50 protein-coding genes (1 of these 50 cut by a window edge) are annotated in these 57671 nt (G+C 57.9%); 18 read left to right on the forward strand and 32 right to left on the reverse strand.

The window, feature by feature from the left end; all coding sequences use genetic code 11:
• From ABOK31_RS32630 to ABOK31_RS32660, 7 genes are all read right to left on the reverse strand, one after another.
• Positions 1–891: the 5' portion of an MFS transporter gene (locus tag ABOK31_RS32630; RefSeq protein WP_349961871.1), read on the reverse strand. Its footprint begins 318 nt before the window's first position; the window shows 891 of its 1209 coding nt (coding positions 1–891); it begins with the start codon at positions 889–891; the stop codon falls past the left edge of the window.
• Positions 892–917: 26 nt separating this feature from the next.
• Positions 918–1445, reverse strand: a complete 528-nt coding sequence (locus ABOK31_RS32635) for a Chromate resistance protein ChrB (RefSeq protein WP_349961873.1) — start codon at positions 1443–1445, stop codon at positions 918–920.
• A gap of 618 nt (positions 1446–2063) precedes the next feature.
• Positions 2064–2711 carry a hypothetical protein gene (locus ABOK31_RS32640; protein ID WP_349961877.1) on the reverse strand — a complete coding sequence of 216 codons (648 nt, stop codon included), beginning with the start codon at positions 2709–2711 and terminating at the stop codon, positions 2064–2066.
• A gap of 103 nt (positions 2712–2814) precedes the next feature.
• Positions 2815–3513, reverse strand: a complete 699-nt coding sequence (locus tag ABOK31_RS32645) for a DedA family protein (protein WP_349961878.1) — start codon at positions 3511–3513, stop codon at positions 2815–2817.
• 102 nt (positions 3514–3615) lie between these two features.
• Complete coding sequence (locus tag ABOK31_RS32650) at positions 3616–3879, reverse strand: metal-sensing transcriptional repressor (RefSeq protein WP_349962852.1); 264 nt, start codon at positions 3877–3879, stop codon at positions 3616–3618.
• A gap of 189 nt (positions 3880–4068) precedes the next feature.
• A complete protein-coding gene (locus ABOK31_RS32655; protein ID WP_349961879.1) occupies positions 4069–5268 on the reverse strand; it encodes a nickel/cobalt efflux transporter in 1200 nt (399 codons plus the stop codon).
• Positions 5269–5322: 54 nt separating this feature from the next.
• Positions 5323–5913 carry a GNAT family N-acetyltransferase gene (locus tag ABOK31_RS32660; protein ID WP_349961881.1) on the reverse strand — a complete coding sequence of 197 codons (591 nt, stop codon included), beginning with the start codon at positions 5911–5913 and terminating at the stop codon, positions 5323–5325.
• Positions 5914–6230: 317 nt separating this feature from the next.
• Here ABOK31_RS32660 and ABOK31_RS32665 point away from each other — a divergent pair, with 317 nt between their 5' ends.
• The 8 genes from ABOK31_RS32665 (at position 6231) to ABOK31_RS32700 (ending at position 13663) form a co-directional block, all read left to right on the forward strand.
• On the forward strand, positions 6231–7175 hold the full coding sequence (locus ABOK31_RS32665) for an ABC transporter permease (protein ID WP_174173568.1): 945 nt from the start codon (positions 6231–6233) through the stop codon (positions 7173–7175).
• The gene (locus ABOK31_RS32670) at positions 7165–8046 is read left to right on the forward strand and encodes an ABC transporter permease (protein WP_174173567.1); all 882 of its coding nucleotides are present in this window, start codon (positions 7165–7167) and stop codon (positions 8044–8046) included. The genes ABOK31_RS32665 and ABOK31_RS32670 overlap by 11 nt, the downstream gene beginning before the upstream one ends.
• 20 nt (positions 8047–8066) lie before the next feature.
• The gene (locus tag ABOK31_RS32675; protein ID WP_349961884.1) at positions 8067–8768 is read left to right on the forward strand and encodes a GntR family transcriptional regulator; all 702 of its coding nucleotides are present in this window, start codon (positions 8067–8069) and stop codon (positions 8766–8768) included.
• 32 nt (positions 8769–8800) lie between these two features.
• Entirely contained in the window at positions 8801–9853 is a 1053-nt protein-coding gene (locus ABOK31_RS32680) for an ABC transporter ATP-binding protein (protein WP_349961886.1), read from the forward strand.
• Positions 9850–10878, forward strand: coding sequence for an ABC transporter ATP-binding protein (locus tag ABOK31_RS32685; RefSeq protein WP_174173564.1), 1029 nt, complete (start codon positions 9850–9852; stop codon positions 10876–10878). Before ABOK31_RS32680 ends, ABOK31_RS32685 begins: the two co-directional genes overlap by 4 nt.
• A 42-nt stretch (positions 10879–10920) precedes the next feature.
• Positions 10921–12411 carry an ABC transporter substrate-binding protein gene (locus tag ABOK31_RS32690; protein WP_349961887.1) on the forward strand — a complete coding sequence of 497 codons (1491 nt, stop codon included), beginning with the start codon at positions 10921–10923 and terminating at the stop codon, positions 12409–12411.
• Between the two features lie 534 nt (positions 12412–12945).
• Positions 12946–13221: a metal-sensing transcriptional repressor gene (locus tag ABOK31_RS32695; protein WP_092713160.1), complete on the forward strand. Its 276-nt coding sequence runs from the start codon at positions 12946–12948 to the stop codon at positions 13219–13221.
• A gap of 4 nt (positions 13222–13225) precedes the next feature.
• The gene (locus ABOK31_RS32700) at positions 13226–13663 is read left to right on the forward strand and encodes a YqaA family protein (RefSeq protein WP_174173562.1); all 438 of its coding nucleotides are present in this window, start codon (positions 13226–13228) and stop codon (positions 13661–13663) included.
• Positions 13664–13896: 233 nt separating this feature from the next.
• Here ABOK31_RS32700 and ABOK31_RS32705 read toward each other — a convergent pair whose 3' ends face one another.
• The 5 genes from ABOK31_RS32705 to ABOK31_RS32725 form a co-directional block, all read right to left on the reverse strand.
• Positions 13897–14160 (reverse strand): hypothetical protein, encoded by a 264-nt coding sequence (locus tag ABOK31_RS32705; protein ID WP_349961890.1) that lies wholly within the window; start codon positions 14158–14160, stop codon positions 13897–13899.
• 363 nt (positions 14161–14523) lie between these two features.
• Positions 14524–15858 carry an MFS transporter gene (locus ABOK31_RS32710; RefSeq protein ID WP_349961892.1) on the reverse strand — a complete coding sequence of 445 codons (1335 nt, stop codon included), beginning with the start codon at positions 15856–15858 and terminating at the stop codon, positions 14524–14526.
• 164 nt (positions 15859–16022) lie between these two features.
• A complete protein-coding gene (locus ABOK31_RS32715; RefSeq protein ID WP_174173560.1) occupies positions 16023–16919 on the reverse strand; it encodes a dihydrodipicolinate synthase family protein in 897 nt (298 codons plus the stop codon).
• Positions 16920–17060: 141 nt separating this feature from the next.
• A complete protein-coding gene (locus ABOK31_RS32720; RefSeq protein WP_349961894.1) occupies positions 17061–18755 on the reverse strand; it encodes a dihydroxyacetone kinase family protein in 1695 nt (564 codons plus the stop codon).
• An 11-nt stretch (positions 18756–18766) separates the two neighbouring features.
• Complete coding sequence (locus ABOK31_RS32725; RefSeq protein WP_234910176.1) at positions 18767–19957, reverse strand: pyridoxal phosphate-dependent aminotransferase; 1191 nt, start codon at positions 19955–19957, stop codon at positions 18767–18769.
• A gap of 347 nt (positions 19958–20304) precedes the next feature.
• Here ABOK31_RS32725 and ABOK31_RS32730 point away from each other — a divergent pair, with 347 nt between their 5' ends.
• From ABOK31_RS32730 to ABOK31_RS32750, 5 genes are all read left to right on the forward strand, one after another.
• Complete coding sequence (locus ABOK31_RS32730; protein ID WP_349961896.1) at positions 20305–21213, forward strand: ABC transporter substrate-binding protein; 909 nt, start codon at positions 20305–20307, stop codon at positions 21211–21213.
• Between the two features lie 78 nt (positions 21214–21291).
• Complete coding sequence (locus tag ABOK31_RS32735; RefSeq protein ID WP_349961898.1) at positions 21292–22023, forward strand: amino acid ABC transporter ATP-binding protein; 732 nt, start codon at positions 21292–21294, stop codon at positions 22021–22023.
• 11 nt (positions 22024–22034) lie between these two features.
• Positions 22035–22706 (forward strand): amino acid ABC transporter permease, encoded by a 672-nt coding sequence (locus ABOK31_RS32740; protein ID WP_174173556.1) that lies wholly within the window; start codon positions 22035–22037, stop codon positions 22704–22706.
• Positions 22707–22709: 3 nt separating this feature from the next.
• Entirely contained in the window at positions 22710–23375 is a 666-nt protein-coding gene (locus tag ABOK31_RS32745) for an amino acid ABC transporter permease (RefSeq protein ID WP_174173555.1), read from the forward strand.
• Positions 23376–23389: 14 nt separating this feature from the next.
• On the forward strand, positions 23390–24196 hold the full coding sequence (locus tag ABOK31_RS32750; RefSeq protein WP_349961901.1) for an IclR family transcriptional regulator: 807 nt from the start codon (positions 23390–23392) through the stop codon (positions 24194–24196).
• A gap of 171 nt (positions 24197–24367) precedes the next feature.
• Here the strand turns inward: ABOK31_RS32750 and ABOK31_RS32755 are convergent, their stop codons facing one another.
• The 8 genes from ABOK31_RS32755 to ABOK31_RS32790 form a co-directional block, all read right to left on the reverse strand.
• Complete coding sequence (locus tag ABOK31_RS32755; RefSeq protein WP_349961903.1) at positions 24368–25168, reverse strand: hypothetical protein; 801 nt, start codon at positions 25166–25168, stop codon at positions 24368–24370.
• 223 nt (positions 25169–25391) lie between these two features.
• Complete coding sequence (locus ABOK31_RS32760; RefSeq protein WP_174173552.1) at positions 25392–25718, reverse strand: hypothetical protein; 327 nt, start codon at positions 25716–25718, stop codon at positions 25392–25394.
• Between the two features lie 226 nt (positions 25719–25944).
• Positions 25945–27417, reverse strand: coding sequence for a glycosyltransferase family 39 protein (locus ABOK31_RS32765; protein ID WP_349961905.1), 1473 nt, complete (start codon positions 27415–27417; stop codon positions 25945–25947).
• A 14-nt stretch (positions 27418–27431) separates the two neighbouring features.
• Entirely contained in the window at positions 27432–28514 is a 1083-nt protein-coding gene (locus ABOK31_RS32770) for a glycosyltransferase (RefSeq protein WP_349961906.1), read from the reverse strand.
• 462 nt (positions 28515–28976) lie between these two features.
• On the reverse strand, positions 28977–29720 hold the full coding sequence (locus ABOK31_RS32775) for an ABC transporter ATP-binding protein (protein WP_349961908.1): 744 nt from the start codon (positions 29718–29720) through the stop codon (positions 28977–28979).
• A 41-nt stretch (positions 29721–29761) separates the two neighbouring features.
• Positions 29762–30715 carry an ABC transporter permease gene (locus ABOK31_RS32780; protein WP_349961909.1) on the reverse strand — a complete coding sequence of 318 codons (954 nt, stop codon included), beginning with the start codon at positions 30713–30715 and terminating at the stop codon, positions 29762–29764.
• Between the two features lies 1 nt (position 30716).
• Positions 30717–34454: a glycosyltransferase family 1 protein gene (locus ABOK31_RS32785; protein ID WP_349961911.1), complete on the reverse strand. Its 3738-nt coding sequence runs from the start codon at positions 34452–34454 to the stop codon at positions 30717–30719.
• 13 nt (positions 34455–34467) lie between these two features.
• Positions 34468–35880, reverse strand: a complete 1413-nt coding sequence (locus tag ABOK31_RS32790) for an FkbM family methyltransferase (RefSeq protein ID WP_349961912.1) — start codon at positions 35878–35880, stop codon at positions 34468–34470.
• 1082 nt (positions 35881–36962) lie between these two features.
• On the opposite strand from ABOK31_RS32790, the gene ABOK31_RS32795 reads away from it, so the two are divergent.
• On the forward strand, positions 36963–38051 hold the full coding sequence (locus ABOK31_RS32795; protein ID WP_349961914.1) for a porin: 1089 nt from the start codon (positions 36963–36965) through the stop codon (positions 38049–38051).
• Between the two features lie 267 nt (positions 38052–38318).
• On the opposite strand, the gene ABOK31_RS32800 is transcribed toward ABOK31_RS32795, so the two are convergent.
• Together ABOK31_RS32800 and ABOK31_RS32805 are read right to left on the reverse strand one after the other, a co-directional pair.
• Complete coding sequence (locus ABOK31_RS32800) at positions 38319–41468, reverse strand: efflux RND transporter permease subunit (RefSeq protein ID WP_349961915.1); 3150 nt, start codon at positions 41466–41468, stop codon at positions 38319–38321.
• A gap of 7 nt (positions 41469–41475) precedes the next feature.
• The gene (locus ABOK31_RS32805) at positions 41476–42660 is read right to left on the reverse strand and encodes an efflux RND transporter periplasmic adaptor subunit (protein ID WP_349961917.1); all 1185 of its coding nucleotides are present in this window, start codon (positions 42658–42660) and stop codon (positions 41476–41478) included.
• A 239-nt stretch (positions 42661–42899) separates the two neighbouring features.
• On the opposite strand from ABOK31_RS32805, the gene ABOK31_RS32810 reads away from it, so the two are divergent.
• Both ABOK31_RS32810 and ABOK31_RS32815 read left to right on the forward strand, forming a co-directional pair.
• On the forward strand, positions 42900–43592 hold the full coding sequence (locus ABOK31_RS32810; RefSeq protein WP_349961919.1) for a response regulator: 693 nt from the start codon (positions 42900–42902) through the stop codon (positions 43590–43592).
• On the forward strand, positions 43576–44634 hold the full coding sequence (locus ABOK31_RS32815) for a HAMP domain-containing sensor histidine kinase (RefSeq protein WP_349961920.1): 1059 nt from the start codon (positions 43576–43578) through the stop codon (positions 44632–44634). Before ABOK31_RS32810 ends, ABOK31_RS32815 begins: the two co-directional genes overlap by 17 nt.
• 50 nt (positions 44635–44684) lie before the next feature.
• Here the strand turns inward: ABOK31_RS32815 and ABOK31_RS32820 are convergent, their stop codons facing one another.
• The 5 genes from ABOK31_RS32820 to ABOK31_RS32840 form a co-directional block, all read right to left on the reverse strand.
• On the reverse strand, positions 44685–45560 hold the full coding sequence (locus ABOK31_RS32820; protein WP_349961922.1) for an NAD(P)H-binding protein: 876 nt from the start codon (positions 45558–45560) through the stop codon (positions 44685–44687).
• Between the two features lie 99 nt (positions 45561–45659).
• On the reverse strand, positions 45660–46517 hold the full coding sequence (locus tag ABOK31_RS32825; protein WP_349961924.1) for an AraC family transcriptional regulator: 858 nt from the start codon (positions 46515–46517) through the stop codon (positions 45660–45662).
• 161 nt (positions 46518–46678) lie between these two features.
• Positions 46679–46954, reverse strand: coding sequence for a type II toxin-antitoxin system RelE/ParE family toxin (locus ABOK31_RS32830; protein WP_349961925.1), 276 nt, complete (start codon positions 46952–46954; stop codon positions 46679–46681).
• Positions 46954–47154 (reverse strand): ribbon-helix-helix protein, CopG family, encoded by a 201-nt coding sequence (locus ABOK31_RS32835; RefSeq protein ID WP_202034520.1) that lies wholly within the window; start codon positions 47152–47154, stop codon positions 46954–46956. The genes ABOK31_RS32830 and ABOK31_RS32835 overlap by 1 nt, the downstream gene beginning before the upstream one ends.
• A 279-nt stretch (positions 47155–47433) precedes the next feature.
• A complete protein-coding gene (locus ABOK31_RS32840; protein ID WP_349961927.1) occupies positions 47434–48489 on the reverse strand; it encodes a hypothetical protein in 1056 nt (351 codons plus the stop codon).
• A gap of 330 nt (positions 48490–48819) precedes the next feature.
• Here ABOK31_RS32840 and ABOK31_RS32845 point away from each other — a divergent pair, with 330 nt between their 5' ends.
• Positions 48820–49380 carry a thioredoxin gene (locus tag ABOK31_RS32845; protein WP_349961929.1) on the forward strand — a complete coding sequence of 187 codons (561 nt, stop codon included), beginning with the start codon at positions 48820–48822 and terminating at the stop codon, positions 49378–49380.
• A 61-nt stretch (positions 49381–49441) separates the two neighbouring features.
• Here the strand turns inward: ABOK31_RS32845 and ABOK31_RS32850 are convergent, their stop codons facing one another.
• The gene (locus ABOK31_RS32850) at positions 49442–50626 is read right to left on the reverse strand and encodes an MFS transporter (protein WP_349961930.1); all 1185 of its coding nucleotides are present in this window, start codon (positions 50624–50626) and stop codon (positions 49442–49444) included.
• A 37-nt stretch (positions 50627–50663) separates the two neighbouring features.
• On the opposite strand from ABOK31_RS32850, the gene ABOK31_RS32855 reads away from it, so the two are divergent.
• Positions 50664–51542, forward strand: coding sequence for a helix-turn-helix transcriptional regulator (locus tag ABOK31_RS32855; protein ID WP_349961931.1), 879 nt, complete (start codon positions 50664–50666; stop codon positions 51540–51542).
• 41 nt (positions 51543–51583) lie between these two features.
• On the opposite strand, the gene ABOK31_RS32860 is transcribed toward ABOK31_RS32855, so the two are convergent.
• The 4 genes from ABOK31_RS32860 to ABOK31_RS32875 all read right to left on the reverse strand — a co-directional run bounded on the left by ABOK31_RS32860 (position 51584) and on the right by ABOK31_RS32875 (position 57478).
• Complete coding sequence (locus tag ABOK31_RS32860; RefSeq protein WP_349961932.1) at positions 51584–53212, reverse strand: MFS transporter; 1629 nt, start codon at positions 53210–53212, stop codon at positions 51584–51586.
• Positions 53213–53397: 185 nt separating this feature from the next.
• Positions 53398–54153: a signal peptidase I gene (lepB, locus tag ABOK31_RS32865; protein ID WP_349961935.1), complete on the reverse strand. Its 756-nt coding sequence runs from the start codon at positions 54151–54153 to the stop codon at positions 53398–53400.
• A gap of 434 nt (positions 54154–54587) precedes the next feature.
• Positions 54588–56999 carry an EAL domain-containing protein gene (locus ABOK31_RS32870; RefSeq protein WP_174172289.1) on the reverse strand — a complete coding sequence of 804 codons (2412 nt, stop codon included), beginning with the start codon at positions 56997–56999 and terminating at the stop codon, positions 54588–54590.
• A gap of 11 nt (positions 57000–57010) precedes the next feature.
• Positions 57011–57478, reverse strand: a complete 468-nt coding sequence (locus ABOK31_RS32875) for a molybdopterin-dependent oxidoreductase (protein WP_174172290.1) — start codon at positions 57476–57478, stop codon at positions 57011–57013.
• Between the last annotated feature and the right edge of the window lie 193 nt (positions 57479–57671).

Here is a 57671-nt window from a genome sequence, read left to right on the forward strand (position 1 = left end):
GACCAGCAGCCCGACACCGATCAAAAGCAACGTCACGCGGTCGACCCGATCGGCAAGAACTCCGACCGGGTATGCGGATAGCGAATAGACGAAATTCATGCCGATCAGCACAAGGGGAATTAGCATGACGGGCATCTCGAGGCTCTGGGCATCGAGCAGCAGAAAAGCTTCGCTGAAGCGCGCAAGCGTAAAAATCGCAGCTACCCCCGTTACAAGCCAGTATGCACTTGGGAGACGCAAGAGATCGGATTTTCGCAACGGAAATTTCGCGCCTTTGTCGCTGGGCGCTTTTGAAGGCTCCCTGACGAAGAAAAGGATGAGGCCGACCGCTATGAAAGCAGGGATGACGGCAATCCAGAAAACTGTGCCGAATTGATCCGAAGTCCACCACATGAGAAGCAGCGCAAGCGCCGGACCTAGGAAGGCGCCGACCGTGTCCAAAGACTGCCGCAGTCCGAAGCTCGCGCCGCGAACTTCGGGAGGCGAAATATCTGCAATCAGGGCATCCCGCGGCGCACCGCGAATGCCCTTGCCGATACGGTCGATGAAACGTGCTGCTACAAGCCAGCCGATCGACGGCGCAATCGGAAAAATCGGTTTCGTCAGTGCGGCCATCCCATATCCCAGCAGGACCAGCAGTTTTCGTTTGCCGAGCCAATCGCTTATGGCTCCAGAGAATACTTTGGTGATCGCAGCAGTGGCTTCCGCGATGCCTTCGATGATGCCGACGGAAAGCGTCGAGGCTCCAAGAACGGTAACCATGTAGACAGGAAGCAGCGCATGGATCATCTCGGAGGAGATGTCCATAAAAAGCGAGACGAAGCCCAGTGCCCAGACGCCACCGGGTATGACTGGTGCCGGTCGCCGGCCTTTTGCGTTGACATCGACCATTGGCGGGTCCTCTCGGCGCATCTTATTCAGCCGCCTTTGTTCTCTTCGTTGGCTTCGAAAACCTGGCGTGCATAATCGTCGAGCAGGGCCTCGCAGGCTTTGAGCTTCTGGGCGGCCGACGTTGCTAATTGCGCGCCGTAGAAATCGAGCTTCTTGATCCGCTCAAACCATTCCTGGAGCTTCCCGAGGTCCGTGTCTTCTTCTTCGAGTTCGGCATAGGTGAACTTCTGTTTCGATATCTCCTTCGCGATTTCCTTCTCGAAATCGTCGCAGCGTCCGATGAACTCTCGGTAGAGCTCGTCACGATCTGCATTGAAGCGTTCGATCACTTTGTTGAGCTGAACGTCATCGAGAGGTGCTGATTCCAGCAACACGGATTCGCCGCCCATCTCGGAGATGTCCAGTTCCGACATCTTCAGCCGTCGGAGGTTTTCATCGGTGCGGGGGAGGAGGCAAACCCCGTTCTGAAGATAGATGGCTCCCAAGCCCTTAAGGCGTCGCCACAATGCGACCCTTCGGGCCGCAGGCTCCGAGGGCACCTTGTAGGTCAGCAAGATCCATTGGCTCAAGACGTTTCTCAATTTTGTTACGACCGTTACATATAATACATACCATGACGACCATGAAATGGAACCCGCAATCGAACTTTCCGGAGAACTATCGGCAAAAGACCGACGCCGTCGGCTCTGCGTATAACCGCGGCGACCAAAAGGACCGCGAGCAGGGCGGGCGGTGAAGCTGGCAAAAATCTTGAGACGGCATTGCAAGGGAGCGGAACGCCGTTTTCGCGAGCACAGGATCGTGCCCCCTCGGCTGCGATCTCGACATCGCTATCGTTGATGAAATTTTTCGCGATAGGAGCAGGATGGCTGGCGGGTCTACGACCAGGGAGCTTCCCTTCTGCCGAGACGATCGAGGAGGGCGCAATGGGTTTCGCGACCGCCACCAACCTCTGCTGGCTAGCAACGGCGTGATGGCGATCATCGGCGACTTCTTACTGACTGTCTGCACAGTCATATGCGTGACGATGAGCTCCAGCGCTCGTGACTGTGTCAAACGTCCAGTCAGGCAGCTTGCGCTGCCATTGGATCGAACGCCGATCCGAATGTGAATGCAGTTTCATGGTTGCTGACGCCGCTCTTGCGAGTGGCAGAGCGGCGTCAGCAAATGTGTCAATTCGCCAGCAGTACGGGAATGCTGCGAACGGCCTCTTTTCCAGCTCGCGTGACCGAGATGCGCGCGTAGACGGCATCCTTGATCTTGCCCTCCGCAATCAGAGCCTTGCCAGTGCCTGATGCTGCAGTCTTCAGGTTACGGATCTGATAGTCCTCGGCCTTAGGCCCGATGGCCTGGACGACGACTGCTTCGGCTTCAGGCGGCTCAATCGCGGCATCGCCGCTGATGAAAACGAGCTCCCAGGTCGCCGGATCGATCGGTTTGACCTCCACCTTGAGATCATCATCGAAGCCCGCCACCGAGCCTCCATTCGGTCCGACGACCGCGTCGATTGGCGCTGCACCTGGCAGATAGGCCTCGCGTGTATGGAAATGAGTGCCATGCCAGACACGGACACGGACGCGGTAGGCACCTTCGACCCGTCCACTGGCGACGACAGTCGAACCGTCGGGACCGGCAGATATCGCTAGCGGGTGGATCTTTCCGGAAAGATCGATCGCATCCGCCTCGATTTCGTTGAGAGGCGGCGCCTTGTAGTCGGTGACGCCTGCCTCGCTGAAAGCGATCTCCCATTTGTCGGCGCCCTTGCCGACAATATCGACCATTTGGCCATGGCCCATATGAATCGAAGGCTGTTCGGACATTTGACATTCTCCTTCCGTGATTTGCCAGTCTGTGGCGGTTTGCATTGCATCGCTATGAGCCGATCGCACTCACGCCGTCGCGGGAGAATGGGCTCGTCGGTAATCAAATGTGGCCGGGGCAGGCAGGGTGCTTGCCTCCGCAGCAATGATGGATGGCATGATCGGTCGATTTTGCCCGCGTTGCATTGGCCCCAAGAACCTTCCTGGTGACTGCTCCGGCGCCGAGGATCAGAAAAAGGGAGAAGGCGAGCACAGCGGCACCTCTTTCCATGTATCCGACACTGTCGAGTTCCGCGGCGCCGATTGCCGCCAGCCAGCCCGGCAACAGCATGACGAGGCTCCAGACGACCGCTGAAGCTATGTTCGCAAGCTGGAACCGCCGATGGTCCATCGCCATCATGCCGGCCACCAGGGGAACCGTTGAACGAACAGGGCCGAGAAAGCGCCCGAAGAAGACCGAGGAAGCGCCATGTTTCCGAAAGAAAATACGGGCTCTGGCCATGCCGGATTTGTACCGGGCGAGCGGCCACCGATCGGCAAGGCCCGGTCCCGCCCATCGACCGATCCAGTATGAAACGGCGTCTCCAAGAATAGCGCCAATGATCGTAGCGGTGACGATGGGTACGGGCTGAATTGCGCCGGCACCGATAAGTCCTCCAAGAATGACCATCAACGCGGTGGCAGGGATCGCAAACCCGATGATGACGAGCGATTCCCCAAACGCGATCAGACCTGCAACCATGAACGCATACGTCTGGTGGTATTCGATAAAGTCGGCGATATGCCCGGCGAGCTGTTCCATTGGGAGTCCTTCAGCGAGTTTTGATCGCTCCGATCGATGACCGTGTCGTGTCATGTGTCGATCTGACTGAGGTCTTTCCGCCGACGCGATGCGCGTCGGCAGCTAGAGATACTTGGTGATGGCCTTGAACTCGTCTATCGGGCGGCGCTTGTCATGCGTCAGAGTTCCGACGACATCTTCCAGGCAATGATCGAGATGATCTTGTATGAGAGTTTTCTTAGCCTGCACGATCGCCTTTTCGACTGCTGAAAGCTGCTGGGCGATGTCGATGCATTCCCTGCCGTTGTCGATCATCTGGACGACGGTATGGAGATGTCCTTCGGCCCGCCTCAGCCGTTTGGCGATTGCTTCATGATGATGATGGATGCTGTGGCCATCATCAGCCTTGCCGGGATTTGCTGGCAAGGCATGTTTCGATAAGGATTTGGATGACGAGCCTGAGCTTGTTCCTAATGCGACCTGGGAATTGACACCAGTCTCCGAAGGCATATCCATCATTCCTTTGACGTGGCTGTTGCAAGTTTCGCCGGCCGATTGTACCAAGATCCATCCTCCTTATTGAACGTTGACTGTGGCACCTGTTCCGGACTGCAGGAGGCTGGCGGCCTTCTCCACCGGTTCGTGATGGGGGTTCATGATGCCGTTGACGCCGTGATAGCCCATGTAAAGCCCGACAAGTACGATGACTGCGCTGGAGAAATAGGGCGCGCGGGCAGCGGCGTTCGAGAGCCATGAAAACTTCTGGGTGGCCTTGCGCACACCGATTGCGGCGGCAGCACCGACCATGACCAGCGTGATTGCCAGACCGATCGAGAAACACAGGACGAGAACGGCACCCAGCGAAATCTCCTTGAGCTGCAGGCAGAGGAGGAGGACTGTAATTGCCGCAGGGCAGGGAATCAGGCCGCCGGTCAGTCCGAACAGGATGATCTGTCCGGTCGTGACTTGACGATTGGCGAACCGCTTGCGGATATCGTTCGCATGGGAAAGGGCATGGGCGTCCTGGTAGCCCTCAGTGGCGAGATTGACGCCGCTATCGGATGTTTTGGCCTTTGCCGAATCTGTCAGGAAAGAGACGTCGTAGTCGTGTTCGTGGTCGCCGTGATCGAGGCTGAGGCGAGCCACGAAATCAATGGGTTCGGCGATGGTTTCGACGGACTCCATGTAGCCGTTGCGGTCGACAAAGGAGAACTTCTGCTTCGTGCCATCAGGGCGTTCCGTGGTCAAGGTGACATACTCGGCCGTCCAGTTGTCGCCGCTGACGACCTGTAGGCGCCAGAAGGCCGGTCGTTCCTTCGAGATTTCCATCGACATGAACCCATGGCCGGTATCGATACGCTGCGCCGGAATTGTCTTGTCACGGGTCTTTTCCCACTCGGCGACGTCGCGCTCATATTGCTTGGCCGCGCTCTGCTCCTTCCACGTCTGCCGGAACATCCAGGTGGCGACACCGATGATGATGACGGCCGAGGCAATCTGGAAATACGGTTCTGCCGTTTCGGCATCGAGACCGGAAAAAAGATACATTCCGCCGAGCGCGATCGCCCACACGACCAGCGTATGGGAGAATGTCGCCGCCAGCCCGAGCAGGATCGACTGAACGACCGTTCCCCTTACGGCCACGATGAATGCGGCCATCATCGTCTTGGAGTGACCCGGTTCCAACCCGTGAAGGGCACCGAGGAGGATAGCGCTGGGGATATAGAGCCATGCTGCGCCGCTTCCCTGGGCGACCAAAGAACTGAAGGATTCCATAAGTTTCTCCAAGATGTGCTTCGAAGGAATGATTTTGCGATTGGTTTCACATGATCATCGGAGGGCGGTGGCCTGCACGGCTTTGCCGTTGATCAGCTTGTCGAAATGAATGGTCTCGCCGTCATCGGCGAGCGCGACATATTGCCTGGACTTCCAAAAGCCGACGGTCGCGACTGCATCGGAACTCGCATGGAGGTACATGCGCCCATAGCCCTTGGCGAGCGCGTCGAACTCACAAAGCGCGGCAAGCCTCTTGCCCAGGCCGTGAGCGCGCTTGTCCTTGCGCACATAGAGACGCCACAGAGAGGCTACATTCGTGCCGTCGCCATAAATATCGGCGAAGAGTGTTGCGCAGTTCGGTTTCCATCCAAGGTGCCGGATTCCGGTCGTGGCGATAATCTCGCCAGTTTCGTCTTCGACGGTCCAGAAAGCGCCGCGGTTGGAGCTGCTGAAATGATTTCCACCGGGCGGAAGTAGGAGCGAGTCAAGGTCACCGTGCCAATCCGGCCGGTAGTCGAAACCGTAGAATTCCTTGATGACGTCGAGGCAGAATTTGCGCGCGCGAGCTGCGGTCTCGCCCGCTTCGTCATTCAGTTGCGTCAGAAGAAGCTGATTTGGAAAATTCGGGCTTGTCAAGTCAAGCATGGCAACGACCTATATGGGATATAGTCTATATGACCTGTCGATGCGTGACTCTATATCCCCTCAGGGGGGATAGGATCAAGATGTTTTTTGCATCCCCGTCAATATTTCTATTGTTGACAATCCTACAATTGTGAATCCATCATGACAATATGCCCTCCGGGGGGATAGCTTCTAAATCTAAGATGGAATCCGAAGCGATGAAGCCTTCTTCTTATCGGTCAGACATCTTGAGGACGCCGACTGACGCGGGCAGGAGCCTGCTGCCAGACGGATATCCTTCAGGCTGCATTCCATTGTAACGGGGGAGGCGGGCGAACATGATGAAAATCCTGCTGCAGCGTCTTGCCTTTCTAGCCGCCACGACATTCGTGGTTTCCGTTCTCGCCTTTCTTGTTCCCTATGTGAGCGGCGGAGACCCTGTGCGAACCATCCTTCAGTCGCGCGTCGGCGACCTTGCTGTCGATGAAGACGCTGTGGAAGCGCTGAGAGTGAAATTGGGGCTCGAGCGGCCGCTGCATGAGCAATACGGGATTTGGCTGGCAGATGCGTTGAGAGGGGATCTGGGAATTTCGTTCGCCAACAAGATGCCCGTGGAAGGCGAGGTCGCACGGGCGCTGGGCGTTTCGGCAACCCTGGCGGCGGTTTCCCTGGCTTTCGCTCTTCTGTTGGCTTTTCCGCTCGGTACATTGAGCGCGATACGTCCTGGCGGGCGGTTCGATACTGCTGCGACTTTCGTGACGCAGACCTTCGTCGCGGTCCCGGAATACTGGATGGCTCCTATGGCCATACTTCTCTTCTCCCTCCATCTTGGCGTTCTTCCGTCTGCGGGGTGGCGGGGACCATCCTCGGTAGTCATGCCCGCTCTCGTGCTGTCATTGCGTCCCATGGCCTATTTCACGCGGGTTACCCGCGCCGCCATGATTGACGTGCTGGGCGCACCCTACATCACAGCCGCCCTGTCGCGTGGATTGAACATGCGGCAGACCGTCCTGCATCACGGCGTACGCAATGGGGTCATGCCCGTGCTGACGCTTTTTGCAATGTGGCTGGCCGGTCTTCTCGGTGGTTCGGTGGTCGTCGAGGTGATCTTCTCGATACCAGGCATGGGGCGTCTGCTCTACGAGGCGGTGATCAACAAGGACATTCCAATGCTGCAGGGCGGCTTCGTTTGCATCGTCATCTTGTCCGTGGTGATCACCACGATCGCCGACCTCCTGCATATGTTCATCAACCCCGCTGTGAGGGCCGGCCATGTCCACTAGCCAAAATCCCAGCATGTCGTCGGCGTGGACGGAAGATCAGGCGATATCGAAGCTGAAATTTCTTCGGCTCCTGGCACATTGGCACTGGACGCTCATAATCGGTACGGCGATGTCTGCCATCATCGCGGTGCTGCTCGTCCTTGGTCCCTGGATTGCGCCGCATGATCCTGCGGCACAGAGCCTGCTGAAGCGCCTGAAGCCGCCGAGCGCGACCTATTGGCTCGGAACGGACGAGCTTGGGCGGGATCTGTTGAGCCGCATTCTCACCGGCGGCCAGTTCGCTGTTGCTATCTCGGCTCTGACGCTCCTCCTTTGCGTGGTAATCGGCCTGGCCGTGGGCATGATGAGCGCCCGTGCGGGAGGATGGCTTGACGAACTCATGATGCGGATCGTCGATCTGATCCTGTCGTTTCCCGATGTCATAGTCGCAATGTTCATGGTTGCCATCTTTGGTTCCGGCTATGTCACGCTCATCGTATCGCTGACCGTCGTCGGATGGGCGCCGTTCGCTCGTCTCGCTCGCAGCCTCACGCTCACCATCAACACTCGCGAATATGTCGCCGCGGCGGAAGTGCTCGGCTGCCGTCCGAGCTTCATCCTGTTTCGCCATGTACTGCCCAATATATTGCGACCCGTCGCGGCGATCACATTTCTGCGCTTCGGCCACAAGCTGATAACCGTCGGTGGGTTGTCCTACCTCGGTCTCGGCGTTCAACCGCCTCATGCCGACTGGGCGCTAATGATGGCCTCGTCGCAGAACTATTTCGATCGCGTGCCGCTTCTGATCATTGCTCCAGGGCTCGCGATCTTCCTCACCGCACTTTCAGTCACCTGGCTCGGTCAGGGTCTCGAAAAGTGGCACAGACATTGAACGGGTCCAGGGAGATTAGCATGACGAAATTGAAGGGCGGCAATGCCAAGCTTCCACGCTCCAATCTGGCGACGCAGGTCGCCCATGAAATTCGCAATGGCGTTCTAAACGGTGCTTTCCCCTTAGGCTCGCAGTTGAACGAGGCCGAGCTCGCCGAGCGTTTCGGTGTCAGTCGTGGTCCTGTCCGCGAAGCCCTCGCGCGGCTGGCGCAGGAGGGGATCGTCAACAGCCTGCCGCATCGCGGGGTCTTCGTGCCGGAACTGACGGAAAGCGATGTCATCGACATCTACCTCGTACGCCAGCCCTTGGAGCTTACCGCGATGGAAAAGATAATGGGCAGCGCGGAGAAGCGCATCGCCGTGCACAGGGAACTCAGCGCCATCGCCATCCGTATGGAGCGTGCCCGCCTCAGCCGCCATTGGTCACAGATTGCCGAGCTCGACATGCAGTTCCATCGAACCCTGGTCGATGCCGCCGAAAGCCCGCGGCTGTCGCGTGTCTATGCCACCGTACAGGCCGAGACGAAGCTATGCCTGCACAAGCTGATGGGCGGTTACAAGGGAAACGACGCTCTTGTGCAGGAACATCAGCTTCTCGCGGATCTGGTCTTGTCCGGCACACTGGAAGCCGGGGTTGCTGAGCTGCGCCGGCATTTTGGCAATCCTGTCGAAACGATGCGCAAGGCGATCCAGGCAAGGAAGGATGTCGCCTCAGCAGCGTGAATCCTCTGTTCCTCATATGGGAGAATGATCGCATGACATGCAAGGCCTGCGAAAGTACCGACCGATCTGCAGATATCATAGACCCAATCCTGTCCGTCCGCGATCTGACGGTGCACTTCGTCGGACTGGATCAGCCGATGCTGGATCGAGTCAGCTTCGACGTTCGTAGGGGTGAGGTCGTTGCGCTGGTAGGCGAATCTGGTTCCGGCAAGAGCGTGACAGCGCTATCGATCATGCGCCTCTTGCCTTCAGCAGCGAAGATGTCGGCATCTGCTATTGAATTCGATGGTCAGGACCTGCAGAAGCTTTCCTCCACCGCGTTCGATCGCCTCAGAGGCGGCCGTCTTTCCATGCTGTTCCAGCAGCCGCAAGTCATGCTCGATCCGACATCGAAAGTCGGTGTTCAGGTGGGTGAGCCGCTCCTTTATCATAACGGCACGCATGGTCGGGAAAATCGCCGGCAGGTGGTTGGCCTTCTGGGGGAGGTCGGCATCCCGGATCCAGCAGCGCGGGTGGATTGCTACTCCTTCGAACTTTCAGGCGGTATGGCTCAGAGGGTCATGATGGCCGCGGCACTCAGCGCCGGTCCGGAGTTGTTGATTGCCGACGAACCGACCACGGCGCTCGATGTGACCGTCCAGACACAGATCCTGCGACTCCTCGATACCGAACGCCGTCATCGCCGCCTTGCCGTGCTGTTGATCACTCATGATCTTGCCGTTGTTTCAGCGATCGCCGACCGCATTGTCGTGATGTATGCGGGGCGTGTCGTCGAGGAGGGTCCAACGTCGCAGGTTCTGAAGAATCCCGCGCATCCCTATACGCAGGCCCTGATCCGTTGCTCGCTTCTTCAGGTCGACGCTCAGGGACGGCTATTCTCGTTGCCGCATGGCGCTGTGCATGCAAGGGATCTGGCCGTTGGCTGCCGCTTCCATCCGCGTTGTCCCGTGGCACAGGCTCATGGTTATCTGGAACGCTGTGTCATGGAGGAACCCGGTCTTCGAGACACCGACTTCGGGCGCAAGGCGCGATGCTGGACTGTCGTTGATCGCGAAGCCGCTGTCAGCGAAGGGGCTCCCGCATGAAGCCGCGCGTCTCAAGCACTGATTTCGTGATCGCAGAAGGCCTCACCAAGCATTATGCGCTGTCCGGGGGGAGGCTGGTACGTTCGGTCGATGGAGCCAGTTTCTCCATTCGGCATGGCGAGGTCTTAGGACTCGTGGGTGAATCCGGCTGCGGCAAGAGCACTATCGCAAAGCTGCTCACGCGCCTGACGCCACTCACGTCGGGGCGTGTCAAAGTTGACGGTCGTGATGTCATGGCCTTGCGTGGCGAGGAGCTGCGCAAGATGCGCCGTACCATGCAGCTCGTGTTCCAGGATCCCTATTCGGCCCTTGATCCTTCGATGACCATCGGCGAAAGCATGAAGGCGCCTCTTTCGCAACATGCGATGTACATGCCCGCCGACTGCAAGGGCAGGGTGATCGAAATGCTGCGCGAGGTCGGCCTTACAGAGGCTTTCTACGACCGCTATCCCAATCAATGCTCCGGCGGGCAGCTCCAGCGCGTCGGGATCGGGCGCGCGCTTCTTCTGCGACCGGAGTTTCTCATCTGCGATGAGCCAACCTCAGCTCTTGATTCCTCCATGCGCACGCAGATCCTCAACCTCCTGGCGGAACTGAGGGTGCGACGGCGCCTTACGATCCTGATGATCACGCACGACCTCAGGCTGGTGTCTCGCTTCTGCGACAGGATTGCCGTCATGTATCTCGGTCAGATTGTGGAGATCGCTCCTGCCGCCGATCTGTTCGCGTGCCCCCGGCATCCGTATACCCAGGCCCTGATCGCCTCGTCCTTGCTCGAGGTGCATGGTCTTGAGGAGACGATCGACACTTTGCGGGGAGAGCCGCCCAGTCCTCTTGCTCCGCCCGAGGGTTGCCGTCTGCGGACGCGCTGTGCGCACGCCGATAACCGCTGCGCACAGGCGCAGCCTCAACTCCGCAGTATCACCGAGGACGATGGTGTCCGACACTTCGTGAGCTGCCATCATTTCGAGCGGATCGAGGAAGTCCGCAAGAAGCACCGCAGGCCTGCGGCCGCGACCGCCTGAACATGCCAGAAAGTCCAAAAATCATTAAAGGGGAATATGAGCATGAAGCTTTTCAAGAGAATCTCCCTGCTGCCGCTGCTTCTGATGGCAACGACAGCTCACGCTGAATCCTTAGTCGTCGGCGACTTCTGGAGCATAAAAAACAATTGGGCGATGACATCGGATGATGTCTACGTCGGAACCGTGGCTGGCTGCTACGAAGGGCTTGCCCGCGTCAACTACGACGGCAAGCTCGAATCCTGGCTCGCCACTTCCTTCAAGCACGTCGAGCCGAACGTCTGGGAAGTCACTCTGCGACAGGGCGTGGTATTTCAGGATGGAACCCCGCTGGACGCAGACGCGGTCGTGTTCGCGCTCGACAAGATCCTCCATGGCGAGGTAGCCGCGCGTGCCTTCTCGCCGAAGATATTCAAATCGGTGGAAGCGCTCGGCAAGGACAAGGTACGAATAACGACGGTTCAGCCGCTTGCGATGTTGCCGGCCCATCTTGCCGCGCCGGCGACAAGCATCCTTTCGAAGGCCGCTTACAGGCAAGACGGTACAGTCGATCCCATCAACCACTGCACCGGACCATACACGATCGTCTCCGTGGATCAGGCACAAGGGCTCAAGGTGAAAGCGAATCCGACATATTGGGGCAAGAAGCCCGCAGTTGACGAAGGTGAGGTGAGGTTTGTCCTCGACGCCAATACACGCGCAGTCCAAGCGCGTTCGGGAGAGGCAGATATTGCACGTCTAGTACCGGCCTCCAGTGTCAAGCAGATCAATGACTCAGGCGTTGCGACCGTGTCCGAGGCCTCGACGCCGCGTACGACCATGCTGGTGATAAACAATAAGAAAAAGCCGTTCGACGACATACGCGTGCGAAGGGCAATACAGGCAGCGATCGACAATCAGGCAATTTCCGACGCGCTGTTCGAAGGCTTGATGCCGGCCGCCAACGACGTCTTCCGCCCTACCGATGCCTGGGCGCCGAAGGATCAGAAGTCGACCTATAATCCCGACCTTGCCAAGTCTCTGCTGAAGGAGGCTGGCATCACGTCAGGAAGCCTGAAGGTAGAGATCATTGCCTATGTAGAGCGGGCCGAATTCAAGGACATCGCCGCCGCCGTCCAGCAGATGCTCGCCGAAATTGGCATTGAGAGCACGATCAAGCAGGCTCAGTACAATGCCGTGGAACCGGATTTGCTGAAGGGCAATTTCGACCTCGCGTTTCTGTCGCGCAATTATCTGACCGACGTTCTGGATCCGGCTGGTTTTTTGTCCTCCGATTTCTCCTGCGATGGTAGCTACAACCTCGCGCACTATTGCTCGCCGGAAGTGGATGCCTGGATCAAGGATGCCCGCGCCAACGACAACGATGGGGAACGGTACGCGCTCTACGGCAAGATTGCCCAGAAGCTGCAAGACGATGCGGCCGTCGTCGATATCGTCCATGTGAACACGTTCGATGCGATCAGCAAGCGCGTCCAGGGCTTTCGACCACACCCGCTCAATAATTATTATTTGACGCCCGATCTTTCTCTGAAGTGATTTCGGGGAAGATCGCGCCTCGCGAGATCCCCGACCCGAAACGGTGCAGCCGGTCCCGTTCGATTGCGGCTGAGCTCTGGCGACGATCTCGGAAAAGTTTGCCGTTAGCGACACTTGGAGTTCCCCTTCGCTAACGGCGTTTTTTTCTTCCGCACCTGTAACCCGCAGGGCTGAAACGATTGATTTCATCCATCGTTCTGCAGGTTCGTACTTGCTGGTATCCTGACCGCAAGGGTAGGAAATTACGGCTTCTCGGCTGGCCGGCATCAATCTGAGGCCGAGCAAAGCGGCGGGGAACCATGCTTGCCACGACAAAAGACTGGCTTGATCGGGATGCTGAAGCCGTTGTCGTCCCCGATGACCCCTTGTCCCCCAGTCAAGTGCGCTACCGTCTGCCATGTCTTCATCAGACTCTTGAGGCCGCCGCAACGATCGCTGGCCGCAAGAGCTACCTCCGGTGTTCGCAGCCGCTGGATTTTTCGTGAAATCGGGCTGGTATTGACAGTTATCCTCTCTGGGGGGATACAGGAAATCATGACAGAACACACACATGACACCCATCCCGAGATCGTCAAGCGGCTCAAGCGCGCCCACGGACATCTGAAGAGCGTCATCGCCATGATCGAGGATGGCAAGCCATGTCTCGACATCGCCCAGCAGCTATCCGCCGTCGAGAAGGCGATCGTCAACGCGAAGCGGACACTCATTCAGGATCATCTCGATCATTGCCTCGAGGAAACACTTGGCGCTCTCCCGCGCGATAAGCGCCAGTCCATAGACGAGTTCAAGACGATCACGAAGTATCTCTAAGGATATGATCGATTTGTTTGCCTATTTCGGGCTGTTCGTGGCGGCCTTTGGTGCGGCAACGATCCTTCCCATGCAATCCGAGGCGGCGCTTGCAGGGCTTCTTCTGACCGAAAGGTATTCGGCGCTTTGGCTCGTCATCACCGCGAGCCTCGGCAACATTTTGGGCTCCGTCGTCAACTGGATGCTAGGCAGGGGGATCGAACGGTTTCGCGACCGTCGCTGGTTCCCGGTCGGCAGCGACACGCTCGATCACGCTCGGGGATGGTATCGCCGTTACGGGCGATGGTCGCTGCTGGCAAGCTGGGTACCGGTTATCGGCGACCCGATCACCGTTGTTGCTGGCGTCCTGCGGGAGCCATTGTTGACCTTCCTATTGTTTGTAACGATCGCGAAGGTTGGGCGTTATGTCGCTCTTGCGCTGGTAACGACTAGCCTGACGTGACGCGCTGGAATCGCGCCGGGTGCGGTCAGCTCGTCGTGAACCACCAGCTTTCCTAGCTGCCGATCAATGAAGCGACGCGCTGGAGTCGCGGCTCGCTTCCATCTCTGCTCGATAGCGATGCGAGGTCTCTGCGCTATAAACGGATCTCCGCCGGATCATGCCCCGAAGCCCTTGCTTTGAGCTGAACGACGATCATGCGCAGCCTCCCGATTATCCGCGAATCGCCGCGGTTTCTACCGATTGAAATCTCGATCTACTTCGAACATCCAATGGCGCATATGATCGAGCAGGAGCGCGACGTCATATCGCCACTCCAGAGCTAGAAGTTTCAAGTCCATCCTGCCGCACTGAAGACGCAAATCAAGCGCGTGTCTGAGGTCCATAAGCTCGTCAGAGCTTGGCGAATGCTGGAGAGTGTTCTTGAGCCTTGCGCCATGGGCCAGGCGCCTGGCAAACAGTTCCAGATCCGATGTTGTGTCCTGGGTCGTCTCGATCATAAATAATCCTCCAAGCTGCAAATTATATCGTATTACGATATAATTCAACAGCGCGGCAGATTTTTGTCGACGCAGGATCCGGGTCCTCGAGCATTGGCACTCTTATGACCGACAAGATCTTTGATTGGGCGCTAGAGGTTTTCATGACTTCCGGTCGATTGGACTCATAAGATGGAGCCAATTAACTCCAATCGGAATGGCGGAATTATACCGGAAAACAATTCTATCCATGGTTGACCCATAATCATAATAGCGCCTACGGGTCGGGCGGGCCAATTGGTTGGCCCGTATCGGCAGCCTCACCTGAAAAAGGGTTGGCTGCCGTAGTTCGCGATACATCGAAACCGACTATATAGCGTTCCTCTAACTGTCTGATCTTGCAGCGCGCAATGCGAATGCGCAGACAGCCGAGAAGATGGCCATCAGTGCCATATAGACGGCGATAGGGGTGGTGTTTCCCGGATACTCCGCCATAAGCGTTGTTGCCAGCAGCGGCGAAAGGCCGCCGCCAAGGATCGGGCCGATCTGCTGAACCAGCGAAAGGCCGCTATAGCGGATGCGGGCAGGGAACAATTCGGAGAAGAAGGCACCCTGGGCACCGAAGACCGAACCGTGTCCGACCGCCAGGCCCAGTGCGATCGCGAGCCAGATGCTGGTCGTGTTGCCGCTGTCGAGCATGGCAAAGAAGACGATGGCGAGCGCGACCTGGAAAAGCAGGCCGGCGATGTAAACTGGGCGCCGCCCGATCCGGTCGGAGAGCGCACCGAACAGCGGAAGTGTCAGGCATTCCAGAGCGCAGCCGACCAGCACGCCGTTCAAGATCATTTGCCGCGGCAGGCCTAGCGAATTGACGCAATAGGTAATGGCAAAGACGGCATAGATGTTGAAGAGGCCGCTTTCGGCAATCTTGGCGCCTATTCCAAGGATCACGTTGTAGCGATGGTCGCGGACGGCTTCGACGACGGGCAGGGCGGCCGTTTCTCCCTGTTCCTGGATGCGCTTGAAGGCGGGCGTTTCGGAGATCTGGAAGCGGATGAACAGACCCAGGGCAACCAGCACGATGCTGAAAAGGAACGGCAGCCGCCAGCCCCAGGACAGAAAGGCTCCCTCGCTCATCTGTGTCGACAAGATGCCGAGCAGGGCGATCGGTATCAGGAAGCCGGCCGGTACGCCGATATGAACCAGGGAACTGTAGAAGCCTCGTTGCTCGGGCGGCGCGTGTTCGACCGTCATCACCATGCCGCCGCCATACTCCCCGCCTATCCCGATCCCCTGGGCAAGACGCAGGAGCAGGAGGCTGATCGGAGCCCATATGCCGATGCTGTCGTAGGAGGGTACGAGCCCGATGAGAAAAGTTCCGGCCCCCATGATGATCATCGTCAACAGCAATGCCGTCTTGCGGCCGATACGATCGCCAAAATGGCCGAACACGATGCCGCCGATGGGGCGCGCGCAATATCCGACAAAGAAAGTGGCGAATGCGGCGAGCGTTCCGATCAGAGGATTGTCGTTTGGAAAGAATATCTTATTGAACACCAGCGCCGTGGCGGTCGCGTAGAGCGTGAAATCATAATATTCGATCGTATTGCCCATGGCGCTGGCCAATGCGACCTTGCGCATATCCTTGGCCAGAACCGGTCGTGAATTGGCTATGCGGCTCTCGGTTGGAGAGATGTTTTCTGGGGCCGATGTTCTCACTGTTTCCTCCCGTTCAGATCGTTTGTTGTTTCCGTCTGCTCGTGTCGCCTCCCTCAGCCAACCCACCCCACGCAGTGAGGCGAGTCGACTGACGACACGAGTCCGATCGTATGGATCGGGGTTGGCGGCGGGCTCTGTCCGTGCAGGACCTGCCATCGACGGTCTTATTTTTCTTCGTAGCGCAGCACGTTTCTGAGCTCGCGCTGGATGTTTTCGAGCTGCGCGGGCGTCGTTGCCGGCATCGGCATCCGCGGCAGGCCTGCCTCGGTGCCCTGAAGCGCGATCGCCGTCTTGATGTTGGCCGGCAGATTGTCGGCATAGATCGCGTTCCAGAAGCGCAGGAGCGCCTCGTGAATCTCCTTGGCGCGGGGATGGTCGCCACGCTGCACCGCATTCCAAAGGGCGACGCAGACGCTGGGAACCGCGGCCGGATTTGCCGCGATGGTGCCATGGCAACCCAATGCGAATGACGGGTAGAGCAGGGCATCGACCGCGGTATAGACCTTGCAGCCCTTCGGGATGCCGATCATCAGGTCGGCCATGAGCTTGAGATCGCCGGCGCTTTGCTTGACGGCCTGGACGCCGGGCAATTCCGTCATGAGGCGGATCAGCAGCGACGGGCTGAGATAGTTCCAGGGGACGACATTGTAGATGATGACCGGTATATCGGTGGCCGCCGTCAGCGTCTTGAAATGCTCGAATGTAGCGTTCTCGTCGGGTTTGAAGACATAATGGACCGGCGTCACCTGCAGGCCGTGGATTGGAAGGTGGGAGATGGCCTTGGCGCGACGCACGGCTTCGCGCGTGGAATTGGCGATGATGCCCGCCAGGACCGGAATCTGTCCGTTGACCTCTTCCACCGTGATTTCCATCAGGCGGACGAATTCCTCGAATGTCAGCGTATGGCCCTCGCCGGAACTGCCGCCGACGCAGACGCCGTGAACCTTGTTCTTCAGGTTGAATTTGACGATGTTGCGGAAGGCCGTTTCGTCGATGTCGCCGTCCTTGGTGAAGGGGGTGACGATGGGGGGGATGATGCCGGAGACTTTGTCGAGATTCATGTTTGAAGTTCCTGTTTTGAGCGAGAGATGGCCGAGATCGGCCGATGACATCAGGGCGCAGGTCGGGGATCGCTTCCCCTGAGGAAGACGCCATGAAATCCGGGTTGTTCGAATGTCGGTTGTGGCGTTACGCCAGCGAAATCAGAGACTTGTCGCCAGCGCCTCCATCCAGATCGCGACGGCCGCAGCCCCACCGTCCTCTGTTCCGAGCGCTCTTTCGCCGAGATAGCTTGCGCGACCGAGCTTCGGCACCATATCCGCCGTGCGGCGTGCGCCCTCGGCCGCTGCAGAGGCTGCACGTTTCCAGGCCTCGGCTGCCGGCAGGCTGCCGCCTTCCGTCTCGAGGGTCTTCAGTGCCGGGGCGAGCGCATCCAGCATGGTTCTGTCCCCGGGTTTTGCGCCGCCGATTTCGCTGATTGCAGCCATACCGATGGCAAACGCCTCCCGAAAATCATCGGGCGAGAAGCGATTGTTCCGGCCGAGATGGCGACCGGCCCGGGTCAGTGCGATGGCATAGAAGGGACCGGAGCTTCCGGCGATCGCCCGTCGCAGGGCATTGCCCATCGCAACCATGGCATTGGCCGGGTTGATCCAGGCGCTTTCCGGCAGCGCACGGATGGCCTCGGCCCCACGAAGCATGCTCGCACCCAGATCGCCGTCGCCTGCCTTGCTGTCGAGCTCGGTCAGATGGCCTTCGGCCGTTTCGAGCGCGTTACAGACGGCAAGACCAATGCGGCGCAATTCTTGCGGGTCGAAGCGTCCGGCATCGCCGAGAGGCGCGTCCGTCTCTGCGGTGCGCACCGCCGGCACGATATTAATGGTACCAGCAACCTCTCCGCCCCTTGGCCAGGCTGTTGCGGTCGTTGCCGCGTCCAACAGTTCGAGATCGTCTTGACGCAGATCGAGCAGTGAGATCGAGCAGCCCGGCATTTCCAGCGCGGTCAGGAAATTGCCGCTCCAGGCCCGCTCGATCCTAAGGCCGCGTGAGCGCAGGGCAGCAACCGCACTGCGGGCGACGATGGCCAGTTCCATCGGGGGGGTCGCTCCAAGGCCGTTGACCAGCAGAGCAACCCGGGCGCCGGCATCGAGCTTCATGTCACTGACGATCTGATCGACGATCCTGTCGGTGACGGCATCGGCGGGCAGCAATTTGGTGCGTTCGACGCCTTTTTCCCCATGAATGCCGAGGCCAAGCTCGATTTCATCCTCGCCGAGGGTGAAACCAGCCTTGCCGGCGGCCGGCACGATGCAGGAGCCGAGCGCGACCCCCATCGTTCCGAGACGGGATGCGGCGGACCGCGCGATGTCGGCAACTTCCTTGAGGTTCTTGCCGCTTGCCGCGGCCGCACCTGCGATCTTATGAACCAGCACCGTTCCGGCGATGCCGCGGCGGCGTTCGCGCGGTACGAGGCCGGAAAGCGCCACATCGTCCGCCACGACGACGAGTTCGGTGGGAATGCCTTCGATGGCGGCCAGTTCGCCGGCAAGGCCGAAATTCAAGCGGTCGCCGGTATAGTTCTTCACGATCAGAAGTGCGCCTGCCGGGCCGGCACTGGCACGGATGGCAGCAAGTACGGCATCGACGCTCGGGGAGGTGAAGACTTCGCCGGTAACAGCCGCAGTCAACATGCCAGGTCCGACATATCCGGCATGGGCCGGTTCATGTCCGGCGCCGCCGCCCGAGATCAGGGCGACCGGCCGGTTTGCGATCACGGGCAGGCCGGCGCGCAACACGACATTCTCCGTGTCGAGCAGCGCAAGGCCGGGTGCGAGAGCGACAATACCCTCCAGCATTTCCCGGACGACATCAGCGGGTCGATTGATGAGCTTCTTCATTGTCCTTCATCCTATTGCTGCTTGCACAGAAACGCTTCCAGTCGTTTCGCACCTTCCTCGATGAGTGCAGGATCAACGGCAAAACACACGCGTAGGAATTCTTCCCCGCCTGGGCCGAAAGCCGAGCCCGGAGCGACCCCCACGCCTGCCTCCTTCAGGATCCTGCGCGCCATATCATAGCCGCTATTCATGCCATGGACGGAGAAGAAGAAATAAAAAGTTCCATCAGGCCAGAAGACACGGACATTCGGCAGCTTATCGAGCGTCGAGCAGATGATTTCGCGCCCACGCGTCGATCGTGCAACAAGGGATTTGATGAATTCGTCACCCTGATCGAGTGCCGTGATAGCAGCGTGCTGAACGAAGGTGGCGACGCTGGTCGTGTTGTATTGGCTGAGATTGTCGAAGATCTTGGACATCCCCTTCGGGTAGATGACCCAGCCAATGCGCCAGCCAGTCATGCACCAGTTCTTCGAAAAGGTATTGGTGACGATCAGCCGATCGGTAGGCTCCATGATCTCCAGGAAGGAGGGGGCAAGAGCGCCGTTATAGGTGAAATGGGAATAGACCTCGTCGGATATGATCCAGATGCCCTTGCTTCTGGCGAAGTCGCGCACGGCCAGCATCTGCTCTTTCGGCATAACCCAGCCCGTCGGATTCGACGGGGAATTGATGGCGATCACGCGGGTCTTGGGCGTGACCGCGCCGAACAGATCGTCGAGATCGAGCGCGAAACCGCCTCCGGCAAGAGTACGGTAGGGTACCGGAACCACTTTGCCGCCGAGAATGCCGATGATCTCGATCAGGTTCGGCCAGGCCGGCACCGGCACGATGACTTCGTCGCCAGGGCTCAGGACAGCCTGGACCGCCTGCATGATGGCCTGAACACCGCCTGCCGTTATGCTGAAGCGATCGGCGCCGATATCGACGTTGAAATGCCGTTTGTGATAGCGGTCGAGGCCTTCGCGCAGGGCCGGCACGCCCAGAGCGTAGGTATAACGGGTCTGTCCCGCAGCCAGCGCCGAGACCGCGGCCTCGCGTATGAATTGAGGTGTCGGCAGATCGCCTTCGCCGATCCAGAGTTTGATCACATCGGGATCTTCGCGCGCCAGGTCGGCAATATCGCAGATCTGGTTGAGCTCGATTCCATTGATGCGTGCTGGCGTGCCGGAAACCGGCCACTCGGTCGCCCGATAGTCCATAGAAATCATCTCCTCGCGCGGTCGTCGAACGGTCCGCAGCGCAGTTGGCATCGATCCGGCGCCTGGCGGGCGGACTGATGAAAAAGTCATCTTGATTGTGCCTGAGCGCTTCTCCAGCGCAGCTGGCAGTTTAGCGCATCAGATCCGCTTGATTTTGCCCCGTCCTCCCCGACGCCGTCATTTGTCTTTATTCCGTAATATGGAATATGATTTTCTAATATGTCGAGTTAAATAAATAAAAATGAGATAGTCAAGATAGATATTGCGGATTATTTTATTTTATGCGTTTATGAACTTGCTGATAATTATTATTCCGCAATACGGAACAAGATAAAAGGGGAGTAGCGATGAAGAAGCTTGTAGTGCTCGCAATGGGGCTGATGCTGGTGATGGGAGGCGTTGCGTCGGCAGCCGACGATCCCAAAGGTACGCTCGGCGAGATTATGAAGGACAAGAAGATCGTCATCATGAACGATCTTTCGGCGGCGCCCTGGCAGTTCAGGGACGCAAACGGCAATCCGGCCGGCTTTTCCGTGGATCTCGACAGGCTTATTGCCTCAAAACTCGACGTTGACCTCGAAATGCGGAATGTCGAGTGGGCGGGGCTCATTCCCGGCCTTCTCAGCCGCAAATCCGATATTCTGGCGACGAGCATGTCGACGACGTTCAAGCGTGCGCAGCAGATCCTTTTCACGACGGAGAGCTGGTATTCCACCGGCGTCGTGGCGATCGTCAAACCGGAAGACCAGGGCAAATCCTGGGAGGAGCTGAACGAGGCCGGCAAGCGCATCGCCGTCAAGGCGGGCACCAATGCCGTCGATGCTGCCAAGCAGTTCTTCCCGAAGGCGGAGCTGCAAACCTACCCGAACGACACGGATACCTACCAGGCGCTGAAGACGGGCCGCGTCGATGCGGCGCTCAACGACCTGGCCGTCCTGGGAGTGGTAAAATCGGAATATGGTTTCGAGGCCCTGAAGCAGCCGCGTGAACTGATCACGACCGATACCTGGGGCTTTGCCGTGCGTCCGGGTGACACCTACACCTGGCAATACCTGAATTTCTTCCTGGCGAAGATCCGGGATAGCGGTGAGTTGGCCGCGCTCAAGAAATACTGGGTCGACGGCGATACTTGGAAGAAGGACTTCCTGGAAAAGAACAATGGCGTTTCCGACGAGCGCAAGAAGCTGGTCGATCTGCTTGGCATCGGCGCCTATGCGCCGGAGAGTGGCAATGCCAGCCGTATGACATTGCAATAGCGACGGATTTGGAGATGAGCGTCGGCCACTTGCCGACGCTCGGCCTATCGTCTCTCGGCAAGGTTATGGAGGATCGCGATGGCATTTTTCGAAGCGCGCGACGTCAATTTGCATTTCAAGGATTTCCACGCCCTGCGCGGAATATCCATTCAGTTCGAACGGTCGGATGTGCTCGTTGTCTGCGGTCCGTCCGGCTCAGGCAAGAGCACCTTCATCCGCGCCATAAACAGGTTGGCGGGATCCTTGTCCGCCGGCCAGATCCTTCTCGGCGGCCAGGACATCGCCGCCATGCCGCGCCGCCAGCTGTATCGCAGGATCGGCATGGTCTTCCAGCGGTTCAACCTGTTCCAGCACCTCAGCGTGCTCGACAATATAGCCTTGCCGCAAAGGCGTGTTCTCGGACGCAGTCGCAAGGATGCCGCAGCGCGGGCGATGGAGCTTCTGGCGCGCGTCGGGCTGGAGAGCAAGGCTGGCCGTTACCCCGCGCAATTGTCCGGCGGTCAGCAGCAGCGTGTCGCCATCTGCCGCGCCCTGGCGATGGATCCCGAGCTGTTGCTGTTCGACGAACCGACCTCGGCGCTCGATCCGGAAATGGTCGGAGAGGTGCTGCAGGTGATGCGCGAGCTGGCGGCATCGGGCATGACGATGATCGTTGTCACCCATGAAATGGGGTTTGCGCGGGAGCTTGCCACCGAGGTTGCCTTTCTCGATGCCGGTCAATTGGTGGAAAAAGCGCCCCCTTGCGAATTCTTCTCGCGGCCGAAAGAAGCGCGCACGCGCGCCTTTCTCAATCAGATCCTCCGTCACTAGGCTGATCGCACATGATCTCGGATGCTTACGATATCTTCTGGCAGTATCGCGATACCTATCTCACCGGCATGCGCAATGCGCTTGCGGCTGCGGCCGTCGGGCTGTTGCTTGCGCTTTGCGTCGGCATGATCGCCGGCATTGTGCGGTTTTCTTCGCGCGGCATTTTCAGCAGGGCAATTGCCGTCTATGTCTCGCTGGTTCGCAATACGCCGCTGCTTGTGCAGGTCTACTTCATCTATTTTGGTCTGCCGACACTTGGCATCACGCTGTCGGCCTTTTCGACGGGCGTGATTGCGCTGACGTTCAATTCGGGCGCCTATATCGCCGAAATGGTGCGTGGAGGGCTGAATGCGATCCCGCGAGGCCAGATCGAAGCGGCCCAGTCGCTCGGTTTGAAATGGCGCATTCTTCTGCGTTACGTCCTTCTCCCTCAGGCAGCACCGACGATTCTTCCGGCAATAACCGGGCAGTTCGTGCAACTGGTAAAGGACACTTCGCTCCTCTACACGATTGCCGTGCTGGAAATCACCAAGGCTGCCGACGATGTCGGCAACGAAACATACCAGTTCCTGCCAGCCTATCTGGTAAGCTGCATGATCTACATCGTTATCTGCGTCGTGCTCAACCTTCTCGTCGATGTCTATGAAAGCCGTGCCGGCTTTTCCAAACACAAGCGGGCCTGAGCCATGAGCACCATTGTTGCTGTCGCCGGCGATGCCATTCAGCTTATTCTCACCGGGCTTCCCATCGTCCTCTTCCTGACCGCCGCGGCGTTCTTTCCCGCACTCGGTCTCGGTATTGTAGGAGGGCTTCTCGCCTCGTCATCCCTCGGGCCGATCCGCTTCCTGGTCGGTGCTTATGTCTATCTTTTTCGCAGCATGCCGTTCCTGATGTTCGTTTTCCTCGTCTATTACGGGCTGCCGCAATATGACATCGATATCGGTCCAGTTTTGACGGCTGTCATCGCCCTTTCGCTGTCGCACGGTGCCTACATGACCGAAATCATACGCGGCGGCCTGAAGGGGCTGGACAAAGGCCAGAACGAGGCTGCCATAGCCGTCGGCTTCAGCCTGTTCCAGCGTCTGCGCGATATTACCATCCCGCAGACGCTGATGGCGGTCATTCCCTCGCTCGTCGGCCAGGCCATATTGATCATCAAGGATACCTCATTGATATCGGTGGTCGGCATCAGCGAAATCACGAGGCTGGGGCGAGAGGTAGTCATCCGAACCAACCAACCCTTTATTGTGTTTACACTATTGGCGCTAACCTACTTCGTGGTCTGCTTCTCTTTGGAATTTATTGCGCGTAAACTCGAAGCAAGAGCAAAGCGGATTATGGCCGGGCATTGAAATTGGAAAGAGATATGAAAACGCATTCGGTGATCAATGAAGCGGCCGTTGACGAGGTTCCGGCAGGACCGGAAAGCAGGGATGCCGGCGCCAAATCGCTGCGCAAGATGGCGCGTGTGCTGGATACGTTTTCCCGCGCCAAGCCGAGCATGACGATCGCCGAACTCTCGGAAGCCACAGGGCTGCCGAAGACGACGGTCCATCGTATCGTCGCATCCTTGCGGGAGGTCGGCCTGCTCGATCAGGACGGCAAGCGCCAGGGTTATCGGCTCGGCCTGAAGATGTTTCACTATGGCAGCAGCGTCCTGGCAAGCCTCGACACGCCGACGCGGGCGCATCCGCATATCGCCAAGCTGCAGCAGCTGACGGGCGAAATCATCCATTTTCACATGTTCGATGGAAGCCAGATGGTTTGCGTCGAGCGCGAGGAGATGATTGCCTCCAGCCTGACGACGCTGCAGGCGGCGCCGACCTACTGTACCAGCGTTGGTAAAGCCTTCCTGGCGTTTCAGGACGAGGAGCTGATATTGCGGATTGCCCATGAGGGCTTACATGCCTATACCGCAAATACGATCACGAAGCTCGACGGGCTGATCGAGGAGCTGGCGGGCATCAGGGCCAAAGGGTTTGCGGTCGATAACGAGGAAATCGAGATCGGGGTGCGCTGCATCGGAGCGCCGGTGCGCGATTCATCGGGGCGCGTCTTCGCGGCGGTAAGCGTTTCCGGGCCGAGCGAAAGAATGCCCGACGGACGCCTCGCAGGTCTCGCACCTGTCGTTGTCCAGACCGCGAACGATATTTCCCAAGCTCTGGCCGATTGATGGACGAGCGGCTGAGAGGGATGCCTGCCGGAACTCGGCTATCCCAAGGCGACCTTTCGCGTTAGCCGCCTGACCGCTGATTTGAGATTGCCGAAGCGTGGGGTGGGTTTCGATATGAAGCCCGGTCGATATGATGGCGGGCCGGCAACGGGTGTATGGCTTGGTTGATCTCTATTGTGCCAGCATATCGGTGAGCGCATGCCGCATAGATTCGCTCGAAATGCCGAAGAGACCGCCGTAGGGAAGATCGAGATCCAGGATGACAAACATGACGCTCGCCACCGAGACGATGGCGACGGCGACAATGGAACCCGTGAGCGGGTTTCTGGGAGCTTGAAGACCGAAGCTTAGGAATACCAGCATAAGCCAGAAGATCAGGACGCCGAGGAACGGTGCTGAAAGCGAGCCGTGCGCGTCCTCGATCACGATCCATCGCGCCGCCAAGAGATTGCTGAAGAGCTGATTGCAACGGGTTACGAGTAGCTGATGCAAGGGATCGGCTGGCTGTTCGCGGGCAATGCCGAGCCCCATGTCGTTGAGAATTGCTCCAAGAGCGGGCGCTTCGCCGGTCAAAGGCAATTTTGATATGTCAGGATATGTGACCCCCGGTGGAATTGGCTCACCTGGCCATGTGCTGGCAATGACAGCGGTTGTGTAGCTGCGCAGAAGTTGCCGCTCATTATCCAATGCCGGGCCATAATTCCTCAGGCAGCGGTCCATCTCGGCCAGACCGGAGGCGTAGCGGTTGCGATCGTGAGATGCCGTTGTGAACGCATTCAGTTCCGATGCCAAAAGCAAGCTCATGACAAGTGCGGCAAAAGTGACGAGAAGGGCCGTGACGACCCGGAGGAAGTCTATTGTCTCGCTGCTGCGGTGCGGGGCAGGTAATCTCGCACGCAATGTCGAGCCGACTGCGGCGCTAAACACAAGAAGAACAAACAAAGCCAGCGTCCAGACCGCTTCGCGTTGCATCGAAAATGCTCCAGCTGCATATGGCCGTTGATTATGTCATGTATCTCGATGAAGCGGGAGAATAAAAGCTCCGCGATACTTTCGAGGCGTTCGCATAGCCTGGCAGGCAGGTATTCCTGGCGGCTACGGAGTTTGGAAGCCTGCTATCGTTTGGATGACGATCGAGACCCCTCATTGCCGAGAGTGAGGACATGCTGCCCGTGTGGAAGTCGGGCAGAACGGATCAGGTGAATACCGCGACGCAAACGGACAGCCAGATCAAGGCGACCCCCAATGCCAGAGCGCGCCTGGCACCGACAACTTTTTCTGCCTCTTCTTCCGCTACAGGCGTCGTTACGATCCAGGGCACGGAACCGAGAGCCGCAAATCCGATGATGGCTAAGGCCACCACAAAATAATCGGATATGCGCCAGGGCCCTTGGTCATACACTCCCCAGTAGCCCAGAAAGGCCATTCCCACTGCAAACATCGTCGCGGACGCGGAGCAAAGCCCCGTAACGGAGCCCGCAGGTGCGCGCATCTTGCTTTTTTCCGGTGTTGATCCGTTCATGACGCCATATCCACGACGGCAAGCCGCCTTTCCGCATATATGTCAGGAATTGAGAGCGACGTGAAGCGATGGTTATCGCCAAACGCCGGATTGCAACAATGGGGATGTCCATGTTCGATCTTCAGCACCAGTCGGCGGAACCAGCACACAGCTTGAACTGCAATCATTAGCCAATGATGACCAGGTTTGGCAGGAAACCCGAGCTGACAGTATGCCTAGGGTGTAATCAGCGTTCCAAAAGACGATAGCGCTCCAGCTCGACACCGGTCTCTCGAAACCCTTCAGTATTTTCCTGGCAATTTGCGCCCACGACCAGAAACCGGTGTGGGGTATCGGCATCATCTTCAAGGCTCGTTTTGTGACGACGTTGCAGGTAGGCGTGGAGCGCCCAATCCTGCAACACGCTTCCGCAGCCGGAGACGGCGCATCTCCCATCACCGCCGCATGCTGTGTCGGCGATCCTGGATGCATTTTCGATTGCGGGACTATCGCCTCCGGGTCGGCCGAAATTGGCGGCGACCGAGAGTACGGCACCTGCGAGGAATAAAGCCAGAATTAGCTGCAGCCGAGATCGTCCGTTGAGACTCAATCTTGAAAAAACACCGACGAGGGCAGGGGTCAAAATTACGCTAAGACCCGCCGACAGATAAATAAGCGCCGGGTTGAAATAAAAGCTCGAAACACGAGGACTGAGAAGAAGGGGCAGGGAAGCCGAAAAGCCGACGGATACCAGGAATGCTGCGCGGCGCAGTCGCAGTTCATGTTGTTCAAAGCCATCCAGCACTTTTATTCCCAGCCTATGAGCCGTGATAAGCAAGATCGACGCGGCGGTGATCGGGTATGCACTGACGCGCAGGAATGTGCGGACGGCTGCCCATCCAGCGCCGTTGTGGCCACGCTGTCCATTCAGGCTTGGCAGCAATTGAACGGAAAGATAGCGACGGATTGCGTCTCGTGGCTCCTCGAATTGCCACAGGATCACAAATGCGGCAGTCACGATAAGGGTCAGAAGCAATGTATCCCAAAGGGCATGCCGCCATGAAATCTGCCGAAGAGACAACCAGTGCAAACCCGGTGCGGCAAGCGGAAACAAACCCACCGGACCTTTTGTCGCCACACAAAGAACTGTGAAAGCGCCACTGGCAGCAATCAGAAGAAGGCGTTTCCGGCCCATTTCCTCGGGCTGCTCATATGCGATGACGACGAGAAGCAGTGCCGCCAACGGAAAAGCCGTCAGTTGATTTTCAAGCATGCCATTGGCGAATGCCCAGCTGACCCGGCCGGGAATTACGGCCATGAGAAGCGCAAAGGGTGCCATCGCGGCCATCCACGCATCATTGCGGTGCAGGCGCTTCCATATTTCCGTCAGCAGGAGTCCACTTGCGAGCAAGGTGAGAAATGAAAAGCATTTCTCAACAGCGATCGTGTCGCCAAAGATAAGGAAACCGATGGCCTCCAGCCACATCATCAACGGCGGATGCTCGGCAAAGGCCGAAAACAAACCATTGGAGAAATAAGGCGTCCATGGCGTACCGTGGCCCTGTGCCATATTCCTGGCGATACTGGCATAGATGGTTCCATCGAAGAACATGGAAAGCTGGACAAGCCTGGCGAGAATCGTCAGGCAGATGAAGATTGCCAAGATTAGCCAGAGCACGGTCTTCAGCTGCAAAATGACGCGTGCGTCCGACGTCGACATATCCGTCTGCGCACTCACTTCCATATGAAGCGGCTCGCGACAACAAACTTCCAGACACTGTCTATTGCGAGCCCGGCCAGGGTAGCGATCAGGACGGCATGGGCAAAGTGGTCATAGGTAAGTTTGGCTAGCGAGATATTTGCAACAATGCCTATGGATGAGAAGCCAAGAAATTTCAGGTAGCCCAGAATCTGCCGGCGACCACGCAGCCGCCGGTCTCGAAACGTCAGAAGATTGTTCAGAAGGAAATTGTTGGCGGAGGCCGTCAGAGTCGCGAGTGCTTGAGCGGCTAGAAACGGCAGTGATAGCCATAGCGCACCGTAGAGCGTCGCGAAGTGAACGCCAAGTCCGGAGCCGCCGACGAAAAGAAAGGATATGAGGCTGACCGGCAGCATGCCCCCTGTCATCTTGCTTAACGTGAAGGTCAGGAACTTCCAGGCGACATAGCAGTCCAGCTTCGATTCGCCATGCTGTCTGCTTGCGAATTCAAAGGGAACCTCAGCATGACGAAGATTCCTATGCGAATAGAGGATATCGAGAAGAAGCTTGAAGCCTGGATCACCGAGATGAGGCGCGACCTCGAGGAAACTGCTGCGGCGAATAAGGAAAAAACCGGTCAATGGATCCAAAAGCTTGCGGCCAAGAATAAGACTGCTGCACCAATTGCCAAACAGCGATATTCTATGACGCAAGGGTGATAGGCCGCTCAGTCCGTCGCAGCCGTCCAGGCGCCGGGCAGCGCTTACCACATCGAGGTTATCGCGCTCGAGGCGCGCAACCAGTTCGGATAGTACCATTGGGTCATGTTGGCCATCCGCATCCATTACGCAAAGCAGGTTTCCCCTGGCAGAGAGCATGCCTTGAATGCTTGATCGTGCCAGGCCTCGATCTTCCAGCCGTATTATGGTGCGGATGCGATAATCATCTGCTGCATAGTCATATATCTTCTCAGCGGTCCCGTCGGCAGAATTATCGTCGACAAACAGGATCTCCCAGTCAAATGCGTTCAATGTTGCTTTTACGCGCTCGATGAAGTGGAGGACGTTATCCGCCTCATTATACGTCGGAGCGATGATCGATAGTTTTCTTTGAAGCATATGTCCCTGGTACATGATTTGTTGAAGTCGTTGAGCTCAACAAACTCTGACGACTTTGACTCGTCATCACATCGTCACTGATACCCATGTGTCTTATTCAGTGATATGTGATTGTCTCTATGTGCAGTATGAATAATAGAATGGGCATAGCCATTTTTAAGGGAAGTTCTCTAACAACGAGTAGTAGTAAATGGAATTTTACATTGTTTTGTGGGTTGATGCTTTCAATTGCTGGGAGCATGAAGCAATCGCCTGCCACGTTGTCTAAGTTATGGCTATTATGTTGCCTGGAGTTTCTGTTGGTGGAAAATCGTGAACGAAAGTTGCCTACTTTGATCGAGTACCGACGTATTTTATCGGCCGCAGAGGCGGTACCTTTTGCAGTAGGTTGCCGGCAGCGAAAGGCTTTGCCGAACGTTTGGCTCGGCGGATGCGATCATACAATACTGCGATAAGCTTTCATCAAGTGCCGAAGTAAGCGTTCAGCGCTTCAGCGGGAGGGCCATCCATGCGCACCTTACCGTGCTCCAGCCATACGATCCGGTTACAGTTCTTCGCCAGAAGTTCTTTCGCATGACTAGCAATTACCAGGATTTGCGTCTGTTCGACCAACTCATTCAAACGCTGGTTGGCCTTCGCCTTAAATCCCTCGTCACCCGTTGCCAGCCACTCGTCCATAATGAGTATTTCGGGCTGGAGAATTGTCGAGATAGAAAACGCCAACCGCAGTTGCATCCCGGTGGAATATGTTCGAACCGGCATCTCCAAAAAGCCGCCCAATTCACTGAAGTCTGCGATCTCTTCAAGCCGTCGCTTCATCTCCTCCCGTCGGAATCCAAGCAGGGCTCCTCGAAGGTAGATGTTTTGCCGACCTGTGGCCTCTGGATCGATTCCGAGCGAGATGTTGATCAATGACGTGCATTTTCCACGAATGTCCACCTTGCCTGATGTTGGCGCGTAAACGCCGGTCAGCACTCGCAAAAGCGTCGTCTTGCCGGAGCCGTTGTGGCCTATGAGGCCGATACGGTCATGCGCTCTTAGCTCAAGGTTGATTCCATGAAGTCCTCGAACCACGACAACCCCATGACCCTCCGTGTTGATAGAACCTCCGGTGGCCATTTTCATAATATGATTTTTCAGCGATCGGCCGCGTGCGTTATAGATCGGGAAGTCGACTGTGACATTCTGCAGAGATATCGAAGTCATGTTTCTGTTTGCCTGTCTTTCTGAAATCTCACGGCTTCACATCAGAGCCAATACGCAATACGCGCTCTATATCTATTCAGCAGTAGCATCGTGAAAAGCCAGCCAACCATGGCAGTACCCGTGACGATACTCCAATTTGCAACCGTTACCCCTTGCCCCAGCAGTGGATTTCGGACAACAGACATCAAGTGGAAAAAGGGATTGTAATCGAGCATCAGGTGCGAAGCCCTCGACTGGAGATGGTCGGGCATCCACATGATCGGCGTAACATACATCATAACCTGCATTATATTCTGTACGATCTGAGTAAGGTCGCGATAGCGTGTACACAGGATTGCCAATGTCAGAGCGATCCAGGTCATGTTCAGCGTAGCGAGAACAAACCCAGGGATCACGAACGCGGCTGAGAGCCCGATTGGCCTCCAAAATATTATGAGAATTATTGGGAATATAACGAGATTATGTAGCAGTATGACTGTATTTCTGTACCAACATCTCAATATATAAGTAAAAAATGGAATATCCAGTTGCAATATTACGTCGCTATTCGATGTAAAGCCAGAGCATCCTTCGCTGACGATTTGAGAATAGTATCCCCAAAAAATCAGGCCGACGCATATGAATGGAAGAAATTCACGCATCGGAGAGTTAAAGATCGTGCCGAAAACCAAGCCAAGGGCTCCAATCAGCACACCCATGTTAATGGTAAGCCAAAACGCACCAATTCTTGATCGTCGATAACGTTGCGCAACATCTTGCCATCCGAGCAGCGCGGCCAGGCGAAAATTATGCAGTGCTTCGGCAACATCCCACACCGCGCCATGATGTCGGACTTTATTCCTGACGATTTCTAAATTACTCACCGGCAACCCATCTTCCGCTTGTCTTTCGTCTTCTGATGCGACGATGAAGGCAGCTTCCGTTTTCCCTTCAACCTTCTGGTTTGGAGGACGGCATCCGGAAAGCTGTCTCGATGAAACAAAGTTTGAGTCCAAATCAATTGAACCTACTTATCTTGCCTTCGACATTTGCCGCTTTGGCATCTTCGACCTCAAGGCCCAAAGCTTTGGTCAATAGTCGAGCGCTCTGACGCCAAGTCAGGTATGGCATGCCGTCGGTGGTAGGATGCTGTCCCCGCCTGAACAGGTCCAGCCATACGAGGATCGCCTTTGCAAGATCGTCGGCACCTAGTCCGCTGAAATAATAGGCGTGGTCGCCAGCCACTTCACGGAATATCGGCAGGTCACGAGCGATGATAGGTACATGCTTCAGGGCGGCTTCGACCAGCGGCAAGCCAAAGCCTTCACCTTCGCTTGGCGCCAGCAGGCACGTCGATCCGGCATAAATCCGGTTCAGATATTCATCGCTAACGTCTTGAAGAAAATGAAACTGCCGTCCCAGGCGCGGATGGCGCAAAAACCGCTCGAACAGATCGTTTACGAGCCAGCCCTTCTTGCCGACAACGATCAGATTGATCTCATGCCCCTGCGACCAGAGCTGCTCGAAGGCAGCCAGAGCCTGTCTGTGCCCCTTGCGTGGCTCGATAGTTCCAACCATGAGGAAACTGGGCCGTTCCGCCATACGAGCGAGCAATTGGACTGCGTCGTCGGGTAAGCCTCGGCTCGATTCACCGTCGTCGATATTCGCGCCGATGTGAAAGCTGCGCACTGGAGCGGCTTGTTCGTTCGGAGGCCTTTCCTGTTTCAGATAAAGCGTTAGATCATCGGCGGTCGTCTTTGAGACGCAGACATATCCGCTCGCCACCCGCGCTGCACTTGAGATCCAGGCTTTGAATTCACGCGATACCGTCGGCACCCACCACTTTGGGTGCCGCAACGGCAGAAGATCATGGACCAGAAACCAGATTGCCACTCCCTGCTCACGCATATGCTGCTGTAGAAGTTCCATTCGGGGCTGCAAAACCACATTGAGATCCAGCGCGAAATAGATATCGCCCTGACGAAACTCCACAATGGGCTCGTCCGCGCACGAATTGACGCCGTGAATGAGGCGCGTTTGGAGGCGGAGTGCGTGCCGGTAAACTTGGCCGTCGAACCAGATCAGGCACACGCTCATTCCGGCAGGCGGCTCTCGCAACAGATTACGGGCAAGCCCCCGTATCACGCGCTGGATGCCCGTCTTGGCGTCTGTATGAACGAATACGGAAACATCAAGGAACAGGGTTGGCTGGCGTTGCCAGTGGATGGGCCACTGAGATTCGATCGCAAGCTTTAAGAGGTTTCCGGCATTTTGAGCCCATGACAAGTGTGGAATGCCGGTCGAAGACGGCGCCATGTCATGTCGGTACGCCTCCAGCCAGCTTGCTATCGCGGTTGCAAGCTCCAAAGGGGTTTCGCCTTGAAAATAGGTTGCGTGATCGCCCGCCACTTCGCGAAACACCGGCAAATCGTGTGCGAGGATGGGTAACCCTCGAACGGCCGCCTCCACCAGCGGCAAACAGAACCCTTCTCCAAGGCTGGGCGCGACCAAGCATCGGCTGGTACAATAGATATGTTCGAGGAAAGCATCGTTGACGTCTGTCAGCCATAGCAGGCGACGGCCGAATTCCGGATGCCGGCGGATGCTGCGAACCAAATCATCCACATCCCACCCTTGGCGGCCAACCAGGACGAGGGTTAGATCGGCCCCGCGCGCCCAGAGCAGATCGAAGGCTGCCAACAGTTGGCGATGACCTTTACGCGGCTCGATTGTTCCCACGCACAAGAACACCTCGCGTCCTTCAAGCTGTTCTATGGCCTTCTCCGCGCGATCGCCAGGTGCGGCGCCATGCCATTTGCCGGGCGCGTCGCATCCATTGAGCGACCATCCAATGGCGAGCGGACGCTGCCGCTCAAGCGAATGTGCGTTGAGCCAAGCGACCAAGCTTTGTGCGACGTCGCGCGACACGCATACCACGCCGTCGCTTTGACAAACGAACTGCAGCCATCGTGTATGGAGGTCGGCCAAGCCCGGCGTGAAATATTGTGGCAGGTGAATGGGAAGCAGGTCGTGTATCAAAAATACAGTGCCCACTCCCATTTGCCGCAGACGGCCGAAAAACTCCGGGCGGTGAACCACCGCATGATGAAGGTCCAAGCCTAGAAAGATGTCGCCGGGGTTCAATTTGATGATGTCATCCTCGCCCTCCAGAGACCCCAATGCCGGATAGTAGCGACGTGCATAATTCCGCGCGTAGCGAAAGGAAGGTGTGCCGGGCTGCGAATAGACAGGCTCGATTGCGAAACCGGCAGGTGGCGATTGAATGAGCGACGAGAGAATGCCATGGGCCACCCGCTGGACACCCGACTGACCGTCGTTGTCCGCGATGACTGACAGATCCACGAGCAATTGCTTGGGACGCGGATTGGCGACTTTCGACCAGTGACTATTCGACGATATAGCCGCCGCCAGAGCAATCAAATCGCCATCCGAAGGTGTATGTCGGTCAACCACCGCCGACTCGACAGTTTTCAATAATTGCCCGAACAGGGGAGCGCATGTCTGCGTCGGCTCCTGCTGGTGCACCTTCTCGAATGCGGCCAATGCCGCTTGTGCACAGCGATCCCACGAAAAAAGCTTGGAACGGGCCAACCCATACTGTGCCAGTTCTTCACGCCGCTGTGGGTGATGCAGAAGGTCGCGCATGAGACTGGCCAAGCCAGGCACATCATATGGGTCGAACATCGAATCGGCACGCCCCATTACTTCGGGCAGGCTGGTCATATCGGCGCAGATAGTCGGCGCGCCGCACGACATGGCTTCCAGGACGGGAAGGCCAAAACCCTCATGTGTGGAAGGAAACACGTAAAGCGTGCACAAGCGATACAGGTTTACCAATTCTTCGTCAGTGACGTGACCGCCGAGAATGAACTCACGATCGGTTAGCCCGTGGGCACGCGCATGTTCCAAAAAGCGACTGCTATGATCCAGCGGCATCATGCCGACGATCACCAACGGATGCTGCACGCGCAGAGCCTGTGGCACCCTTGCGAAAGCCTCGATCAGACGCAGATGGTTCTTACGCTCGTCTCCACCGCCCGAATACATGACAAAGCCGCTGCCTTTGAGCCCCAGCTTGTGGCAGAGGGCGATTCTAGCCGAATCCGGCACTGGCGCAGGCGAAAACATGGGATCGCATGCGGATGAGATCGAGATCACTCGCTCAGGCGACACTTTCGCGTATTCGATTGCCTCCCGCCGCGCCGAATCGGACACGGCAAGTACCAGATCGGCATCCAGCAATTGTTCCAAGCGTGAGCGGTAAAACGCCTCGAAGGTCCGATTGGATTTGAGATAGACATCGGACTGAATAAGAGGGATGGCATCGTGGAACGTGATAGCGGTCGGTATGCGCACCCGCTTGCCAACGCTGCAGGTCATGTTGTCGCCAACTCCATCGAAAAAGTTGCCGACATGCACGATATCTGCCTGCAACGAGGCCAGAAAATCCTCGCGCATCAACTCTGCTGCATGACGCCTCCACTTATTCGCCGGATCGAACCATGACAGCGGTCCCACCGCTTGCCACACGCGGATATCGTCCTGGCTGATCAATCCATCGAAAGTCGCGCGTATGGTTTCGATCGTTTCCGGGAAAAGACCGTTGAGCGCTATAAGAATCTCGTGCTTACCGCGATTTCGCAGAAGCGCCTTGGTCAATGCAATGTTGTTGCGCCCAATACCACGGAACCGGCTCTCGGTTTGAGCGCCTTGAAGGTCTACGACGATACGCATGGAGGAATACTTTCTAGGCTTCGGTTGCTGCACGCAGATCGAGGTATATGCGACGGGCTTCGACAGGCAGATCGTTGAAGGTCAGGGGGCGCCAGTCCGATGACGGAGCGAGGGGCGATGCGCGGCCTGCAATATGAGGCTGAACAGAACTTACCGGCAGCGCAATCAATATGCCGATGATTCTGCTGCGTAGGGCTGGACTGGTATTCAGTACCGCAACCGCTAGGCGCTTGACGTAGGGACGTTGCCTAATGAAATGGGCGGCTAGACTTATAAGCGCCTTGATGCGTCGCTTGATACCGCTTGTGATACGATTTTCCCGGATGGCTGAGCTTATGCGGTGAACGGGCCGGCCGACAATCCGCACGGGCGCGCTGATGCGCCATGAAGTGCTTCTCTGCATATCCTGCAGCTGCTTTGACTTGGCGACAAGCTGAGCTTCCAACGACGCTAGCTTAGCCTCCAGATAAATCGCCCGCTCCTGCGTTTTGGTGTGCTCCTCCGTCCTTGAGACGCGCCCTTCAGCTAGAAGGCTCAACCTTTCGGCTTCTCTGTTCAAAGCTTCGGCAGCGGCGCACCGCGCTTCCATCTCCAATGCAGACCGTTCCGCTTTGCTGATACGGGCATCGGCGACTTCCTGCACTTTTACCAAATGTTCCAGGGCCTCTGTCAGCTGATGACCTTGTTCATCGAGCGAAGCCCGGAGCTTGGACGACGCTAATTCACACCATGCCGAGTTTTCACTGAATTGAACATGATCGAACACATTTGGAGGAGCCTCAAAGGCTGGTACCAATTCAGGATGCTGAGGCGAGACGTAAAAGCGATTGAGTCCATCGAAGTAGACGAACTTGTAACCTGCCTCGAGAAGAATGCGATCAGCTGTCGCGAAGTGTACTTCCTGGCTCATGGGCACCGTGGCTTCGATCACGATGATCCATGGCTCGATCGCAGCGGGATCCCAACCTTGGAGCACCGCCTCTTCCAGACCTTCGACATCGACTTTCAACCAATGCACCGGTTTGTTGTTCAAGAAAGCCAATGCTGTGCGCAGCGGCAACACAGGGACCTGCAATTTGCTGCCCTCGAAGCCATGAAGTTCGCGATGGCTGCGCGCATAGACATCGACAGCTGTGCTCAAGCCGGTATCCGGAAATATATTCAATTCCAACGAGCCCGCTTCTGCGCCCAATGCGATTTGCAGCACGGTTTCGTCTGGCCTCTCGGCGCGCAGCAGATCAGCATATTGTGGTACGGGTTCAACGTGAACTCCGCGCCAGCCTCGGTCGTAGAATGCCTTGCTGACAGAATCGATGACAGGATGCTGGGCACCTACATCAATATAACATCCGTTCACAACATGCCTGAGGGCACGCCAAAGCATGACATCCTCAAAATTCTGCGCAAAAGAGGTAAAGCTCTCCATGATGTACTTCTGTCACTCACGTTTCTACGGGTGTTCGCAATATCGGCGGCCAGACGGGACGTGGGGCATCCCGACCTGGCCTATTGTTCCGGAATGGAGGTATTAGTGGAACGATAGCTTGATATTCACCGACACGGGCGGCAATCGGGCGGGAATATTGCGAATGATTGCAGATTTATTGCTGTTCGAATCGCCGGACAATGCCTGCGAGTAAATCTGCGATCGATGAGTTGATCCTGGAGTGAATCATGCAGTTGAAGCTGATTCAAAGCCAATCTTGGAAGGGTGGATAGCGAGAATACCGGCGATGATCTTGATGCTACAGCGCATTCCCGCTGAGATTGAATCTCATGGTGAGATCTTTACCAGCTACAGTATCGGTATCAATAATCGAACCATCACGGTCACTCATCGCGGTGCATGGATAGCATTGAGGCTGGTCTCCGTATGCCAATCCCTGCGGTCTATGTTGACCAATCGGAATTCGGAGCGATCCGGATGCGAAGCAGGATTACATAAGCAAACGGCAGATAGAAAGTTATGTGGCTTTACCCAGAATGCATCGGAACATCCAAGTCCGTTGTGTCCCATCCATTTTAGTCACGTCGGCATGAGTCCATCGATTTTCTGCATCAGAAAGTCGGAGAAATATCATATATCGATGACGACAAGTACGATCATTGGCATATTTGTCTGCCAAAAAATGTCATCTTCCAGTTGAATTTCGGTATATCGACCCGAGATCGAGTTAGGAACTGTATCTATTTTATATTGACCAATGTTATGGAAATGATAAGTGTTGCGAACAATTAGTATGGTTTCATATTGTTCGTTTCTGAATATTTCGGCATATTTCGGCTCGAGAACAAAGAATTCTATTGGTTTCTGCCTGCGATAATATTGCAACAGCCCCGCGCGTCCGATCACACAGATCTCCGTCAAGCTGACATTATCACTTCTCCCATGGGGTAGCCTCTCCGTAGGTTAAAGGGGTGGAGTCGCAAACTCCTCACTGTTTAAAGATGAACGGGCAGATAGGGCTTTGACCGCCCTTACAAACGACTCAATTAATTGGAGAAAATATGGCTATTAAAAGTATTCTTCTTGGATCGGCCGCGGCTATTGTATCCTTTACGGGAGCATATGCAGCGGATGCTGTTGTCGCTGCCGAGCCGGAACCGGTGGAATATGTCAAGATCTGCGATGCCTTCGGACCCGGATACTTCTTCATTCCTGGCTCTGAAACATGCCTCAAGATCGGTGGTAAGGTTCGGACCGAGGGAGAGTGGTACAACGCCTATAATCCAAGCGGCAAGAGAGGCACATTGTGGCATACTCGCGCCGAGCTGCAGCTTCAGACGGCGACGGATACAGAATACGGCCGGCTGAAGACGAATGCGGAGCTGCGTTGGGATTGGAACGACGGCAATTCGACCACTACCAAGTTGCTGCATGCCAGCATCAGCCTTGGCGGCTTTACGGTTGGCAAGGAAGACTCTCAATACAATGCATTCATCGGTTACGCCGGCGATGTCATTAACGATGACGTTGTTTACGACGGCCCTTACGAGCTCAATCAGCTGACTTATAAATATGATGCCGGAAACGGCTTCACCGCTGTTATCTCGCTCGAAGACTCCAACTCATCCTCCGACGCCAGCAGCTATAATGGTGCATGGGTTACCTCGGAATCGAACCACTACGCACCGGACGTCGTTGCCGGCGCTGGTTTCAAGTCAGGGGCGTGGTCATTCAAGGTCGTTGGCGGTTATGATTCCATCGTGGAAGAAGGCGCGGTCAAAGCTCGAGTCGATGCCGATTTTGGCATCTTCACAGCCTTCCTGATGGGCGGCTGGAACACCGATGGCTCCAAGCTGAACAAGTATGCGGGTTCGAACCTTGATACATCGGCTTGCCCGACCAATCAGGGCTATCTCTGCGGCTGGGGTGACTGGGCTGTCTGGGGTGGCGTTGGCGTTCCGATCAACGAAAAGCTGAAGTGGAATCTCCAGCTCGCTTACACCGACTCGAAGATTTTCGAAGCCACGACAAACCTCAAGTTCAACCCGGTCAAGAATCTGCTCGTCGAGCCGGAAGTTACCTACACCAACTTCGATTCTGTGAACAAGGATCAGTGGGCCGGTATCCTGCGCTTCCAACGCAGCTTCTAACATGACCTGACTGACCCCTGGTCGTGAACGGGAGAGGGCCTGAAGTAATTCCGGTCCTCTTCCACCCTTTATCGAGTTGCACTCGATTTCATAGATCCATTTCTTCGTGAAGTGGAACCAAGCTCGACGTGTCCCGCGACGCGGCCCGTAGTACACCGGGTGCCGTTGGACTGAGCTGCGTAGGCAACGACGTACATTCGTACACAAGTCAATCGATGTGGCTAAAGCATCGACCTCCGTTACATCTCCATCGCGCTCTTATCCGTATCAGCGATGAACGGTGGGTGCGGGCGGGACGTTGGCGCCCGCACCCTCCTCTTCGGCCGGTCTTTTGGTCCGGAGGAGGGACAGCACAAAGACGAAGAAGACCGGGACGAAGAAGACGGCAAGGATTGTCGCCGAGATCATGCCGCCGAGGACGCCGGTGCCGATCGCGTTCTGGCTGGCGGCACTGGGGCCTGTGGCGATCGCGAGCGGCACGACGCCGAGCGTGAAGGCAAGCGACGTCATCACGATCGGGCGGAAGCGGACACGCGCCGCCTCGACCGCCGATTCGAGCAGGGACTTGCCTTGGGCATAATAATCCTTGGCGAATTCCACGATCAGAATGGCGTTCTTTGCCGACAGGCCGATGATCGCAATGAGCCCGACCTTGAAATAGAGGTCGTTCGGCATGTCGCGCAGGATCGCCGCCAGCACGCATCCGATAATGCCGAGAGGCACGACAAGCATGACCGACAGCGGGATCGACCAGCTTTCGTAGAGGCCCGCCAGCAGCAGGAAGACGAAGAGGATGCTGAAGGCGAACAGGATCGGCGCCTGATTGCCGGAGGAGATTTCCTCGCGCGACTGGCCGGACCACTCGTAGCCGAAGCCTTGCGGAAGTTCGGATGCGAGGCGCTCCATCTCGGCAATCGCGGCACCCGACGACTTGCCTACCCCTGCTTCCCCGGTGATGCGGATCGTCGGATAGCCGTTGTAGCCGACGATCTGCGGATCGCCCTTGCGCCAGTCGGCGGTCGCAAACGACGAGAGCGGCACCATTCCACCGCTGGCATTGCGGACGTTCAGCTTCATCATATCCTCGACCTGCATGCGGCTGCGGCCGTCCGCCTGTACGATGACCTGCTGCATGCGCCCTGCATTGGGGTAGTCGTTGATGTAGGACGAGCCGAGGTTCGCCGTAATGGCATCGTTGATGTCGGTGAAGCTGACGCCGAAGGTGTTCGCCTTCTCGCGGTCGATCGCAAGCACGATCTGCGCGGCTTCCTGCATGCCCTCGACGCGGACATTCGTCACCACGCTGCTCTTCGCCGCCTTTGCCATCAGCTCGTCTGCGGCCTGCTTGAGAGCTTTCTGTCCGCGCCCGGCGCGGTCCTGAAGCCGGAAGGAAAAGCCGTTCGTCGTGCCGAAGCCATCGATTGCCGGCGGCGAGAGCGCATAGGAGGTGGCATCCTTCAGGCTGGCGAACTGTGCATTGACGCGCTCGGCGATCTCCGGCACCGAGCTGCCGGCCGGCCGCACGCTCCAGTCCTTGAGCGTGACGAAAGCGATGGCCGAGTTCGGGCCGTTTCCGGAGAAGCTGAAGCCTTGCACGGCGAAGATGTTTTCGACGGCCGGTTCGGCCCTGAAAATCGCCTCGATCTGCTTCAGCGACGCAATGGTGCGGTTGGCGCTCGCCTCCGGCGGCCCCTGAACGTCGACGATCAGGATGCCCTGATCCTCCTCCGGCACGAAGGAACCCGGCAGGTTGACGAAAAGATAGCCAAGGCCGACGGCGAGCGCGAGATAGACGGCCATCACGCGTCCCGAGCGGCGCGCAAGGCCGGCAGCGGTCTTGGTGTAGCCTGCTGTCATTCGGTCGAACTTGCGATTGAACCAGCCGCCGAGACCTTTCTTCTCGTGGTGATTTCCATCGATCGGCTTCAGGAATGTGGCGCAAAGCGCCGGGGTCAGTGACAGAGCCAGGAAGGCCGAGAACATGATCGAGACGACCATGGTCAGCGAGAACTGGCGATAGATGATGCCGGATGCGCCGGGGAAGAACGCCATCGGGATGAAGACGCAGGACAGCACCAGCGTAATGCCGAGGATGGCGCCGGTGATCTGCTTCATTGCCTTCTGTGTCGCGGCTTTCGGCGGCAGACCTTCCTCGGCCATGATGCGCTCGACATTCTCGACCACGACGATCGCGTCGTCGACGAGGATGCCGATCGCAAGCACCATGGCAAACATGGTCAGCACGTTGATGGAGAATCCCGTCGCATACATGATGGCGCAAGTGCCGAGCAGAGCGACAGGAACGACGAGCGTCGGGATGAGCGTGTAGCGGAAGTTCTGCAGGAAGACGAACATCACGATGAAGACGAGCACGATCGCCTCGATGAGGGTGTGCACGACCTTCTCGATCGAGGCGTTGACGAAGGGACTGGTGTCGTAGGGTATCGAATACTCGACGCCCTTCGGGAAGAACTTCGACAGCTCGTCCATCTTCGTCTTGATCGCCTTCGACACGGCAACGGCGTTGCCCGTCGAAGAAAGCTGGATGGCGAGGCCGGCGCTCGGATTGCCGTTGAGCCGGCTTGCGGTCGAATAGGCTTCCGCGCCATCTTCGACGCGAGCGATATCCTTCAGACGTACCGTCGAGCCGTCGGGATTGGCCCGAAGGATGATGTCGCCGAATTGTTTTGCGTTGTTGAGCTGGCCCTCGACGATCACGGTCGCGGTCAGATCCTGGCTGACCGGGTTGGGCATGGCGCCGATCTGGCCTGCGGCTACCTGCGCGTTTTGCGCAGTGATCGCCGCGCTGATGTCGGCGGCCGTCAAATGAAGGCCAACCATCTTGTCCGGGTCGATCCAGACGCGCAGCGCGCGCTGCGAGGCGAAGACCTGGGCGCGGCCGACGCCGGGAAGACGGCGCAGCTCGCCGAGGATGTTGCGGTTGATGTAGTCGCCAAGCGCGATCTCGTCCATCTTGCCGTCGGTCGAGGTCAGGGCCGCGATCAGCAGGAAGCCGGCGCTGGCTTCCTCGACCTGGATGCCTTGCGTGCGAACCGCCTGCGGCAGCCGCGCCTCGACGCGGCGGACGGCGTTTTGAACGTCGACCGTCGCCTTGCCGATATCGGTTCCCGAGACGAAGGTGGCGTTAATGCCGACCGAGCCGGAATTATCCGAGGTCGACTCGAAATAGGCGATGCCGTGGACGCCGTTCAGTTCCTCCTCGATCAGCCGGGTAACCCCCTGATAGATTTCCTGCGGCGAAGCGCCGGGGTAGGAGGCGGAAACGGAAAGCTGCGGTGGCGCAACGGCCGGATATTGCGCGACCGGCAATAACGGGATCGTAATGATCCCCGAGATCATGATGAAGAGTGCAAAGACCCATGCGAGGACGGGTCGCCTGATAAAGAACTGTGCCATGACTTGATTACTTTGCAGCCTGGTCTGAGGTGTTCGGATCGGCGCTTTGCGGCGTCCACGGTTCGGCGACGACCTTGCCGCCGGGCGTAACCTTCTGGACCCCGTCGGCGATGATGGTTTCGCCGTCCTTCAGTCCGGAAAGGACGATCCATTCGGCGCCAAGAGACGCGCCGAGGGCGATGTTGCGCACCTGCGCCGTTTGATCGGGAGCGAGCACCAGGATCTGCGGGTTGCCTTCGGCATCTCTGATCACTGCCCTTTGCGGGATGGTGATGCCGCTTTTCTGGACGGCCTGCTCGATGCGCACGCGGACATACATGCCCGGCAGAAGATCACCCTGCGGATTGGGGAATTCCGCACGCAGCGTGACCTGCCCCGTGTTGGGGTCCACATTCACGTTTGAAAACAGGAGCTTACCTGGCTTGGAATAGCTCTTTCCACCATCGAACACGAGTTCGACGGATGCCTGTCCGGGGGCAGGGCTCTGGAGCTTGCCCTCGCTGACGGCACGCTTCAGCGCCAGGAGATCCTGCGCGGATTGCGTGAAGTCGGCATAGACGGGATCGATCTGCTGGATGAGCGCCAGATTCGACGCGCCTTCCGCGGTCACAAGCGTTCCTTCGGTCACGAGGGCGCCGCCGATGATGCCGGTGATGGGCGCCCGCACCTGCGTATAGTCAAGATTGATCTCAGCCTCGTCAAGAACGGCTTGCTGGGCTGCGACATCGGCGTCGGCCTGCGCGAGATTGACTGCGGCGGTATCGTAGTCGACGGCTGTCGAGACATTGCGCTCACGCAGCGAGCGCTGCCGCTCAAGCTGCTGCTTGGCATTGGCCTGGACGGCTTTGGCCTTCTGCAAGGCCGCCTTGGCGCTCGCCACCCGAACCTGGAACAGCTTCGGGTCGATCCGGTAAAGGACATCGCCCTGATGGACGAGACTGCCCTGCTCGAAAACGCGTTCCTGGAGGATGCCCGAAACGCGCGCGCGCACCTCGGAAATCCTGGTCGCGGCAATGCGTCCAGGGAGCTCGCTCATGACCGGCACCGGATGCGCCTTGATTTCCAGGACACCGACGGCGGGAGGGGGCATTTCACCGCCTTCCTGGGCACGCGCCTGGACGGAAGCCAGCGCGAGCATCGCCGTTGCCGCCAATATTGCCTTCCAGCAAGGCAATTCGAATGCAGATCGCATAGATGTATTCCCAATTGACCGCGACGCGCAGAGATCGTCGCTCCGCGTCTTGACGGCATGAACCTATTCGAAAGTGGCCGCTTCAACGCCGGGCGCGAGTGGCACTTTCATCCGAGCCTAAGCAAACATTGGGATTGTTGTTCTTTGGTCGACGTTTTGTGGAGGTTTCGTGGACGAGGGCAGAGGAATGTTGACGCGCGGGCCTTGTCTGACGTTTCCTTCTGGTGAAGGAGCCCTGGATGGAAAATGCACTGATATTGATCGTCGAAGACGAGCCGGAAATCTCCGACATTCTCGAGCGTTATTTTGAACGCGAAGGATTTCGGGTGCTGACGGCGGCGGATGGAGAGATCGGGCTTTCCCATCACCAACGGCTGAGGCCCGATCTCGTGGTTCTCGATATTAAGCTGCCGAAGCTCGACGGTCATACGGTGCTTGCCACCATTCGCCAAAGGGGCGATACGCCGGTCATCATGGTCACGGCGCTCGCCGACGACCTCGACAAGCTGCATGGGCTGCGCTCCGGCGCCGACGATTATGTGGTGAAGCCGTTCAACCCGGTGGAGGTGGTCGCGCGGGCGCGGGCTATTTTGAGACGGGCGACGGGAAGCGCGACGAATAAGGTGCTGAGGGTCGGCAGGCTTGCAATCGATCCGATCGCGCATATGGCCGTCGTCGAAGACGGCGAAAACCGTTTGCTGCTGAACCTGACCCGGACCGAGTTCCGCATCCTCGAATACATGGCGGGCTTCCCGAACAGGGCATTCGAGAGGGGTGAGATCGTCGATGCCTGCCTTCCCGAGGGCGATGCGCTCGACCGCACCGTGGACAGTCACGTAAGCAAGCTTCGCCGCAAGCTGGATGCCGCTGGTGTCGGCGAGCTCCTCAACGGCGTCCGGGGAGTGGGTTACCGCCTTGGCGATTTCGGTTAGCAACAGCCTTAACAGGCAAATCATCTGGTCGACGACGATCGTCGCCTTTGTCGCCCTGTTCGTGATGTTCTTCGGGTTCGTGATCTACGGCTATGTCTATGACTGGCTGTTCAAGAATTCCGGAAATTCGGACGATTGGGCCGTCAGCGATTTTGTCGTCCTCGGCATCAACGTGGCGATCGGCCAGGCGGTCGGTGCCTATGTCGGATGGCGGCTTGCCAGGCGCCTCGTCAAGCCCTTGACGGCGGTGACGGAGGCTGCACGCCTCATTGCGGATGGAGACTTTGCCGGCCGGGCGACCGGCGAGGGTAATTTCGGTGAAGCGGACCGTCTGATCAACGACTTCAATCGCATGGCGGAGGAATTGCAACGGGCCGAAAAGGAACTGCAATATTCCAATTCCGCGATCGCCCACGAATTGCGCACACCTCTGACGATCCTGCGCGGCCGCATGCAGGGGCTGGCGGATGGGGTGTTCGAACCGAGCCATGAGGTGTTCCGGGGATTGATCGGACATATCGATGCGCTGACCCGCATCGTCGACGATCTCAGGACGCTTTCGCTGATGAATGCCGGACGCATGGAATTGCAACAATCACGCTTCGATGTTGGAGAAGAAATCGGAGACATCATCGATTCCGTGATGCCGACGCTTTCCAACCTCAATATCAGGATCGAAGTCGATTTGCAGAAGATGCCGGTGATCGCCGACCGGGCACGCATCCGGCAGGCGGTGCTTGCGCTCATCGACAATGTCGCACGCTATGCTCCGGGCTCAACACTGCATCTGGCTTCGCAAGAGGCCAGTAACCTGTGCGTCATCATGGTCTCGGATGACGGTCCGGGCATGACGGCTGCGGAAAGCGAACGGGCCTTCGAGCGGTTCTGGAGAGCTGACGATGCCAGAACACGAAGAGGCGGCGGATCAGGTCTCGGTCTTGCCGTCGTCAAGGCCATAGCCGAGGCGCATGGCGGCCATGCCACGATCGACAGCCGCAAGGGCGGCGGCACGACTGTCGTTCTCACGATTCCGCGCAGCTGAAACCGTATGGAAGGCGGCCAACGGCCTATTCCAGGTATATAGGGACATCCTCATGCGCTGAGAATCCGCCGCAACACCTCTGCAAGCTCGGTTGTGCCTCGACGGATCTCGCCGACGTCCTTCTCCGCGTCTATTCGGCCCGCATTATGGGCAGTATAGAGTTCGACCAGCAGTCGTGCGTAGTCTTCGGAAAGGCCCGCCTGGGTGAGTGCGGCATGCCATTCGGTCTCGGGAAGCGGCTGGGCAATGACGTCGTGACCGGTCAGCGAACCGATGGTGGCCGCAACGTCGTTCGGCGTATAGCGCTGAGGGCCTTCGGCATGGATAATCCTTAGAGCGGCATCCTGCTTCTCGAGAAGCAAGTCGGCGGCGATCGAGCCCACGTCGTAGGCGGAGACGGTCGGAAGACGCTTGGTCAGCGGGTGATAGAAGCTCGGCAATCGGCCGCTTTCTGCCGCCACCTTTGCGAGACGCGCCCAGTTTTCCATGTGTTCGGCCGATCGCAGCAGGATAAGTTTTTTGGCCTCCAGCTGGTGCAGGCGAGCCTCAAGGGCGTGGAAGATCATGGTGACGCCGGTGCCAGAGCTATGCTGTGCGCCATAGTCGGAAATGGCGAGAACGGTTTGCGGCTTGGCGGCTGCCAAGGCCTCGCCAAGGCAACCGACCAGTCGTCTCATGCTGGAATTTGCCTGCGGAGCGCGAATATCGACCGGGCAGATGATCTGGACGGCGCTCGCCCCTTCGAACGCGGTCGTCAGCGCCTGATGGTCATGTATATCGGCGATGGCGATCTCGCAGCCGAGATCCGAAAACTCCTGTGCTTTCGAGCCATCGCGCAGAATTGCGCGAACGGGAACACCGGCCTTGCGCAGGGCCGTGACGGTCGTGCGGCCAACCTTGCCACTGGCACTCAGAATTGCGTGCATTGCATCTTCTCCTGTCGATCTTTCTGCAGCCTATCCGTTGAGGCTCGAGGGTTCGCGCAGGTTCGGATGGTCGATTGCAGGTTTGGACGACAATCGAAGTTACGAATGCATTCGGCTTAGCATGCCTGGAGTGAGGCCGATGATGCGCCGCATCCAGTGCGTCATGTGGCTCTGATGGGCAAACCCCGTCGCCAAAGCGATCTCGGCGAGCGGCATGTCGGTGGAGAGAATGAGCAATCTGGCGCGCTCGATCCGGCGCGTCAGCACATATTGATGGACCGGCATGCCAAACGTGGCGCGAAAGAGCGGCTTCAAATGCGATACGCTCAGGCCGACCGTCGCGGCGAGATCGGCAAGAGACAGCGACCGATCGATATGGGCTTCGATAAAATCCATCAGGCGTCGCTGATGGCGGTTTGTCAAAGTGGCGCCTGTTACGGCTTCAGCGCCCGGAGTCCGTTCGCCGCCTTCCACCAGGCGGATCGCCAGCGCCAATCCCAGCGCCTCCCCATAGGTTTTGTCCGACGGAATGGAGGACTCGATTTCGGCCTTGATCGCCCAGGCGATCGATTCGATCCGGGAATCCCGAAGCTGAAATTTCGGTGTTAGAGAAACGGTATCCGGATTTCTCCCAAGCGCGTCAGCGGCTGATTGAAGGAGTTCCTGCTGGATCGTCAGACGCAGAATGGTGCAGTCCCCATCATCCTCCCACCAGCCGTCCAGCCCGGCAGGAACGATATCGATATCGCCATGCGCCTGCCGGCGCCGGTGCTGACGACCGTCGCACTCACAAAAAGCATTCACAGCTCGTCCGAAATGAATGCCGAGCCGATGCGTCTGCGATCCAGGCACATGGGTGCGGCCAGCTTGAATACGAAGGAGGTTCGCCTCCAAACCTTTCCAGCCACGATCTTTGCTGGAAAGAAGAGTCGTCGCGGCACTGTTGAACTGGTCCATGATTGCGCGCTTCTGCCAAATCCACCGGCCCGAATTGAGGGCGATCTCGATCCGGGGATTATAGGTAGGACAAGGCGTCCGGTCGAGCCGATCTTCGGATCGGTGCCCATGCAGGCGGTTCAGCGTTTACTCGAGGTCTTCTAAATTGACGGGAAGGCCAGCTACCGATCTTCCCTGGTGTGCCATAGCCTCAAGATGTAGATCGTCGACTGTTGAATTTCGTAGCGTATCTCGTAGTGGCCGACGAGGAGCCGCCGGACCTCGCGTGGCTCGAATTCGAACAGCCTTTCTCCGATTCGCGGATTGGCCAGCAGAATGGGCGGCGCTTTGGTCAGAGGCTGCACTGCGCGAACAGCCGCCGGCTTGTTAACAGCGGCCAGAAATTCATACAGGCGAGTGAGGTCGGATAGCGCCTTGCTGGTCCATTTTGCTTCCATCAGCGTGGAGCCGGCAATGGATCGTCAGTGCTTAAACTATCGACCCATGCCTGCACGGCCTGATGGTCGATCACATTGCCATTGTCGACGTCGGAGAGAGCTTCGCGGGTCAGCCGCTCGCGCTCTTCCTCCTGGTCGAGCCACGCAGTCAGAGCCTGCTTCATGATCCAGCCGCGGGAACGCTCGAGCCTCTCGGCCATCAAATCGAGTTTTTCGGCCAGCGAAAGCGGTACATGTGCAGTCAAGACTTTGGTCGCCGAGTTTGCCACACGATCATCCTTTCTGAGAGGTTCGATTTATTTCTAATCATAGTGATTAATTTTGAATCGATCAACGGCGCGCAAGGGACATTACATCACTGCATATAGCGGTGACCGGGCTTCCTTCATCGCGAGCCCCTGCCATCTCCAGGTCTTGGAATGACCGGGCAAAGGACGCGGCCCGCTTATGAACCCGCGTCCATCGCTGCTCATCGAACGTCACTTCCAGCTCGTGTAGTCCGAGGCGGTGCAGCCGAAGGGCGCGCGTTGATCGCCGAAGCGCTTCTTCAACTGATCGCAGCCCCAGCGGTTGAGAGGCGCCGGCATCATATTGTTGAGATCCATGGCGGGCGACGTGAACTGCGAGTCGGCGCTGGTCACATACCAGACCCAGTAGCCGAAAATGCCGGCGATGAAGAGAAGTATGACCAGGAAAACCCTGCCGAGCCGCGTCATGATGGACGGCCCTTTCTTCCCTTGGGCAACGAGTTCCCGCGGCTGGCCGCCAAGTTCTGCCATCAGCGGCGCGAGAATGCTTGCGCGTTCTTCCGCCGTCATGTCGATCCGCTCCAGCCGGCTGTCCAAAAGCACCGGGAGAGCCGTATTTCCATGCCAGACGGCGAGCGCCACGGCCTTGCCGTCCTTTGCACCGACGACCAGAGGTTCCTGTCCCGGCTCGAAGCGCGTATGGGCGGCTCGTCCGGTTTTTCTGCCCGCGATTTTGTCGGCATAGGTTACCGTCAGTCGCTTGCCTCGTCGCTGAAAAGCCGTGATTTCCACCGGGACCGGCTCGAGCTGTGCAGCCCTGTGCAATTGCCCGCGGACACGCCAGACACGCAGGATCTGGAAAATCATCGCGATGCACGCGCCGCCAAGAAGGGCGACGAATACGGCAAGCGTTATGATCCGGTTCCAGAGCATATCCAGCCCGAGGCTGAGCGTTGCCAGGTCCGGATGGTCGCCGGAGATGACGAGGTCCGTGTCATAGTCGCCGGCATGGATGTCGACGAACATGATTTCGACATCCTTGTCGTAGGTCTGACCATTGTAGGCGTAGTTGAGGTGCGCCTCGCAAGTGGTGAAGAAGCCCTTTCGGGTTGAGCATTTTCCATCGCGAATATCGCCGCTGACGAGCTTGACGGGATTTTGACTGATCGTCCAATCCCTCAATATGCCCGGGGCTTCGGAAACCGCCATGAAGACAGTGAGCGCGATCAGGATCGGCAAGGAAAAATAGCTGGCTTTCGGCGTCGTAATCACGCCCCGAGCAAGCATGAGGGCTCTCTGGGGAAGCTTAATTGTCGGGAATGTCATTGTCTGCCTGAAACTCCGAATGATGGCGTAGGCACCCGCAAAGCAAGGGGCGAAGCGGGGGCTTCGCAAAATCCTGAGGGTTCGACTTTGCGTCCACATTTGCAGCGCGGGAAAATAGTCATTTTGCCACGCGCCTCAATACCTGGTTGTGGAACACCCGACGCTTCACGGTGTTGTGGTCAGCAAACGCTTGCAGGGTGTGACCTTTTTGCCTCGTAGCGTTGACCGATCGAGCCAGGCCCGCCTAGTTTTTGTCCCATTACGAGATTCGAGATCGTGGAGGAAACCAGCATGACCAACGCCACCTGGCACGCAGATCCGTTAAGCTGGGGCCACGGGCCACGCATCTTTGAAATCTTCCTGGAGCCGACCTGCCCTTTTTCCGTGAGGGCCTTCAGCAAGCTCGACACCTTCCTAGCACAGGCCGGTGAGGATAGGGTCACCGTCAAGATCCGCCTGCAATCGCAGCCCTGGCACATGTATTCGGGTGTTCTGGTGCGATGCATCCTTGCGGCCTCGACGCTTGCCGGAGGCAAGGAGACAGCAAGGAAGGTGATGGCCACCATCGGCGCGCACCGCGAGGAGTTCGAATTCGCTCATCACGCGGGCGGGCCGAATATGGACGTGACGCCGAACGGGCTGATCGAACGGCTGGAGCGCTACAGCGGTGTTGCGTTGAAGGAGGCTTTTGCCATTCCGGATCTCGATCGAGAGATCAAATGGCATTGCAAATATGCCCGGCAGAACGGCATTCACGTTTCTCCGACCTTCATGATCGACGGGCTGGTGCAGGCCGATATGAGCAGCGGAGACGAGGTGGAAGCCTGGGTGAAGAAAGTCTCCGCCTCGTGAACGATTGGCGGGCAAGGCGTCGATGTTTCCATCACGAGGCCTTGCCCTTTCCCAAGTGCCCTCAATCCTCCACGTTCGGCAGCAGGATCGTCAAAAGTCCGATCAGCGGCAGGAAGGCGCAAAGCTCGAAGACGAATTCGATGCTCGTATGGTCGGCGAGCACGCCGAGCGCAGCTGCCCCGATACCGCCCATGCCGAAGGCGAAGCCGAAAAACAGCCCGGACACCATACCGACACGACCGGGCAGCAATTCCTGTGCGTAGACGACGATCGCTGAAAAGGCAGATGCAATGACCGTGCCGATAATTGCGCTGAGAATGATCGTCGTCTCGAGATTGGCATGGGGCAGAACAACGGTGAAGGGCAGGATGCCGAGGATCGAGCCCCAGATGACTTTCTTGCGGCCGATGCGGTCGCCAACCGGGCCGCCGACCATCGTGCCGACGGCAACAGCGGCGAAGAACACGAACTGGCAGAGCTGAGCCGTCCGTTCGGTGACGCCGAAGCGGGCCATCAGGTAGAAATTATAGTAGCTGGTGAAGCTGGCGAGATAGAAGTACTTCGAGAAAATCAAGGCGATCAGCACGGCAATGGCAAGGCCGACGCGGGCGCGGGACAGGCTCAGGGCCTTGTGGACCTTGCCCGATTTTGCCGGTGCGCGCAGGTGGCTGCCATTGACCTGATACCAGCGGCCCAATCTTCCAAGAATGAGAATGCCGACGAATGCCAGGCTCGCAAGTGCGGCCATTCCATGCTGGCCATGCGGAAGAATGAAGAAAGCGGCGAGCAGCGGCCCGAGCGAAGTGCCGAAATTGCCGCCGACCTGGAACACCGACTGGGCAAAGCCATGCTTGCCGCCCGATGCCAGTCGCGCGATTCGTGAAGCTTCTGGATGGAAGATCGAGGAGCCGAGACCAAGCAGCATCGCGCCCATCAGCAGCATCGGATAGTTCGAGGCCATTCCGAGTGTGATCATACCAGCGCAGCTGCAGGCCATGCCGAACGGCAGTGAATAGGGTTGCGGTCGTCCATCCGTGTACCAGCCGACGAAGGGCTGCAGGATCGAGGCGGTGATCTGGTAGACGAAGGTCAACACGCCGAGCTGGGCGAAGCTCAGGTCAAAGCCGGTCTTCAGCACCGGATAGCTTGCCGGCAGCAGGGCCTGCGTGACATCGTTGATGAAATGGCCAAGACTGGCCACCATCAGGACCGGATATATCGTAGTGGCCGCGCGGGGCGGGTTCATGACCTGGCTCATGGCTCTCACTTTTCAATGATCTGCCGTGCTGATATTGGAAAACATCATCGCCCGCTACCGCGACAAGGCGCAATTCTTACGAGACTGGGCCAGAATGGTCAGGAACAGCCGCATAGATCCATTCATCGATGTCGACCGGCCTCTGATTGCGCTGGGCAACGAATATGGCGACGGCCACCGTGTCGAACCGCACCAGCATCGCCGCGCCCAATTGCTATACGGTTTTTCCGGCGTGGTGGTCGTGACCACGCCCGACGGCACGCTGGTCATGCCGCCGGAGCGCGGCATGTGGATCCCTCCGGGCGTGATCCACAGCGTGCGCATGCTCGGCAAGGTCAGCATGCGCAGTCTCTACATTGAGCCGGAAGCGATCAAGACAATGCCGGATCACTGTCAGGTGGTCGAAATCTCGCCTCTGCTGCGCACCTTGATTGCCGAAGCCGTCGATATTCCGGTCGACTACGACGTCAATGATCGGGCCGGCGTCTTGATGGCATTGCTTCTGCACGAACTGGCAAGGCTGAGGCCATTGCCATTGTCCTTGCCGATCCCGCGCAACAGGACGCTTGCTGAGAAGTGCCAGGATTTTCTGCGGCAGCCGACGACGCATGATACAATCGATCTATGGGCCGGCCACATGCGCATGAGCCGCCGCGCCTTTACCCGAATGTTTCGTCTGGAAACGGGGCTTAGCTTCGTCAAATGGCGGGAGCAGGCCTGCCTGCATGCCGCACTTCCGCGGCTTGTTGCCGGCGTGCCGGTGACGACGATCGCGATCGACCTCGGCTACAAGAACCCGGCCGCCTTCACGACCATGTTCAAGCGTGCCTTCGGCTATTCGCCACGCGAAATGGCGCGCCAGCATGCAGGAAGCGATTCAGGTGGAGCCAGTCTGCAGCCGTGAACGTCATGCCGGATGATCGGGAAGAGGGCGACGCAGCTCCGTCAGGTCGCGTCGAGATAGGGTTTCAACGGCATGTCGTCGTGTCTGGGCACCGTCTGCCGTTCGATCATGTGGTGGATGACCGGTGGCCGGTCGCCACGATGCAGCCTATCCAGATGTTCGGCGACCTCGACATCGGCGTGCGTCTGGCGCTGGCTGTGGCGGACATAGTCGATCCAGGTCGGCAGATGGTAGCTTTCCGTCCAGGTATTCGGCTTTTCCAGATCGCGCAATAGCGACCATTGCTTTGCGCCGTCGCGGATTCTCATCCGGCGGCGCTGGGCCATGACGGCCAGAAACTCCTGCACGTCCTCCTGCTCGATGTCATAATCCACCATGACCAGGATCGGGCCGCTTCTGGAACGCAGATCGAGCTGCAGTTGTGGTTCGCTGAAGGTATTTGTCGGGTCGAGATTGAGGGATTCGAAGTCCGGCTGGCGCAACACGAGACCAAGCAGGCCGCCGATGCCAAGGGCAGCACTTGCGATGAAGAGGGCGCCAGTGACGCCATGGGCGTCGGCCAGTTCACCCCAGAGCCAGCTTCCTACAGCCATGCCGCCGAAAGTGGCGGTCTGATAGAGCGACAGGGCGCGGCCGACGACCCAGCGTGGCGTCGACAGCTGAACCGTGACATTGAACAGCGAGAAGGCCTGCACCCAGGCGACGCCGGCAGGCATCAGGAGAAGACAGCTGAGCCATACCTGATTGCTGAGCGCCAGGAAGCAGCAGCTGATCGCCAGCGTGAAGAAGGCACCGCGGATCACCCATTCATTGCTCAGGATATCGCGAATGCGGCCGATCAGCATCGCGCTGCAGATGGCGCCGAAGCCGAAGAAGCCGAGCATGATACCGTAGGTGATCGCGGTGCCATGCACATGGTCGCGTGCAACGAGAGGCAGCAGGGCCAAAATGACGATCGCCGTCAGGCCGAAGACGAAGCCGCGGCACATTACCGTGAGGAGGTTGGGCGACATCAGCACATAGCGAAATCCGGCTGACATCGCGCTGCCGAAGGGCTCGCGCGGCAGCGTATTGTAGACGGGAGCCTTCTTCCAGCGCCATAGAGTTATGATGAGAGCAAAATAACAAAAGACGTTGAAGAGAAATGCGAAGGCCGCGCCCGCAGCCGCGACGATGACGCCGCCGATCGCCGGCCCGATACTGCGCATGAGGTTATAGCTCATGCTGTTGAGCGCCACGGCGCCCGGCAGATGTTCCCGCGGCACGACATCGCCCATGGAGGCCTGCCATGACGGATTGTGCAGCGCGCCGCCGCAGCCGATCAGGAAGGTGAAACAGAGCAGGAGCCAGGGGGTCAGGGCATTGCTGTAGGACAGCACCGCCAGCGTCGCGGATACGCTGAGCATCAGCGTCTGCGCGATCAGCATGATCCGTCTTCGATCGTAATTGTCGGCAAGCGCGCCGGCGGCGAGCGAAAAGATCATGACAGGCAGCGTCGTGGAGGACTGGACCAGCGCCACCATGCCGTGGGATGTGGCAAGGCTGGTCATGAGCCAGGCAGCACCCACGCCTTCGACCAAACCGCCGAGATTTGAGATGAGCGTTGCCGACCAGAGAGAGCGGAATGTCTTGGACTGAAACGCGACGAGCGGGGAGGTTCTATTGGGCATGTCGGCTTTTCTTCGCAGGATTATCTTGCTCGACGGCGCGGCGAAATCGCTCGAAGCCTATGCACAGCCGAGTCGAAATGGAGCCTATAGTGATTTGCTAATTTCTGAAACGATTTTGGAATAATATTCTCGCCAATGACGGCGGAATTGCGCGATTGCATGGGTAAGGCTGCAAAGAACGATTTTTACTCGAGCAACGTGCCGATGCGATCGGGGTCAGGAGAAACGAAGATGACCACGGCCTCCCCGGAAACATCCTTGGCAGAAACGAATCCGTTTTCGCCGAACTGATCGGGAAAACGGCTGTCGACCGAATTGTGCCTGTTGTCACCCAGCACGAAATAATGACCGGCGGGTACTTCGAATGGGCCTGCCTCATCCTGACCGGCGACTGCATGATCCGTCATTGCGGTCCTATAGCGCCGTCCCTCTGGCGTCGTCTCCTCAAGAATTCTAGCCGCATTGCCGAAGAGATCCGTCATCGTGCGATCCGTCGGCACCGCCGCAAAGGCCTTGCCGTCGACGAAAACCGTACCATCGTGCAACTCTACCTTTTCACCGGGAAGACCGATCAGCCGTTTGACGTACAAGACCGGCTTATCCGGAGAGGCGTAGTATTTGCTGGAAAAGACGATGATGTCACCACGCTTCGGTTCCGTGTCCTTATAGGGCCTTGTCATCAAGACTTCCCTTTCCTGAAGGCTCGGCGCCATGGAGGATGCGGGCACGGTTCGCATGGTCATGCCGCAAAAATCGCGCTGGAAGCCGGCAGCATCGCAATCGGCTGGGGCCACAGCCGATAAGGCCCGGGCCGCCTTGCCCGCCAGCCCCTGCATCTCGGCTGGATTCGTCTTCCATAGCCCCGCCTTCGCAAGAAGAAGCGGATAGGCTGGCCCGATAAATCGCATGAACTCCTGTTGGCGTGTATCGTCAGCCGCCACAGCCTCTCCTGCGATGAGGAGAACCGACAATCCCGCTACCAGCACTCTACTTCGGAAAGAGAAACTCACATTGTCCTCGCAAGTCACGAACCGAACATGAAGCCTCAAGATTGTGCGTGGAGCGACGAAGGCAAGTGCGAAATGACGTCGAGCGTGCGATCATCGGTGCGGCATGATCGACACAAAGGGATTGCCGATGTCCTATCCGCCTTCCAATCCAATTGGGTAGCTCACCTAAATCTACGGTAGATGCTAATATTCTAATTACTGGCCTGAATGCCACCCTCGGGCCAGACAGTGCAGCGTCCGACGACTGCCCATCCTTTGTCGTCGGACGCACCTCTCAATATCGGCATCAGCTTTGAACGGCAGACTGCTTTCCGCGAAAACCTGTGCCTCACCCATCAGGTCAATGCCGCGCAGTCGGGAGTGGGCTAGTATTGCCCGTCCGCAGAATCAGCGTCTGCAGCCTTGCCCGAACTTTTGTCTCTGCCAGATTTTGGGCCTCGAACGTTTGAGGCTCCGCTCTCATCACCGGCGTCGCTGTTCTTCCGGCCGATCATGGTACGGAATTCGGTTTCCGGGACAGGCGGGCTGAAGTAATAGCCCTGACTCTCCGAGCAGCCGGCCTTGATGACCATGTCGAGCTGGGTCTGCGTCTCGACGCCCTCCGCCGTGGTCAGCATCTTGAGATTGCGACCGAGCGTAGCGATGGACTGGACGATGGCAAAGCTGTCAGGCCGGTTTTCCAAGTCGCGCACGAAACTGCGGTCGATCTTCAGCTTGTCGAAGGGGAAGCGCTGCAGATAGTTCAGCGAAGAATAGCCGGTGCCGAAATCGTCAAGTGCGATGGTCAAGCCGAGCGAACGCAGCCGGTTCAGCACCTCAAGGTTCGCGGCATTGTCTCGCAGAAGTACCGACTCCGTGATTTCCAGTTCCAGTCGACGCGCATCGAATTCGGTAAGTTCCAACACGGTCTTGACCGTATCGACCAGGTCCGTCTGACGGAACTGAACCGGAGAGAGGTTGACTGAAACGCGCACGTCCTCGGGCCAGTTAAGCGCATCTTGGCATGCCTGCTCCAGCACCCATTTGCCGAGCGCATCGATGAAGCCGGTTTCCTCTGCCAGCGGGATGAATTCGGCCGGCGGGATCAGCCCGCGCTCTGGATGGCGCCAGCGTACCAGCGCCTCACTGGCAACGATCTTGCGGGTCTTGAGCGAAATCTGCGGTTGGTAATGAACCTCGAATTGCCCAAGCTTGATGCCGTGGCGCATATCCGCCTCCAGATTACGCCGGTTCTGGAGATCCTCTTCCATCTGCGGAGAGAAGATGCGGTAGACGCCCTTACCATCAGCTTTGGCCTGGTATAGTGCCAGGTCGGCATTCTTCATCAGTTGGCCGGTATCACCGCCAGCGCGCGATGCGACTGCGATACCGATACAGGTACTGACGACGATCTCGTTGCCGTTGATACGGTAAGGCCGGCTAATGTTGGTTATGAGGCGCTCCGACAGGTCGCGGGCGCTGTCGAGTGTGGAATCCAGACACCTGTGCAGCACGGCGAATTCGTCACCGCCCAATCGTGCCACGATGTCCTGTTGTGATGCGGTGTTGCGCAGCCGCCTGGCGACCTTGCGCAGCAACACGTCGCCGACAGGGTGGCCCAGCGTGTCGTTGACTTCCTTGAAGCGGTCGAGATCGAGATAGAGTATGGTAAATAATTGGCCGCCGGCCGCCAATCCACGCAGTGCGTGGCCGACGCTTTCCCAGAATAGTAACCGGTTAGGCATGTCGGTCAGCGCGTCATGATGGGCCATATGCACCACGCGATCCTGCGCGCGATGACGCTCGCTGACATCCTCGAAAGTGCAAACCCAGCCGCCTTCACCCGTCGGTTCGTGCGATACGGCCAGCACCATGCCGTTTGCAAGATGATGGATATGGTCGCTGAGCACGGCGATGTCGTTCCGGACACGAGCCTTATCGCCAGCAACGCCGCGCGGCCCGCTGGTTGACAATCCGGGGGGCAGCAATTCGGGCGCGATGAGATCGGCCAGCGGGGTACCGATCCTTGCCCGGACTTCATCGAGACCGAACAGGGTCAGGAAACGGGGATTGTGAACGATGACGCGATATTGGTCGTCGAGCAGGCAAAGACCGAGGGACATGGCCTCCATTGCCGCATCGAACCGGGCATTCTGGATCGCCAGGGTCTGCTCCTTGGCCTGCAGGATCTTTTGGGCCCGACCCAAAAGGCCATTGTGAATGAGCAGCAGCAGAATCAGCAGGCAGCCGCCGATAAGCATGCCGACGGTGACCCAGGTCAGGGCCAATTGCAGCCCAAGAAGGCCGCGCCGATCCTCGGCAATGCGCGCCGAATACCACATGTTGCTGTCGCTGGAGAGGCGCGCCAGCTTCGGGTAGATCGGTTCCAGGATCGTGAGGATACGCGCCGGTGTTCCAGGCACGGAAAGCTGGCTAAGGAGCGGCCGGGTCTGGTTGAGCGCATCTTCGAGGTCGTCGAGGGTCTCGCCGATATGCGGATTCGATTGTACGAACTTCTCGACCCCGTTGGACCGCAGGGTCTTGAGGCGATTGACGACGATATCGAAGCGCAGCCTGACCTCATGGGCATCGACGCTGCCGTCGTTCATGCCCATGGCGCTGACGCGCTGTTCGAGTCTGGTGAACTCACTCGGAGCTTGGGCTATCGTCCAGGTGATATTGCCCAAGCCGACATCTTGCAGTGCGGTCTGGCGCTGGAAGACCAAGGCGGAAATATAGATCGCCGAGGTGATGAAACCCAGGATCACAATTATCAGCGCTGTGCGGAGGTAGCGCATGCGGTCCGGGGCTATTTCACGGAGATTGCCTTGACCTGCCAGACGGCACGACCGTGATAGGGCTGTCCCTGCAGGATGGGGTTGCTGTCGAATGGATACATCACAAAGAACGGACCCTGATCGTCAATGGGCATATATGCGCCGTTGCGCTTGACGGCGAGGATCGTGCCGAACTTGGTGAAATCGCTGGTCGGGATATCGACGCTATAATCATTGAGGGCAATGACTGTGGCCGTCGCACCTTGGGCCTTGGCTTTTTCAAGCAACAGCGCCATCGGCACGCCTTCAAAGTTGACCACACCGTCATTCCAGGGCGTCGAAGTCTTGATCGACACGAGGCCCATCGCCTCAAGCTGATTGCGATCGAACGTCACCGAGCCTGAGGAGCTGGTAATCGTCACTGACGGCACGTCCTGCGCCAGGGCGGGCGCGACGAACGCAGCAAGGACTGCAAAAATAATTGAGGCGAGAAGACGCATTGAGGGTCCGATGCTTTCGGGGTATGGGCCTTGCCCGTTCTATCTCCAGCCTGCACAACTGGCTGTTAAAGATCGGTTAAGTTCCACAGGGCAATGGAAACAAACTTAACAGCTCAAGATTGGGCGTAGCATTCGTCGGAACTCGCTGATCTATCTCCAGGTCGGTAAGCTCCGGGTTGCGTGCCGCTGATCT

Source organism: Rhizobium sp. ZPR4 (assembly GCF_040215725.1).
GTDB lineage: Bacteria > Pseudomonadota > Alphaproteobacteria > Rhizobiales > Rhizobiaceae > Rhizobium > Rhizobium rhizogenes_D.

Coding starts and splice junctions, on each gene's coding strand:
- ABOK31_RS32640 (WP_349961877.1), bottom strand. CDS start 2,711: ATGTCCGAACAGCCTTCGATTCATATGGGCCATGGCCAAATGGTCGAT.
- ABOK31_RS32645 (WP_349961878.1), bottom strand. CDS start 3,513: ATGGAACAGCTCGCCGGGCATATCGCCGACTTTATCGAATACCACCAG.
- ABOK31_RS32655 (WP_349961879.1), bottom strand. CDS start 5,268: ATGGAATCCTTCAGTTCTTTGGTCGCCCAGGGAAGCGGCGCAGCATGG.
- ABOK31_RS32660 (WP_349961881.1), bottom strand. CDS start 5,913: ATGCTTGACTTGACAAGCCCGAATTTTCCAAATCAGCTTCTTCTGACG.
- ABOK31_RS32665 (WP_174173568.1), top strand. CDS start 6,231: ATGATGAAAATCCTGCTGCAGCGTCTTGCCTTTCTAGCCGCCACGACA.
- ABOK31_RS32670 (WP_174173567.1), top strand. CDS start 7,165: ATGTCCACTAGCCAAAATCCCAGCATGTCGTCGGCGTGGACGGAAGAT.
- ABOK31_RS32675 (WP_349961884.1), top strand. CDS start 8,067: ATGACGAAATTGAAGGGCGGCAATGCCAAGCTTCCACGCTCCAATCTG.
- ABOK31_RS32680 (WP_349961886.1), top strand. CDS start 8,801: ATGACATGCAAGGCCTGCGAAAGTACCGACCGATCTGCAGATATCATA.
- ABOK31_RS32685 (WP_174173564.1), top strand. CDS start 9,850: ATGAAGCCGCGCGTCTCAAGCACTGATTTCGTGATCGCAGAAGGCCTC.
- ABOK31_RS32690 (WP_349961887.1), top strand. CDS start 10,921: ATGAAGCTTTTCAAGAGAATCTCCCTGCTGCCGCTGCTTCTGATGGCA.
- ABOK31_RS32695 (WP_092713160.1), top strand. CDS start 12,946: ATGACAGAACACACACATGACACCCATCCCGAGATCGTCAAGCGGCTC.
- ABOK31_RS32700 (WP_174173562.1), top strand. CDS start 13,226: ATGATCGATTTGTTTGCCTATTTCGGGCTGTTCGTGGCGGCCTTTGGT.
- ABOK31_RS32705 (WP_349961890.1), bottom strand. CDS start 14,160: ATGATCGAGACGACCCAGGACACAACATCGGATCTGGAACTGTTTGCC.
- ABOK31_RS32715 (WP_174173560.1), bottom strand. CDS start 16,919: ATGAATCTCGACAAAGTCTCCGGCATCATCCCCCCCATCGTCACCCCC.
- ABOK31_RS32720 (WP_349961894.1), bottom strand. CDS start 18,755: ATGAAGAAGCTCATCAATCGACCCGCTGATGTCGTCCGGGAAATGCTG.
- ABOK31_RS32725 (WP_234910176.1), bottom strand. CDS start 19,957: ATGGACTATCGGGCGACCGAGTGGCCGGTTTCCGGCACGCCAGCACGC.
- ABOK31_RS32730 (WP_349961896.1), top strand. CDS start 20,305: ATGAAGAAGCTTGTAGTGCTCGCAATGGGGCTGATGCTGGTGATGGGA.
- ABOK31_RS32735 (WP_349961898.1), top strand. CDS start 21,292: ATGGCATTTTTCGAAGCGCGCGACGTCAATTTGCATTTCAAGGATTTC.
- ABOK31_RS32740 (WP_174173556.1), top strand. CDS start 22,035: ATGATCTCGGATGCTTACGATATCTTCTGGCAGTATCGCGATACCTAT.
- ABOK31_RS32745 (WP_174173555.1), top strand. CDS start 22,710: ATGAGCACCATTGTTGCTGTCGCCGGCGATGCCATTCAGCTTATTCTC.
- ABOK31_RS32750 (WP_349961901.1), top strand. CDS start 23,390: ATGAAAACGCATTCGGTGATCAATGAAGCGGCCGTTGACGAGGTTCCG.
- ABOK31_RS32755 (WP_349961903.1), bottom strand. CDS start 25,168: ATGCAACGCGAAGCGGTCTGGACGCTGGCTTTGTTTGTTCTTCTTGTG.
- ABOK31_RS32760 (WP_174173552.1), bottom strand. CDS start 25,718: ATGAACGGATCAACACCGGAAAAAAGCAAGATGCGCGCACCTGCGGGC.
- ABOK31_RS32765 (WP_349961905.1), bottom strand. CDS start 27,417: ATGTCGACGTCGGACGCACGCGTCATTTTGCAGCTGAAGACCGTGCTC.
- ABOK31_RS32770 (WP_349961906.1), bottom strand. CDS start 28,514: ATGCTTCAAAGAAAACTATCGATCATCGCTCCGACGTATAATGAGGCG.
- ABOK31_RS32775 (WP_349961908.1), bottom strand. CDS start 29,720: ATGACTTCGATATCTCTGCAGAATGTCACAGTCGACTTCCCGATCTAT.
- ABOK31_RS32785 (WP_349961911.1), bottom strand. CDS start 34,454: ATGCGTATCGTCGTAGACCTTCAAGGCGCTCAAACCGAGAGCCGGTTC.
- ABOK31_RS32790 (WP_349961912.1), bottom strand. CDS start 35,880: ATGGAGAGCTTTACCTCTTTTGCGCAGAATTTTGAGGATGTCATGCTT.
- ABOK31_RS32795 (WP_349961914.1), top strand. CDS start 36,963: ATGGCTATTAAAAGTATTCTTCTTGGATCGGCCGCGGCTATTGTATCC.
- ABOK31_RS32800 (WP_349961915.1), bottom strand. CDS start 41,468: ATGGCACAGTTCTTTATCAGGCGACCCGTCCTCGCATGGGTCTTTGCA.
- ABOK31_RS32805 (WP_349961917.1), bottom strand. CDS start 42,660: ATGCGATCTGCATTCGAATTGCCTTGCTGGAAGGCAATATTGGCGGCA.
- ABOK31_RS32810 (WP_349961919.1), top strand. CDS start 42,900: ATGGAAAATGCACTGATATTGATCGTCGAAGACGAGCCGGAAATCTCC.
- ABOK31_RS32820 (WP_349961922.1), bottom strand. CDS start 45,560: ATGCACGCAATTCTGAGTGCCAGTGGCAAGGTTGGCCGCACGACCGTC.
- ABOK31_RS32825 (WP_349961924.1), bottom strand. CDS start 46,517: ATGGACCAGTTCAACAGTGCCGCGACGACTCTTCTTTCCAGCAAAGAT.
- ABOK31_RS32830 (WP_349961925.1), bottom strand. CDS start 46,954: ATGGAAGCAAAATGGACCAGCAAGGCGCTATCCGACCTCACTCGCCTG.
- ABOK31_RS32835 (WP_202034520.1), bottom strand. CDS start 47,154: ATGGCCGAGAGGCTCGAGCGTTCCCGCGGCTGGATCATGAAGCAGGCT.
- ABOK31_RS32840 (WP_349961927.1), bottom strand. CDS start 48,489: ATGCTTGCTCGGGGCGTGATTACGACGCCGAAAGCCAGCTATTTTTCC.
- ABOK31_RS32845 (WP_349961929.1), top strand. CDS start 48,820: ATGACCAACGCCACCTGGCACGCAGATCCGTTAAGCTGGGGCCACGGG.
- ABOK31_RS32850 (WP_349961930.1), bottom strand. CDS start 50,626: ATGAACCCGCCCCGCGCGGCCACTACGATATATCCGGTCCTGATGGTG.
- ABOK31_RS32860 (WP_349961932.1), bottom strand. CDS start 53,212: ATGCCCAATAGAACCTCCCCGCTCGTCGCGTTTCAGTCCAAGACATTC.
- ABOK31_RS32870 (WP_174172289.1), bottom strand. CDS start 56,999: ATGCGCTACCTCCGCACAGCGCTGATAATTGTGATCCTGGGTTTCATC.
- ABOK31_RS32875 (WP_174172290.1), bottom strand. CDS start 57,478: ATGCGTCTTCTCGCCTCAATTATTTTTGCAGTCCTTGCTGCGTTCGTC.